The organism is Pseudooceanicola sp., assembly GCF_041987405.1.
Lineage (GTDB): Bacteria > Pseudomonadota > Alphaproteobacteria > Rhodobacterales > Rhodobacteraceae > Pseudooceanicola.
Genome location: NZ_JBHIWR010000003.1, coordinates 562,316 through 615,857 on the forward strand (window position 1 = coordinate 562,316; position 53,542 = coordinate 615,857).

Sequence of the window (53,542 nt, forward strand, 5' to 3'; positions counted from 1 at the left end):
TGCCCTTCCGCCCGCAGCGCATCGGTCAGCTCGCCCACCTTGCGGAAGGCCAGACGGTAAGGCTCCAGATCGGTGAGTTGGGAGCCAATGTGCACGTCGATGCCCACGGCCTTCAGCCCCGGCAGGCGGGCGATATGGGCATAAACCTCCTTCGCGCGGCTGATCGGGATGCCGAACTTGTTCTCGGATTTGCCGGTCGCGATCTTGGCATGGGTCTTGGCGTCGACATCGGGGTTCACTCGCACCGTCACCGGCGCCACCACGCCCATCTCGACGGCGACCCGGTTCAGCCGCTCCATCTCCGGCTCGGACTCGAGGTTGAACTGCCGGATGCCGCCCGCCAGCGCCGCCCGCATCTCCTCCTCGGTCTTGCCGACGCCGGAGAAAACGATCCGCTCGCCCGGCACACCTGCCGCAATCGCCCGCGCATATTCGCCGCCCGACACCACGTCCATGCCCGCGCCCAGATCGGCCAGCGTCCGCAGGATCGCCTGATTGGACGCCGCCTTCATCGCGTAGCAGACCATATGCGGCCCCCAGGCCAGCGCCTCGTCAAAGAGCTTGAAATGCCGGGTCAGTGTGGCGGTGGAATAAAGGTAGAAGGGCGTCCCGACCTCGGCCGCGATCTCGGCCACGGGAACGTCTTCGGCGTGAAGCGCGCCGTCGCGATACAGGAAATGGTCCATGAAACGCCTTTCAAACGGGCCTTGTTCTGAGAAAAAGATAGAGCGGCAAGCCGCAACTGACGCCGATCAGCAGGGTCGCGGGGATGGCGATGAGGGCGGAGAAGTTCCGCCTCACCCAGACCTCCGCCAGGATCCACAGGACCAGCGCCACGGCGGCAATCATCAGATCCCAGGCCAGCCCGGCCACAGCCCCGTTGGCCATCCAGGCGGCGAAGAGGCCGGTGACACCCAAGCCCGTTTCGGACATCCAGCCCAGCATCAGCATCATCGGATGCACCGTCCCCCAGACCGCCAATGCCAGATAGAGCATCCGCAGCAGGGACATCAGAAGATCACCCCGACCGCCGCGCGGCCCGAGACGGTGATGCCGCTCCGGGGTTCGGCCTCCGGCTTTTCCGGCTCGCCATCCACACCGCAGGCCCCGACCAGCGCGACGAAAAAGGCAAAGAGGATGAGGACCACTATACGCATCACCCCAACACCTCTTTCCAGCGCGCGACCTGTTCGAGGACCCGCTTGGGCGAGGTGCCGCCATAGGAAGTGCGCGACGCGACGGAGTTGTGCACGCCCAGCACGCCAAAGACCTCGTCGGTGATGTCCGCATGGACCGACTGCATGTCCGCCAGCGTCAGATCCGGCAGGTCGCAGCCCTTGCCCTCCGCCATGGCCACCAGCGCGCCGGTCACGTGATGCGCGTCGCGGAACGGCATGTTCAGCGCCCGCACCAGCCAATCCGCCAGATCCGTCGCGGTGGAGAAGCCCGAGCCCGCCGCGGCCTCCAGCGCCGCGCGGTTGGCGGTCATGTCCGTGACCATTCCGGTCATCGCCGCCAGCGCCAGCATCAGGTTGTCGGCGGCGTCAAAAACCTGTTCCTTGTCTTCCTGCATGTCCTTTGAATAGGCCAGCGGCAGCCCCTTCATGACCATGGTCAGCGCCACGTTCGCCCCGAAGATCCGCCCGATCTTGGCCCGGATCAGCTCTGCCGCATCGGGGTTCTTCTTTTGCGGCATGATGGACGACCCGGTCGAGAACCGGTCGCTGAGCGTGACAAACCGGAACTGCGCCGAGGACCAGATCACCAGCTCTTCCGCCATCCGGGAAAGGTGCATGGCGCAGATCGAGGACGCGCCGAGGAACTCCAGCGCGAAGTCACGGTCAGACACTGCGTCCAGAGAATTGGCCATCGGCCGGTCGAAGCCAAGCGCCTCCGCCGTCATCTGCCGGTCGATCGGAAAGGACGTCCCGGCCAGCGCCGCCGCGCCGAGGGGGGATTCGTTCATCCGCGCCCGCGCGTCGCGGAAGCGGCTGAGATCGCGGGAAAACATCTCCACATAGGCCATCATGTGATGGCCCCATGTCACCGGCTGCGCGGTCTGAAGGTGGGTGAAACCGGGCATGACCCAATCCGCCCCGGCCCCCGCCTGCATCAGCAGAGCCTTCATCAGGGCCTGCAACCCTTCGATGGCCGCATCCACCTGATCGCGTGTCCAGAGGCGGAAATCCGTCGCCACCTGGTCGTTCCGCGACCGCCCGGTGTGCAGCCGCCCGGCCGGTTCGCCGATCACCTCTTTCAGCCGCGCCTCGACATTCATGTGGATGTCTTCCAGCGCGGTCGAAAAGGCGAATGTGCCGCCCTTGATCTCTGACAAGATCGTGAGAAGTCCTTCCCTCATCGCCTCCGCATCGCTATCGCTGACGATGCCTGTTGCAGCCAGCATGGCGGCATGGGCGCGCGAGCCCGCGATGTCTTGTGCGGCCATGCGCTGATCGAACCCGATAGAGGCATTGATCGCCTCCATGATCGCATCGGGTCCGGCGGCAAAACGGCCACCCCACATCTGGTTCGAACTTTGATCGGTCATTGGCCACCCGCTGGAGGAATTATGAGAAACTGGCTCACCGCGCTCCTTTATACGGGGATGATCCTCACTGCAAACCTCGCCACGGCCGAAGGCATTGCCGATCTGCGCGACGGCGACATGAAGAAACTGGTCGTCCATTCCGAACCGAAGTCCTTCAGCACGGCCGAATTCGAAGGGCCGGAGGGCAAGACCAGCCTCGCCGCCTATCAGGGCAAAGTGGTTCTGGTGAACTTCTGGGCCCTCTGGTGCGCCCCCTGCCGCGAGGAAATGCCGACGCTGGAAACCCTGGCCCAGGATTATTCCGACAGGGGCCTCGCCGTCGTGACCGTTGCCACCGGTCCGAACGCCCCGCCCGCCATCGACAAGTTCTTTGAAGACATCGGCGTCAGCACCCTTCCCAAATACCGCGACCCGCGCGCCGCCCTCGGCCGTGCCGCCGGGGTGCTGGGTCTGCCGGTTTCGGTGATTCTCGACCGCGAAGGACAGGAGATCGCCCGCCTGACCGGCACCGCCGACTGGTCCAGCGACAGCGCCCGCGCCATTTTCGACGCCCTTCTCGCCTCCGGCGACAGCTGACCGCCTTATCACGATTTTAACCCGGCCCAGGCACTCTCCTCCCAACCTGGTGGAGGGCGAGATGACGGAGACGCACAGGGGCACATTCGCGGATATCATGGCGGATCACCTCGATCCGCTCAGCTACGCCGTGGCGACACGGGATCATGGGGTGATCGCCATGGTGGACGCGGCGCTGCGCCACCGCAACATCGCCCTCGCCTATCAGCCGGTAATCCCCGCCGGGGGCACGGATCGGGTCGCCTTCTACGAGGGGCTGATTCGCATCTACGACGAAACCGGCCGGATCATCCCCGCCCGGGATTTCATCCAGTCGGTCGAGGCGACGGAAATCGGCCGCCGGATCGACAGCGCCGCGCTCAACCTCGGGCTGCTGGAACTGGCCCGCCAACCCGATCTCAGGCTGGCGATCAACATGTCCGCCCGCTCCATCGGCTACCCCCACTGGATGAAGACCCTGCGCAAGGGGCTGATGCGCGATGCGACCGTCGGCGAACGGCTGATCCTCGAAATCACCGAAAGCTCCGCCATGCTGATCCCGGAACTGGTCACCGCCTTCATGGCCCAGATGCGCCGCCACGGCATCGGCTTTGCCCTGGATGATTTCGGCGCGGGCTACACCTCCTTCCGCTACCTGCGGAATTTCCTCTTCGACGTGCTCAAGATCGACGGGCAGTTCATCCATGGCGTGGCCCATGATCCGGACAATCAGGTCCTGGCCAGCTCCCTGATCGCCATCGCCCGGCAGATGGACATGCTGACCATCGCCGAACAGGTCGAAAATGGCGAGGACGCCGCCTGGCTGACAGCCGCCGGGGTCGATTGCCTGCAGGGCTACTACTACGCCGCCCCCACCATCCACCCCCCCTGGAGGGAGGAGGCCCGCGCCACCGGCACCTGAGCCTTCGGCAGGTGCGAACAACGTGCGGCAGCGCAGCATGTTGAGATATCGCCGGATTTGCGTTACGTCACCTGCATGGAGGCGTGGGGGGAGAATCTCCTGCGTCAAATCAGGTGGAGGACCACATCATGACCAATGTCGTCATCGCATCCGCAGCGCGTACGCCCGTCGGATCCTTTCTCGGCTCATTCGCAACAACCCCTGCCCATGATCTCGGCGCCGCCGTGCTGGCCGAACTGGTCAAGCGCGCGGGGATCGAGGCCGGAGAGGTCTCTGAAACCATTCTCGGTCAGGTGCTGACCGGCGGCCAGGGCCAGAACCCCGCCCGCCAGGCCCATATCAACGCGGGCCTCCCCGAAGCCTCCGCCGCCTGGGGCATCAACCAGGTCTGCGGCTCCGGCCTCCGCGCCGTCGCCCTCGCCGCCCAGCACATCCAGCTGGGTGATGCATCCATCGTCGCCGCCGGCGGGCAGGAAAGCATGTCGCTGTCGCCCCATGTCGCACACCTGCGCGCGGGCCACAAAATGGGCGACGTGAAATACATCGACAGCATGATCAAGGACGGCCTCTGGGACGCCTTCAACGGCTACCACATGGGCCAGACCGCTGAAAACGTTGCCGAAAAATGGCAGATCAGCCGCGACATGCAGGACGAATTCGCCGTCCAGTCGCAGAACAAGGCCGAGGCCGCACAGAAGGCGGGCAAGTTCGCCGATGAAATCGTCCCCTTCACCGTCAAGACCCGCAAGGGCGAAACCGTCGTCGATCAGGATGAATACATCCGCCACGGCGCGACGCTTGAGGCGATGCAGAAACTGCGCCCCGCCTTCACCAAGGACGGATCGGTCACCGCGGCCAATGCCTCCGGCATCAACGACGGCGCGGCTGGCGCCCTGCTGATGTCCGCCGAGGAGGCCGAAAAGCGCGGCATCGAACCGCTGGCCCGCATCGTTTCCTACGCCACGGCCGGTCTCGACCCGTCGATCATGGGTGTCGGCCCGATCTACGCCTCGCGCAAGGCGCTGGAAAAGGCAGGCTGGAAGCCCGAAGACCTCGACCTGGTCGAAGCCAACGAAGCCTTCGCCGCCCAGGCCTGCGCGGTGAACAAGGACATGGGCTGGGATCCGTCGATCGTGAACGTGAACGGCGGCGCCATCGCCATCGGCCACCCGATCGGGGCCTCCGGTGCCCGCGTCCTGAACACTCTGCTCTTCGAAATGAAGCGCCGCGGCGCCAAGAAGGGCCTCGCCACGCTCTGCATCGGCGGCGGCATGGGCGTCGCCATGTGTGTCGAACGCCCCTGATCGCAGCCGCGACAATCCAACACATGCCGAAAAGGGCACCCGAAAGGGTGCCCTTCTTTGCTTTACGGTGACGTATGGTAAAGCCCGGGTGCGACAAAGAATCAGGACGGAAACGCCAATTTGGTCGCGCAACAATGTTGCGCATCACCCGCTGAATGGGTAACAGCATTACTCAACGGCTATTCCAAGAGGAGATACCATGGCACGGACAGCATTGGTCACCGGAGGGTCCCGCGGCATCGGCGCGGCGATCTCCAAGGCATTGAAAGACGCAGGGTATCAGGTGGCCGCCACCTATGCCGGCAATGACGAGGCCGCGGCCAAGTTCACCGAGGAAACCGGCATCAAGACCTACAAGTGGAACGCCGCCGACTACGAGGCCTCCAAGGAAGGCATCGCCAAGGTCGAGGCAGAGGTCGGCCCGATCGACGTGATTGTCGCCAACGCGGGCATCACCCGCGACGCGCCCTTCCACAAGATGACGCCGGAGCAGTGGAAAGAGGTCGTCGACACCAACCTCACCGGTGTCTTCAACACCATCCACCCCTGCTGGCCCGGCATGCGCGAGCGCGGCTTCGGCCGGGTTGTCGTGATCTCCTCGATCAACGGACAAAAGGGCCAGTTTGGTCAGGTCAACTATGCCGCCACCAAGGCCGGCGATCTGGGCATCGTGAAAAGCCTCGCGCAGGAAGGCGCGGCCAAGGGCATCACCGCCAACGCCATCTGCCCCGGCTACATCGCCACCGACATGGTCATGGCCGTGCCGGAGAAGGTCCGCGAAGCCATCATCGGCCAGATCCCCGCAGGCCGCCTGGGCGAGCCGGAGGAAATCGCGCGCTGCGTGGTCTTCCTCGCCTCCGATGACGCGGGCTTCATCAATGGCTCGACGATCACCGCGAACGGCGGTCAGTTCTTCGTCTGATCGCGACGGTTTCAAGCGGCAGGGCGGCACCCCGCCCTGCCCTTCATCTTTCTCAAAATACTCCGGGGCAGCGACAAAGCCTGCTTTGTCGCAGGGGCAGCGCCCCCATCCCCCGCCGCCAAGTGGATTGACGCCCCTCGCGCTGCACCGCACAAGGCGTCATGTCACAACCCCGCGCCACTGCCATCGGTTTCACCGCCGTCCTGCTCTGGGCCCTGCTGGCCCTCTTCACCGTGGGCAGCGCGCCGGTGCCGCCGCTGCAGTTGAATGCGATGTGCTTTGCCCTGGGCGGGACACTTGGCCTGATCTGGGCCGTGGCGACCGGGCAATTGTCCGCCCTGCGTAAGGTGCCCCTGCCCGCCTTCGCCCTCGGGACCATCGGCCTTTTCGGCTACCACGCCCTCTACTTCGCCGCATTGCGCAACGCGCCGCCCGCCCAGGCCGGGCTGATCGCCTATCTCTGGCCCCTGCTGATCGTGCTGTTTTCCGGCCTGCTGCCGGGCGAGTCCCTGCGTCCCGGCCACCTTTTCGGCGGCCTCGCGGGATTTGCCGGGGCAGCGCTGATCATCGTCGGCGGCGGCACGGGATTTGCCCCGGAACATCTGACCGGCTACGCGCTGGCACTGGCCTGCGCGCTGACCTGGTCCGGCTATTCCGTTCTGTCACGCCGCTTCGGCACGGTGCCGACGGTGGCGGTCGCGCTGTTCTGTGTGGTCACGGCGCTCTTCTCCTCCCTCCTGCATCTGATGCTGGAGGAAACGGTCGCCCCGCAGGGCCTACTGGGATGGGCTGCGGTCCTAGGCCTGGGCCTGGGTCCCGTGGGTCTGGCCTTCTACACCTGGGACATTGGGGTCAAACGCGGAGACATACAGATGCTTGGCGTGGCCTCCTATGCCGCGCCGCTCTTCTCCACGCTCATCCTCGTCCTTGTTGGCATCGCAGAACCGACCCTCCGGCTGGCACTGGCAACAGTGCTCATTACCGGGGGCGCGGGCCTTGCCGCCCGCGCAAGCCTGCGCCGCAAGCCGACCGTTGCGGTCAGTGCATCGTCAGACGGGTGATTTCTTCCTTGAGTCGCAGTTTCTGCTTTTTCATCTGGGTGATCTCCGACTGAGAGATACCCGGCGACCGCTGTGCATGTTCCACCGCGGCCGAGAGGGATTCATGTTTCTTCTTCAGTTCCTCAAGATGCGAACTCAAGCTCATCGTGGTCTCCTCTCTGTTGGCTATGTCCAAATTGGAGCATAGTTTTACAAACCTGTCACGCTGCGAGCGCGAGAGTTTGCCGAGAAGTTCATATTACGTGAATTATCAACAAATGTTTAACGGCTGCGCATTCCTGAGAATGGCAGTCGCGTCAGGGGTATAGTCCTCCTCGTCCCGCTGATGTGCCGATCCGCTGTGCACCACCAGCCCTGGCCCCAGACGAAACGCCGCACGCCCCTCTTTCCGGCCCCGCAAGAGGAAAAGCTGCGCCTCGCGCCCGTCGCGGGGAATCAAAGGACAGAGTTGCAGCGATCCGAGTCGCGCCGAAAACGCCGTCAGCAGCTCCGGCAGACGCTCCACCCGCTGGATAAACGTCACATGCCCGCGCGGCGCACATCGTCGCGTCGCGGCATCGACCCAGGCGGCGAGCGGCGTCTCCTCGCCATGCGCGCCCTCGCGGGCGTCGTTTCCGGCCCGAACGCTCCGGTCACGGCGGAAATAGGGCGGGTTGGCAATGACATGGTCGAACCGCATCTGGCGCAGCTCCCCCGGCATATCAGCCAGATCGCCCTCGAACACCTGAAACTCCTGGGCATTCTCCTCCCCGTTGCGCCGCGCCAGATCCGCATAGAGCGCCTGACGTTCCAGCCCGACCAGCCGCAGCCCCGGCACCCGCGCGCCCAGGCACAGCGCCGCAGCGCCCGCCCCGCAGCCGAGATCCAGGACCGATTGCCCCGCCTCCGCCGCGACACTCGCCGCCAGAAAAACCGGATCGACCCCGGCCCTGTATCCGGACCGCGGTTGCCACAGCGCGACCCGCCCGCCCAGGATCCGGTCGAGGGTCAGATCCGCATCGCTCATTCTTCCACGTCGATCCCGTTGTCGCGCAGGCACCGGCGTGCGCGGTCGATGTCCGCACTGCGCACCATCAGCCGCCGGGGGAAGATCCCGATGGACCCTTCGAGAACGCTCATGTTTACGTCCATTTCAAAGCAGTCTATACCCTCGCCTCGTAGCAGCGCTTGTGCGAAGGCCATGTCGGCCATGTTGTTGGTTCTCAGGAGCTGTTCCATGCCAGGGACTTAGGGACAAATCCCCGGCATGTCGAGTATCTGGCAGAGGGTGCACGGGCTTGGACAAACCCGTCGAAAAACCGCACGAAGCGATCGCCGCCCTGCTGGCGGACGACCTCACGGCAGTGAACACGCTGATCCGGGAGCGTATGGCCTCGCGCCACGCCCCCCGCATTCCCGAGGTCACCGCCCATCTGGTCGAGGCCGGCGGCAAGCGCATCCGACCCATGCTGACCCTCGCCGCCGCGCGGCTCTGCGGCTATGACGGGCCTTGGCATGTGCATCTGGCCGCGACAGTGGAGTTCATCCATACCGCCACCCTGCTGCATGATGATGTGGTCGACGAAAGCCGCCAACGCCGTGGCCGCCCGACCGCCAACCTGCTGTGGGACAACAAGTCTTCGGTTCTTGTCGGAGATTACCTCTTTGCCCGCGCCTTCCAGTTGATGGTCGAGCCCGGCCACCTCCGGGTGCTCAACATCCTGTCGGACGCCGCCGCAACGATTGCCGAGGGCGAGGTGCTGCAACTGTCGGCCGCGCAGGATCTGAGAACGACGGAGGACACCTATCTGCAGGTCGTGCGCGGCAAGACCGCCGCGCTCTTCTCCGCCGCGACAGAGGCCGGGGCCGAAATCGCCGGGGCCACGCCGGATCAGGTGAAGGCGCTCTTCACCTATGGCGACGCGCTCGGCATCGCGTTCCAGATGGCGGATGACCTGCTGGACTGGCAGGGCGATGCGGGCCAGACCGGCAAGAACGTCGGTGACGATTTCCGCGAACGCAAGCTGACCCTGCCCATGATCCGGGCCATCGCCGCCGCCGATGACGAGGAGCGCGCCTTCTGGACCCGCACCATCGAGAAGGGCCAGCAGGACGATGCGGACCTCGCCACCGCCCGCGCCCTGCTGGACAAGCATGGCGCCCTCCGCTCCACCCGGGACACCGCGCTTGGCTGGGCCGATACGGCCAAGACGGCGCTGCAGGATCTGCCGGACCATAGCCTGACCGGGCTGCTCGCGGACCTCGCGGATTACGTGGTCGAACGGCTGCGGTGACGGCGGGGGCGGCCTCCACTCCGGGCACCGACAAATCCGCCGCGCACCCCCTTCCCCATTGACCCCGCCCTCCCCTTGCGGCAAGTCAGGGCGCGGCCTGCGAGGCCAGAGGGAAAGGGACGCCATGACACGGATCGACGCCACGTTTGAACGCCTCCGCGCCGAGGGGAAGAAAGCCTTCGTCGCCTATGTCATGGCAGGCGATCCGGACGAGGCCACCTCGATGGAGACCTTCCGCGCCCTGCCCGAGGCCGGCGTCGACATCATCGAACTGGGCGTGCCCTTCACCGATCCCATGGCCGACGGCCCGACCATCCAGCTGGCCGGCCAGCGCGCCCTGGGCGCGGGCATGACCCTGCGCAAGACGCTCGCCATGGCGACGGAGTTCCGCAAGGAAAACGACACCACGCCGATCGTGCTGATGGGCTATTACAACCCCATCTTCTCCATCGGCGTCGACACCTTCCTGACGGAGGCCAAGGCCGCCGGCATCGACGGCCTGATCGTGGTCGACCTGCCGCCCGAAGAGGATGAGGAGCTTTGCATCCCCGCGCAGAAGGCCGGTCTGAACTTCATCCGCCTCGCCACGCCGACCACCGATGACAAGCGCCTGCCCAAGGTGCTGCAGAACACCTCCGGCTTCGTCTACTACGTCTCGATCACCGGCATCACCGGCTCGGCCGAGGCGCAGGCAGGCGACGTCGGTCCGGAGGTCGCCCGGATCAAGGCGCAGACCGATCTGCCCGTGATCGTCGGCTTCGGCATCCGCACCCCCGAAACGGCACAGGCCATCGCCTCCGTCGCGGACGGCTGCGTCGTCGGGTCGGCCATCGTCGCGGAAATCGCCAAGGGTCAGAGCCCGACGCAGGTCGCCGCCTACGTCAAAACCCTGGCCGACGGGGCGCACCGGGCCTGAGCCTACCCCGGCAAATTTGACTCGAAGAGGCAATCGCTCCAAACTGCACACATTGAAAATGAGTGAATTTTGGAGTTACGACATGAGATTTTTGACTTTTGCTGCCACGGCGGCCTTGGGTTTTCTGGCCGCCAGTCAGGCTCAGGCAACGCTTGTTAGCTTGGGTGATTGTACGGGTGGCATTAGCTGCACCATCACCTCGACCCCACCCAACCCGGTGTCGCAGAATCCGAATGACCGGACTTTGCTTGCCTGGAACGAAAAGCAGAATTTCGTTCTTACCGAGCGGCTGAGGGTCGACCGAGTGTTCGACACCAATGCCAGCTTCGTCTCGAGTGCGGGCGGCGGCGACTATTTCCTCGAGGTCGGCACGATCGTGTCGTCTCATTACATCCAATGGGACAACGATGGATCAGGCAGCGACAGGATCCAGACCACGATCGGCCTCGATTCCCAGATCTTCGCCTTTATTACCGCAGACCAAAACCTGTTCGACAGCGACTATCTCGGGCTGCCCGGACTTGATTACGCGGACTTCAATTTGCGCGGTCTTGAGAACTCCGACACAACCATTTTCAACGGTTCAGATGTCGACATTGATTGGACGGCGAGTTCCCCCGGCGACTGGACCCGTCTGATCACGGCATATTCCCCGTCCGCCGAGGTGCCCGTTCCTGCCGCCCTGCCCCTCTTGCTAGGGGCTTTCGGCGCGCTTGGCGCGATGCGGCGGCGTCGCCGCACGTGACGGCCGGAACATAGTCAGTTGCAGCGCCGCCCTTGGGGCGGCGTTGTCCATTCAAGGCCCGCTCTATTGCCGCCCTGCCCCCACGTTGCTAAACCACGGCAACCATCCGAGGGGGGAGGCCCGAATGCCCGTCATCACCTGTATCGACGACCTCAAGCGTCTGCATAAGCGCCGGACGCCCAGGATGTTCTACGACTATTGCGAAAGCGGGTCCTGGACCGAACAGACCTTTCGCGAAAACACCTCGGATTTCGAGGACATCCGCCTGCGCCAGCGCGTCGCCGTCGACATGACCGGCCGCACGCTGGAAACGGAGATGATCGGCCAGAAGGTTTCCATGCCCGTCGCCTTGGCCCCGGTCGGGCTGACCGGCATGCAGTGCGCCGATGGCGAGATCAAGGCGGCCAGGGCAGCAGAGAAATTCGGCGTCCCCTTCACGCTTTCGACCATGTCCATCTGCTCGATCGAGGATGTGGCGGAACACACCAGCAAGCCCTTCTGGTTCCAGCTCTACACCATGAAGGATCAGGATTACCTCAAGCGGCTGATCCAGCGGGCCAAGGATGCAAAATGTTCGGCCCTCGTGATCACGCTGGACCTGCAGATCCTGGGCCAGCGCCACAAGGATCTGAAAAACGGGCTCTCCGCCCCGCCGAAGCTCACCCCCTCCACCATCGCGGATCTTATGACCAAGTGGAGCTGGGGTCTGGAGATGCTCCGAACCAAGCGGCGCGGTTTCGGCAATATCGTCGGACATGTGAAGGGGGTGGAGGACACCTCCCGCCTGGGGGAATGGACGGCGCAGCAGTTCGATCCCGCGCTCGACTGGAAGAAGATCGAAGAGATCAAAACACTCTGGGACGGCCCGGTGATCCTCAAGGGCATCCTCGACCCCGAGGATGCGGTCATGGCCCAAAAGGTCGGCTGCGATGCCATCGTCGTATCCAACCACGGCGGCCGTCAGCAGGATGGCGCGATCAGCTCCATCCGGGCGCTGGATCCGATCCTCCAGTCGGTTGGCGACGACGTGGAGGTCCACCTCGACAGCGGCATCCGCTCCGGCCAGGACGTGCTGAAGGCCGTCGCCATGGGCGCCAAGGGCACCTACATCGGCCGCGCCTTCGTCCACGGTCTTGGTGCCCAGGGCGAGGCCGGGGTGACAAAGGCGCTGGAGGTCATCCGCAACGAGTTGGACATCTCAATGGCTTTCACCGGCCGCCGCGACATCAAGGACGTGACCCGCGACAGTATCCTTGTGCCGGAGGGGTTTTCGGGCACCTGGGTCTGATTTGGGGCGCGGGCTCAACGCGGTGAGAGACTGAGGTCCCGGCGCAAGGCCGGGACACTGCACGACATGCCCCGGCCCCCGAGCCGGGGCCGCACCGACGGCCGTACCAGGGCAACCACCGATCACTCCCCCGTCGCCAGCGCCAGCCCGTCCACGACAGCCGTGAACGCCTCCGCCCGGCTGACCCGGGCACCCGGGCAGACCTGCCGCATGACGTCCGAGACCACGCGCATCAGGCTGGACCCGCCGACCAAGATCACGTGATCCACCCCTCCGGGCATCGTCTGGGCCAGTGCCAGCGTTTCGTATACCGCCCGGACCAGCACCTCCCGCGCCTCGCCAAGCGCGGCGTTCATCGTCCCCTCGGTCACCGGCACGGCCAGTCCCGGCTCCACCAGCCCCAGGGCGATCTCGCCGCGCGCGCCGCCATTGGCCGCGATCTTGCCCCGCTCCACCGCAAAGGCGACGTCATGGCCCAGCTCGTCACGCAGCACGCTTTGCAACCGCGCCAACCGGGGCCGGTCGACCGCATGGGCAACCAGATCATCCACCATGCGCCGCACCTCCGCCGTGTAGAGGAAGGGGATCATCGCCCAGGTCGCCAGATCGACATAGATCGCCTTGGGCACGGGCAGCCGCCCCTCGCCCAGGGTGCGGGTCAGCTCTCCGCCCAGGCCGAATTCCGGCATGACATGGCTCAGCGAAATCGCATGGTCGAAATCCGTCCCGCCCAGTCGCACCCCGTGGCTGGCGATAATCTCGATCCGGTCGCTGCGGCGGAACAAGGTGAAATCCGACGTCCCCCCGCCGATGTCGACGATCAGCCCGACCTCCCCCGCCTCACCGGTACTGGCCCGCGCCGCCGCCTCTGGTTCCGGCAGGAAATCGACCGTATCAAAGCCCGCCGCCGCGTAACAGCCCCGCAGATCCGCCTCCGCCCTTGCGTCCCGCTCTGGATCGGCGGTGTGGAAATGCACCGGACGCCCCGAGAGGGCGCGCCGGAACTGCTGCCCCGTCTGCGCCTCCGCCCGCTCGCGTAGTTTGGTCAGAAAGGCCGCGATCACCTCTGCCAGCGACCGCCGCTTGCCGCCGATCAGGCGGGCGTCGTGCATCAGCGAGGTGCCCAGAACGGATTTGAGCGACCGCATATAGCGCCCCTCCTCCCCGTCGATCAGCGCATCCGTCGCCGCCTGGCCGATCTGCATCGGCCCGCCGACGGGAAAGAAGACCGCCGTGGGCAGGGTTTCCGCCTCCGCCTCGATCGCCAGCCGCCGCACGTGGCCCGCCTCCAGCACCGCTGCCGCCGAATTCGACGTTCCGAAATCCACCGCCAGAACCGCGTCCGCCATCTCACCACTCCACACTCCGGAAAGTCCCCGCGCCTATACCAACCCCGCCCTTGCGGCAACCGCGAAACCGCCCTGTCTTCTGGTCCGAAATACCTCTGCCGGAGGCCCCGCGCCCGGCCCCCGGTCGGGCGCCACGGAAAAGTGCGACGCCGCAGGCGTCTCCGCCTGGCCGCCCAACCTGATTTTGCCCTTCCCATCCCGCCGGAATCCGTGTAAGCGCGCGGCTTCATGCGGTCATACAGCCTTGGAGGATGGCCGCCCAACTTATGGAGAATAGACTGATGGCTGGAGAAATTCCTGATCTCGTAGCCCAGGAACGTGCGGGGACGGGCAAGGGCGCCGCTCGCGCAGCGCGTCGCGCTGGCATGGTTCCGGGTATTGTTTACGGTGGCGACAACGACCCGCTGCCGATTCAGATCCCCTTCAACGAACTGCTGAAGAAGCTGAAGGCGGGCCGCTTCCTGGCGACCCTGTGGAACCTCAAGGTCGAGGGCCACGACGACGTCCGCGTGATCTGCCGCAACGTGCAGCGCGACGTGGTCAAGGACCTGCCGACCCATCTCGACCTGATGCGCCTGCGCCGGACCTCCCGCGTGAACCTGCACATCCCCGTCGAGTTCATCAACGAAGACGCGGCTCCCGGCCTCAAGCGTGGCGGCGTTCTGACCGTGGTGCGTGCCGATGTGGACCTCAACGTCCTGGCGGGCGACATCCCCGAGAAGATCACCGTCGATCTGACCGGTCTGGAAATCGGCGACACCGTCACGATCTCCATGGTCACCCTGCCCGAAGGCGCGAAGCCGGTCATCGAGCGTGACTTCGTGATCGCCAACGTTTCCGCCCCGTCCGGCCTGCGCAGCGCCGATGACGAAGCCGAAGCAGCCGAAGGCGAAGAGGCAACCGAAGAGGCCGCAGCAGAGGAATAATCCTCCTGCGTGCCGGACGACCCGATTGAACGGCCCCGCCCAGTGCGGGGCCGTTTGCTTTGGCACCCCTGCCACAACAGGCTTGCCTCGCCCCGGCGGCAATGCCACGATTTGGAAAAACCGGAGGTTCCCATGCCCGGCAAGGTCCGCGTCGTCAGTGACTATCCCGTTTCCGCAGACACTCTTTGGGCGATCACCAAGGATCTCGACGCGCTGGTCGAAATGAATTCCGGCATGGTGAAGATGGAAGGCGTACCCTCCGGCGACATGTACGCCGGTCAGCAGATCGACGCCCGGGTCTCCCTCTTCGGGTTTCTGCCGAAACAGTCCTACGGGATCACCGTTCTGGAGGTCGACAATGCCTACCGGCTGTTCCGTTCGACCGAACAGGGCAGCGGCGTCAAAAGCTGGAACCACACCGGCCGGGTGGAGGAAACGCCCGACGGCTCCCGCCTGATCGACGAGATCGAGATTGACGCAGGATGGAAGACCCCATTGGTCGTCGCCTGGGCCAATCGCCTCTACCGCGCCCGGCACAAGCCGCGGCTCAGATTGCTGGAAAAGCGCGGGTTGCTTGGGTAGAACCACACCGACCCCACGCGGCAACAACCCCGGACACGCATATGATCCTCTTCGTCGGCCTTGGTAACCCGGGCGGCAAATACGCCGCCAACCGGCACAATATCGGCTTCATGGCCCTGGACCGGATCGCCTCGGACCATGGGTTCGGGCCGTGGAAGTCCAAGTTTCAGGGCGAGATCACCGAAGGCACGCTTGGCGGCGAAAAGGTCCTTCTGCTCAAGCCGATGACCTTCATGAACCTCTCCGGCCAGTCCGTGGGCGAGGCGATGCGGTTCTACAAGCTCTCCCCCGCCGATGTGACCGTCTTTCATGACGAATTGGACCTGGCCCCCGGCAAGCTGCGCTGCAAGACCGGCGGCGGACATGCGGGCCACAACGGCCTCCGCTCCATCCATCAGCATATCGGGCCGGAGTATCACCGCATCCGCCTGGGCATCGGGCATCCGGGCCACAAGGACAGGGTCGCCCCCTATGTGCTGTCGGATTTTTTCAAGGCGGATCAGGACTGGCTCGATGACCTGCTGCGCGGGATCGGCGATGGCGCAGCGGACCTGGCCAGGGGCGACACGGGAAGGTTCGTGAACGCCGTGGCCCTGCGCACGGCCCCGCCGCGCAGCTCCGGCGGCAAGGCGAAAGCGGAAGCGCCCGACCAGAAAGCCCCCACCCAGAAGGCACCGGAGGAAGCGGAGGCGCCCGACACCCGCTCCGCCCTGCAAAAACTGGCGGACAGGTTCCGGTGACCCCCCTCGCCGGGCTCTTTTCGCAACAGGCCGACGCCTGCGCCCGCCTCGGGTCGCCGTTCATGCAACGGCTGCTGACCCTCTGCGGTCAGCGCCTCGCCCCCGGCCAACCTATTGCGGACCGCCTTCTGGACTGGCCCGGCGACGCCACGGCCCTCGGCGATGCCATCGCGCTACGCTTTGCCGGGGCGCTGCATGCGCTCGTCCTCATGGGACGGGACGAGGGGCTGCGTGCCGCCTATCCGCCGAATGAGGTCACGGATGACCAGCTCTGGTCCGCCATCGCAGAGGCGATGCAGACCCACCACGACCACATCATGCACTGGCTGGACAGCGCGCCGCAGACGAACGAGGTCCGCCGCGCCACCGCGATGATCGCCGCATCCCAATTGCTGGCCACCCGGTTCCCCGCTCTGCCCTTCCGGGTCTTCGAACTGGGCGCCTCCGCCGGGCTGAACCTCTTCTTCGACCGCTACGACCTGGCCCTGCCCGACGGTACGACGCGCGGAGCAGAGGACCCGGTGATCACCCTCAGCCCGGAGTGGACCGGTCCGCTGCCGCCCCGCGCCGATGTTCGGATCGCCGAGCGGCGCGGCGTCGACCTCAACCCGCTGCGCCCCGACGACCCGCAGGCCCGCCTCCGCCTGACCAGCTACACTTGGCCCGACCAGCCCGAACGAATGGCCCGCCTGCAGGCCGCGCTTGGCATCGCGACCCCCGTGGTCGATCAGGGCGATGCAGGCACTTGGTTGGCCGAACGCCTTGCCACACCCAGCCCGGGGCACATCACCCTGGTCTTCCACACCATCGCCTGGCAGTACTTTCCCCCCGCCACCGACGCCGCCTGCCGCGCCGCGCTGGAGGCCGCCGGGGCCCGCGCCACGCCTGATGCGCCCCTCGCCCATCTCTGGGTCGAGGCGAACCGGCCAAAGCACCCGGCCACGGTCCAACTGCACCTCTGGCCCGGCGATGGCAGCAAACAGTCGCTCGACCTGGGCGAAATGAACCCCCACGGTATCACCTTCGCCGCGTGGGAGCCGTTTGCGCTCTGAGTGGCCCTCGGCCCGCTGTCCCGCTACTCTGCCCCGGAAGGGAGACCGCCATGACCGAAAAAGACCCGGCCATCAACGTTCTGGGAACATCCTTGCAACCCTGCTCCATCGAACCGCTGACCGGGTTCTTCCGGGACGGACATTGCAACACCTGCGCCGAGGATCAGGGGTCGCACACCGTCTGCGCCGTGATGACCGCCGAATTCCTCGCCTTTTCGAAATACGTCGGCAACGACCTCTCGACCCCGATCCCGGCCTTCAACTTCCCCGGCCTGCGCCCCGGCGACCGCTGGTGCCTCTGCGCCAGCCGCTTCCTGCAGGCCCATGACGAGGGCTGCGCCCCCGCCGTCGTACTGGAGGCGACCCACCAAAGGGCGTTGGAGGTCGTGCCGATTGAGGTGCTGAGGGAGAACGAGGAAGACATCCCCTTCTGACCCGTCACGCGGGCGTGATCCTGCGCGGCCGGATTCGGTGCTACGCTTGCCCAAGAGTAAATGTGCCCAAGCGAAGGTATCCCATGCGCAAGATCATGACTGCCCCACTCATCCTGCCCTTTCTCGCCACCATGGCCTTCGCCGTGGGAAGCGACGACACGCCGCCCAAGCCGACCGAAACCTCCACCCAATGCCCGGATGGTGAGGTCTTCGACAAGGAGAAGAAGGAATGCGTGAAATCCGCGTCCCTCGATCTGAACGATGACGACCGCTACGAGGCGGTGCGCGAACTGGCCTATGCCGGACGCTCCGAGTCGGCGCTCATGGTCATCGCCTCGGCGGATGGTGCGGAGACCCCACGGTTCCTCACCTACCGTGGCTTCGCGCTGCGTCAGACCGGCGATTACGACGGTGCCATGGCGGCGTACCGCAAGGCGCTGGACATCGACCCCCACCACATCCTCGCGCGCAGCTACATGGCGCAGGGCATGTTACAGCAGGGCGACTACGCCGGGGCGCATGAACAGTTGAAGCTGATCGAGGCGCAGGGCGGCCGCGAAACCTGGGCCTATGTGGCGCTGGTACAGGCCATCCGGGGCGAACCGACGCGGTACTGATGGGCGGGGGACGTTCACCATCCCTGGGTCATTGTGAACGCAGTCATCCTCCGGCTTGACCGGAGGACCTCCCCAGACACGCTCGCGGCTGACACTAGATCCTCGGGTCAAGCCCGAGGATGACGACCGCTCAGGTCAAGCGGTACGTCAGGCCGACCGCCCCTCGGTATCACTCATGTCGAAGCCCAGGTACCGCGCCACGGTCTGCACGTCCTTGTCGCCGCGACCGCACATGTTCATCACGATGATATGGTCCTTGGGCAGCGCCGGCGCGATCTTCATCACATGGGCCAGGGCATGGCAGGGCTCCAGCGCGGGAATGATACCCTCGGTCGAACAGGACAGCTGGAAGGCCTCCAGCGCCTCCATGTCGGTGATCGAGACGTATTGCGCGCGGCCGATGTCATGCAGCCAGGAATGCTCCGGTCCGATGCCGGGGTAATCGAGGCCAGCCGAGATCGAATACCCTTCGAGGATCTGCCCCTCGTCGTCCTGCAACAGGTAGGTCCGGTTGCCATGCAGCACGCCCGGACGCCCGCCCGTCAACGAGGCGCAGTGCTCCATATCCTCATTGACACCCTTGCCGCCCGCTTCGACGCCGACGATGTTTACCGACTTGTCGTCGAGGAAGTCATAGAAGAGCCCCATGGCATTGGACCCGCCGCCGATGGCCGCGATGACTGTATCGGGCAGGCGGCCTTCGCCCTCCTGCTCGGCCAGCTGCCAGCGCACCTCGCGCCCGATGATCGACTGGAAATCACGGACCATCGCCGGATAGGGGTGCGGGCCGGCCACCGTGCCGATGCAATAGAACGTGTCGCGCACATTGGTCACCCAGTCGCGCAGCGCGTCGTTCATCGCGTCCTTCAGCGTGCCGCGACCGCTGGTCACCGGCACCACTTCGGCACCCAAAAGGCGCATCCGGAACACGTTCGGCGCCTGGCGCTGCACGTCATGCGCGCCCATGTAGATCACGCATTTCAGCCCGAACTTGGCACAGACCGTCGCCGTTGCCACGCCGTGCTGGCCCGCGCCGGTTTCCGCGATGATCCGGGTCTTGCCCATGCGCCGCGCCAGGATGATCTGGCCCAGCACGTTGTTGATCTTGTGCGCACCGGTGTGATTCAGCTCGTCCCGCTTAAAATAGATCTTGGCCCCGCCCAGATGCTCGGTCAGCCGTTCGGCGTGATAAAGCGGCGAAGGACGGCCCACGTAATGGGTCCAGAGGTAGTCCATCTCGTCCCAGAAGCTCTGGTCGGTCTTGGCGTGTTCGTATTCTTTCTCGAGATCGAGGATCAGCGGCATCAGCGTTTCCGACACGAAGCGCCCGCCGAACTGCCCGAAGCGGCCCTTGTCATCGGGGCCGTTCATGAAGGAGTTGAAAAGATCATCCATCGCCATCCCTCCCTGGGGGTTTCGTGTGTGATTAAGGGCGAAAAGCCGCGATGACCAGCCCCAACAGGGATATCTCCGCGCCCGTCCCGGCCCTGCGCCGGGACCCCCGACGTCACCGCGCACCCCACCCCGCCCCCGTTCCGCGCCGGGACCCCGGCCACACCGCGTCACCCGCGAGGTCCCGGCGCGGAGGCCGGGACGTGAGATCTGTATCCACGGCCCGTTCCCCCGACCCGCGCAACCCGGTACTGTCGCCGCATGGAATCGGCTCTCGACTGGCACAGCGCCCTCGCCCTGCTCGACTGGCAGGTGGAGCTTGGCGCGGATGAGGCGATCGGCGATGCGCCGGTCGACCGCTTTGCCGTGGCCGAAGAGGCGCCGAAAAAGCCCAAGGACAACGTGCCGGACCAGCCCGTCCAGCGGCAGGAGGTCGACGCCATCGACATCGCCCGCCAGGCCGCGACCGGCGCTGACAGTCTGGAGACCCTGCGCGAGGCCATGGCGGCCTTCGAGCACTGCGCCCTCAAACGCGGGGCGAAATCGCTGGTCTTTGCCGATGGCAACCCCGCCGCCCGGGTCCTGATCCTGGGCGAGGCGCCGGGCCGGGACGAGGACCGGGAGGGCCGCCCCTTTGTCGGCCGCGCCGGTCAGCTGCTGGACCGCATGCTCGCCGCCATCGACCTGGACCGGACCGCCGAGACGCCCGAAAGCGCCGTCTACATCACCAACGTCCTGCCCTGGCGCCCGCCCCAGAACCGCGACCCCGAGGCGGAGGAGATCGCGATGATGCTGCCCTTCGTACAGAAACATATCGAACTGGTGAACCCCGAGGTCATCATCCTGATGGGCAATATTGCCTGCCGGGCGGGTCTGGGAAAACAGGGCATCCTGCGCCTGCGCGGCAAATGGGCGGAGGCCTTCGGCCGCCCCGCCCTGCCGATGACCCACCCCGCCTATCTGCTGCGCCAACCCCATGCCAAGCGCGAAGCCTGGGCCGATCTGCTGTCGCTGAAAGCGCGTCTGGGATGATCCGCGCCCTCGCCATCCTGCTGCTGGCCAGCCCTGCCGCCGCCTTCGACATCGACTATGCGCAGGTCATGGCCGAGAACCCCGACGCCATCACGCAGACCGGAGAGAGCACCCGACGCGCCGATCTGCCCGGCGATGTCCATGTGATCGAGACGACGCTGTCCGACGGAACGACAAGCTATTTCGGCTATGACGACAGCCCCGCCGGGGCGGCGGGCTGCACGTTCGGCATCCTCGTCGATCTCACCGTCGCCACCCTGGCCTGCCCGGATATGCTGGAGGCGGCAGCGCGCGACGCCCTCGCCGACAACCTCGACGCCTCCGCCCGGTTCGTCGCCGCCAACACCGTGCCGCCGGTCCCGCCCGAAGGCATCGACGCCCGCCTTGAGGCGCATATCGAGGCCCGCGCTGACGCGCTGCGCCAGACCGGGCTGGTCTGCACACCGCAGGAGGATCCGCAGCTGACGGCGATCGTCCGCGCCGCCACCAACCCCGCCTTCCGCCAGATGCTGGACCGGTTGCACGCCGTGCCGCGCCTGCCCGTCGCCAGCCCCTGTCTTTGACGGGTGACGCGATGATTGATCCGCTGATCCTGCTTGCCTTCCTGCCCGCCAGCCTCGCGCTGAACATCACGCCGGGGGCGGATATGATGTTCTGTTTTGCCCAGGGGCTGCGCCGGCGGCCGCGGGCCGCCTGGGCCGCGTCGGCCGGGGTTGCGGCGGGCGGGCTGACCCATGCGTTGATCGCCGGGCTGGGCCTTGCGGCGCTGATCGCCGCCCATCCCGGCATTCTCACGGCGATCCGCTGGTTCGGTGTCGGCTATCTGCTCTGGCTCGCGGTGAAATCCCTGCGCGCGACTCGCCCGGACATCCCCGACACCGCCCCCGCCCATGCCTTTCGCGAAGGGCTGCTGGTCAACCTGACCAACCCCAAGGTGATCCTCTTCGTCCTGGCCTTCGTGCCGCAGTTCGTCGATCCTACCCGCCCGCTGCTGCCGCAGTTCCTGATCTTCGGCGCCGCGCTTGGCCTGGGTGGGTTCGTCATCAACGGCACGGTCGGACACCTTGCGGGCGGGGCAGGTCGTCACATGGCGGCCTCCGTGCGCTTTTCCCGCTGGCTGGGCCGGATCAGCGCCGGTATCTTCGGGCTGCTGGCACTGCGCCTCGCCCTTTTGGAGGTCAAATGACCAAGGAATTCATCCCGATCAGGATCGCGGTCCTGACCGTATCCGACACCCGCAGCCTGGCCGAGGACCGCTCCGGCGACACGCTGGTCGCGCGGATCGAGGGGGCGGGCCACAGCGTCGCCGCCCGCGCCATCACCACCGACGACCGCGACAGGATCAGCGCGCAGCTGCGCGACTGGATCGCCGATCCCGCCATCGACGCCATCATTTCCACCGGCGGCACCGGGCTGACCGGCCGCGACGTGACGGTGGAGGCGCATCGCGACGTCTACGAAAAGGAAATCGACGCCTTCGGCACCGTCTTCACCATCGTCTCGATGAAGAAGATCGGCACCTCCGCCGTGCAATCCCGCGCCACGGCCGGGGTCGCGGGCGGCACCTACCTCTTTGCCCTGCCCGGCAGCACCGGGGCCTGCAAGGATGCCTGGGACGAAATCCTGGTTCATCAGTTCGACTACCGCCACGCGCCCTGCAATTTTGTCGAGATCATGCCAAGGCTGGACGAACACCTGCGCCGCAAATGACGGCCGTCCGCCGCAAACGCCCATATTTTTTCGACGGACTTCCCCCGCTTCGACGTAGAAGAGGGGTAACGCCCTCGTGCCTTGGCACGGGCCCTGCATTGTATAGGGTGATCCCGCCCTCAAACGGATGACCAAAATGCGGTTTCTGCGACACAGCCTGACCGGACTTTTTCTGCTGGCCATCACGCTTGGCCTGTTCGTCTATGCCGCGACGATGGTGCGGGATGCGGTCGAGGCGCGGCTGTCGGATGAACCCTTTGCCCCGCCTGCGCGCGAGCGTGTCTATACCGTCAATGTCGTGACGGCGACGCCCGAAACGATCAGCCCGATCCTGACCGCCTTTGGCGAGATCCGCAGCCGCCGCACCCTGCAGATCCGCGCCTCCGCCGCAGGGCAGGTCATTGAAATCGCCGATTATTTCGAAGAAGGGGCCGAAGTTCAGGCCGGCACGATCCTGGCCCGTATCGACCCGACCAATGCCCGGTTCGCCCTCGACCGGGCCATCAACAACCTGCGCGATGCCGAAGCCGCCGCCGAAGATGCCGTCCGCGCCGTGACCCTGGCCCGCGACACGCTCACCGCCTCCGAGGAACAGGCCGCCCTGCAGCAGAAGGCCTATGACCGCCAGCTCGATCTGCGCGGACGGGGTGTCGGCAGCGTCTCTGCCGTCGAGGCGGCGGAGCTGTCGGCCGCCGGTGCCCGCCAATCCGTGATCTCCGCCCGCAATGCCCTGGCCCAGGCCGAAAGCCGCGTTGCCACCACTGCGAACGAAGTAAACCGCGCCCGCATCGCCCGGGACGAGGCGCAGCGCGACCTCGACAACACCACGATCCGAGCCGAATTCGACGGCACCCTCTCCGATGTTGCGGCAGTCGAAGGCGGGCTGGTCACCGCCAATGAACAGCTGGCGCAGCTGATCGACGCCAACGCGCTGGAGGTCGCCTTCCGCGTTTCCACCGCGCAATATGGCCGCCTGCTGAACGACGAGGGGCGGCTCCTCAAGGCGCCGGTGACCGTCTCGCTCGATGTGCAGGGGATCGCCCTGACGGCGGATGGCACGATCACCCGCGACAGCGCCGCCGTGGGCGAGGGGCAGACCGGACGGCTGATCTTTGCCCGGCTGGAGGGCGCGCGGGGCCTCAAGCCCGGCGATTTCGTCACCGTCTCGATCACCGAACCGCCCCTGCCCCGTGTCGTCCGCCTGCCCGCCACCGCGCTGGATGCGGAAAACACAGTGCTGGCCATCACCGACGAAGAGCGGCTGGAGACGATCGACGTGCGGCTGATGCGGCGTCAGGGCGACGAGGTTCTGGTGCGCGGCCCCGATCTGGCGGGCCGTGAAATCGTCGCGCAACGCTCCCCCCTCCTCGGCGCGGGGATCAAGGTCAATCCGCTGCGCCCCAACCCCGCAGCCCAGGCCGAAGCCACCCAGCCCGATCTCGTCGAACTGACACCCGAACGGCGCGAAAAGCTCAAGGCTTTCATCAGCGCTAGTCAGCGCCTGCCCTCGGATGTGAAGACCCGCATCCTCGCGCAGCTTGACGCCGACCGCGTCCCCGCCTCCATGGTGGAGCGGATCGAAGCGCGGATCGGGGGCTGACCGATGCGCGGTCTTCCCCGATCCGGCGGCGGGCTCCTGTCCTACTTCACCCGCCACCGCACGGCGGCCAACCTGCTGCTGATCGTGTTGCTGACCCTGGGTGTCGCGGCCATCCCCAACATGCGGGCACAGTTCTTCCCCGACACGGTCGTCGACAGCATGAGCGTTTCGGTCGCCTGGGACGGCGCGGGGGCCGAAGACATCGACGCCGCCATCGTCCAGATCATGGAACCGGCCCTGCTGGCCGTCGAAGGTGTCGAAAGCTCCTCCAGCACCTCGCGCGAGGGGCGCGCCTCCATCTCGCTGGAGTTCGAACCGGATTGGGACATGTCGCGGGCAGCCGACGACGTCCAGACCGCCGTCGACGCCATCACCAACCTGCCCGAGGAGGCCGAGGACCCGACGATCCGCCGTGGCGGCTGGCGCGACCGGGTGACCGATGTGGTCATCACCGGCCCCGTCGACACGACACAACTGGGCCGCTTCGCCGATGAGTTCACCACCCGCCTCTTTGCCGAGGGGGTGACCCGCGCCACCATCCGGGGCGTCGCTGCCCCCGGCATCATGATCGAGGTGCCCACGGTCAGCCTGATCCGCTTTGACCTGACCATGGCCGAGATCGCCGCCGCCATCGCCGGTGAGGTCGACGCGGACCCCGCAGGCAGTGTCACCGGCGCGAATGCCCGGGTCCGGACCGGCGTCGAAAAACGCTCCGCCGATGAAATCGCGGGGATTGTCCTGCGCTCGGAACGCGACGGCACCTCACTCACCATCGGGGATGTCGCCACGGTGCGGCTGGAAGGATCGGACAGGACCGAAGCCTATTTCGTCGGACCCAACCCCGCTGTCACCCTCCGCGTCGACCGCTCCGACAAGGGCGACGCGATCAAGATCCAGGACCAGGTGGCTAAGGTCGCCGCCGCGATGGAACCGACCCTGCCCGAGGGCTCCTCCATCGACCTGATCCGCACCCGAGCCGAAGCGATCACCGACCGGCTGGATATCCTGCTGGACAACGGGCTGATGGGGCTGGGTCTCGTTCTGATCCTGCTGTTCCTCTTCCTCAACGCGCGCACCGCGCTTTGGGTGGCGGCGGGGATCCCCGTGTCGATGCTGACCGCCATCGCGCTGATGTACTTCTTTGGCCTGACGCTCAACATGGTCTCGCTCTTTGCGCTGATCATCACCACCGGGATCGTGGTGGATGACGCCATCGTGGTCGGGGAACATGCCGATGCCCGCGCCCGTGGTCGCGGCGAAAGCCCTGTCGTCGCCGCCGAAAATGCCGCGCGCCGCATGGCGCTGCCGGTCTTTTCCGCGACATTGACCACCGTCATCGCCTTCTTCGGCCTGACCGCGATCGGCGGTCGGTTCGGCGACATGATCGCCGATATCCCCTTCACGGTGATCGTGGTGCTGCTGGCCTCGCTGGTGGAATGCTTCCTGATCCTGCCGCATCACATGGCCCACGCCCTGGCCCATACCGGCGAAAACCACTGGTACGACTGGCCTTCCCGGACCTTCAACCGGGGGTTTGACTGGGCCCGGGACACCCTGTTCCGCCCCTTCATTGCAGCGGTGATCCACGCCCGCTACCCGGTGCTGGCCCTGATCGTCGTGGCCCTGGCCTGGCAGGCCGGGCTGCTGATCCGCGGCGATGTCCCCTGGCGCTTCTTCAATTCGCCCGAGCAGCCTTCGATCTCGGGCAACTACATGATGGCCGAGGGTGCGGATCGCGATGACACCCTGGCCCAGATGCGCCTGTTGCAACAGACAGTCGAGGAGGTCGCAGCGAACTACGAAGCCGAACACGGCCGCAATCCCGTCAGCTATGCCATCGGCCAAATCGGCGGCGGGTCGGGGCGCGGCCTTTCCGGCGCAGACACCAAGGAGGCGGACCTGCTCGGCGGCATCTCGATCGAGCTGATCGACCCCGACGACCGCCCCTATTCCAGTTTCCAGTTCCTCTCCGACCTGCAGGACCGCGTCGCCCGCCACCCGCTGCTGGAGGAGCTCAGCTTCCGCGGCTGGCGTCACGGGCCCGGCGGGGATGCGCTGGACGTGCAGCTTTACGGCGCAACCTCCGAAGGCCTGAAGGAGGCGAGCGAGGCGCTGAAACAGGCGCTGCTGCCCTATCCGGAGGTCTCGGCGGTCGAGGACAACCTGGCCTATGACAAGGAAGAGCTGATCCTGGAACTGACCCCGCAGGGGCAGGCGCTTGGCTTCACCATCGACGATCTGGGCCGCGTGCTGCGCAACCGCCTGAACGGGATCGAGGCCGCGACCTTCCCCGTCGGCCCGCGCAGCGCCACGGTGCGGGTGGAACTGCCCCCGGGCGAGCTGACCGCGGATTTCCTTGACCGCACCCAGATGCGCGCGCCCTCCGGCATCTATGTCCCCCTGGCCGATATCGTGCAGGTCGACCGGCGCACCGGTTTTTCCACCATCCGGCGCGAGAACGGGCTGCGGCTGATCTCCGTCAACGGCGACATCTCCGAAGACGATCCCGCCCGCGCGGCAGAGATCGAGCGGATCCTGCAGGACGAGATCCTGCCCCAGATCGCGAGCGTGCATCAGGTGGAATGGCGGCTTTCGGGTCTCAGCGAACAGGAGAACCGCTTTCTCACCGATGCGCGCAACGGGCTGATCCTGGTCCTGCTCGGCATCTTTCTGGTTCTCGCCTGGGTCTTTTCCAGCTGGACCAAACCCTTCGTCGTCATGGCGATCATCCCATTCGGACTGGTCGGGACAGTCTACGGGCATCACCTCTGGGATGTGCCGCTGTCGATGTTCACGGTGGTCGGCCTGCTTGGCATGACCGGGATCATCATCAACGATTCCATCGTCCTCGTGACAACCATCGACGAACACGCGCAGGAGCGAGGGCTGATCCCCTCGATCATCGACGGCACGGCCGAGAGGTTGCGACCGGTGATGCTGACCACATTGACCACGGTGCTGGGCCTTGCCCCGCTGCTTTACGAACAATCCAGCCAGGCGCAGTTCCTGCGGCCGACGGTGATCACGCTGGTCTATGGTCTGGCCTTCGGGATGGTGCTGGTGCTGATGCTGGTGCCGGCACTGCTGGCCATCGGCAACGATATCTCCCGCCAGATAAGCGCCGCGCGCCGCGCCCTGCGCAGCCGCCGCGCCACCGGGCTGCGCGCGGTGTCGACCCTGACCGCGCTGGCCTTGCTGGGTTGGCTTGGCGTGACTCTCGGGGTGGCCGCCCTCACGGGGGCACTGGCCGCGCCGTTGGCGCAGGCCTTGCCAATGCTGGCCGGGCTGGACCCGATGCTGGCCGCGCTGATTGCCTTTCTGGGCGGTACGGCGGCGACGATCCTTGTGGTCTATGTGATCTCGGCGCTCGGCTACGCCCTGCGCCGACCGCGCCGGGCTTGACACCGCGCCCCGGCCCCCGCGCCGGGGCCGCCTGAACGACGAGGTGCCCTTTACGGGACGAGGTCCCGGCACAGGGCCGGGACGTGTTTCAAGGAATGGTCAGCGGCCGGTGCAGCCCTGGATATCCACAGCCTTGCCGCCCCCCAGAACGGTGATCCGCACGCCGGAGCGGTCGAACATCATCGCCCCGCCCCGCATCGACATCATCTCCGCCTCGGCGATCAGACGGTTGCCGACCCGCTGCGTCCGCGCCTCGGACACCCAGATCGCGGGATCGGAGGTTTCCAGAACGACGACTTCCTTCCCGCCGACAGCAGGCATCTCGATCTCCGCCCGGACCTTGGTGCGTTTGCCCGCCGGTGTGACATCGCAGGTCACCCGACCGACCCCGGCATCCCTTTCGGAGAAAGGCCGCTCCGCCAGCGCGGCGGCAATCGCGGCGACGGGGCGCCGCCCCTCGGGCAGGGCGACCGTGTTGAGATCGACACTCAGTGGCACGCAGATGTCCGAGCAGATGCCGATCTGCAGTTCGCCGTCCAGCGCCACCGCACCATCCGCCCGGGGGTGGACATGCAGCGGCAGCACGACCGTATCGCTGTACCCGATCGACCGCATCCCGTTCTGATAGAAAACCTCCGGCCGGGGCCAGATCACATCGACCGAGGCGACATTGTCGGACCCGCCCCAGGAAAAGATCGGCGGCACCCCGGCATCGCCCGGCGCGCGCCAATAGGTCTTCCACCCCTCGGCCAGCCGCAGTTCCAGCGCCGCCACATGCGACCCGTCCGCCTGTTGCCAGCCCGGCAGCAACCGGACGGAGACATTGTCGGCATAGGGGTTGGCCGCCAGCGGTGTCGCGGCGGCCAGGGTGGACAGCAGGGCAAGAATGCGGATCATCATGGAGATATCACATGCCGCAGGCGCTGCCCCTGTCCAACTCACATTGCCGCGAATGTCGAATCTGTGACCAACCGTTGAAACCCGGTAACATACGCCTCAAGTTAAAGGCGACCCTTCCTCCTATCGGCGGACCCCCGATTTGCACGACGCAACCAACCTGACCGGAAAAACCCTGATCGCCATGCCGGACATGGGCGACACGCGCTTTGACCGAAGCGTGATCCTCCTTTGCGCCCACTCTTACGAGGGCGCCATGGGGCTGATCATCAATGTCCCGTCGGAGGGGATCACCCTGGCCCATCTGGCCGAACAGCTGGATATCGAGGCCGACGCGGGGTTCCAGAACCGCCCGGTCCACACCGGTGGCCCGGTGGAACAGGAACGCGGCTTTGTCCTGCACACCGCGGACTACACCAGCGCGATCTCCACCCTGACCGTCAATCAGGACATCTCCATGACCGGCACGCTGGACGTGATCGAAGACCTGGTCGAAGGCACCGGTCCCGATGTGGCGATGATCTGCCTGGGCTATTGTGGCTGGGGTCCGGGGCAGCTGGAAAGCGAATTGGCGCAGAACGCCTGGCTGGTCGGGGATGCCTCCCTGCCGCTGATCTTTGCCACGCCGGACGCGCGGAAATGGGAAGCGGCCCTGGCGAACGAGAATATATCCGCCCTCACCCTGTCCAGTACCGCAGGCCGCGCCTGACGGGCCTTACGCCCCGCGCGGCGCTGCCGCCCGGCGCAGCCGGTCATTGATCGCCGCGCCCAGCCCATGGTCCGGCACCGGCGCGACCGCGATCCGCTCCGCCCCCATCTCGTCCAGATCGTGGAACCGGCGGAACAGGTTCGCCGCCGCCTCCACCAGATCGCCACGCACTGACAGGTTCAGATCGCAGGGCATCGGGCCGAAGCCCAACACCGTCTCACCCGGTTCCGGGTCCGTGACATTGAGCCTGACCCGCCCGCGCGGCGCGTAATGCGATACCATCTGGCCCGGGGCGGATATCGCCGCGCCCTCATCGCGCCGCGCCGGGGCGTGGCCCAGGATGCGGCCGATCGCCTCCGCCGTCACGCCGCCTTCGCGTAAGATCACCGGGGTTTCGCCCTGGAACCCCAGGATCGTGCTTTCGACCCCGACGGAACAGTCGCCCCCGTTTAGCACCGCGTCGATCCGCCCCCCAAGACCGGCCATCACATGCGCCGCCGCCGTCGGGCTGATCCGGCCCGAAGGGTTGGCCGAAGGGGCCGCGACCCCGCCACCAAAGGCCCGCAACAGCGCCCGCGCGACCGGATGCGCCGGGATACGTACCGCCAGGGAATCCAACCCCGCCGTCACCAGCGGAGAGACAGGAGCCCCCTCGCGCAACGGCAGGACAAGGGTCAGCGGCCCGGGCCAGAAGGCCCGCATCAGCGGCAGGGCGGCAGGCGGCACATGCACCAGCCGATCCACCTGCGCGGCCTCGGCCACATGCACGATGAGCGGGTTGAATTCCGGACGATCCTTGGCCGCATAAATCCCGGCCACAGCTGCATCGTTCGACGCATCCCCGGCCAGCCCGTAGACTGTTTCCGTCGGCATCGCGACCAGCCCGCCCCTCTTCAGTATGGCAGCGGCCCGGGCGATCCCGGCGTCGGTATTTGGCAAAAGCTCTGTCATGCTGGCCCAGCTCGTGACGCCGCGTTCGGGGTTGCCGCCGGTCGGGCTGCGTCTAGCCTTCCCGGCTAAACAGGTGCATAGAGAACGCCGGACCGCTTGCCAAGCGTGCCGCCGTCAGAGGAGGAGGACCCAATGCCCTATCGTTCCCCCGTGGCCGAGTACAAGTTCGTGCTGGATCATATCGTCGGCTTTTCCGCCGTCGCCGAGACAGAGACCTTTGCCGAAGCGACCCCCGACACGGTCGAGGCCATCCTGACCGAGGTCGGCAAACTGGCGGACGAGGTTCTGGCCCCGCTGAACCGCAACGGTGACCTCTACCCCGCCAAACTGGAGAACGGGGTCGTCCGCACCTCCAAGGGCTTTGCCGAGGGCTACGCCGCGATCAAGGACGGCGGCTGGCTCGGCCTGTCCGCCCCGGTGGAGTACGGCGGGATGGGCCTGCCGCAGTCGCTCACTTGTGCTGTCAACGACCTCTTTTCAGGGTCCTGCATGTCGCTTGGCCTGAACCCCCTGCTGACCCAGGGCCAGATCGAGGCGCTGGACCACCACGCGCCCGACTGGATGAAGGAGCTCTACCTGTCCAAGATGATCTCGGGCGAGTGGACCGGCACCATGAACCTGACCGAACCGCAGGCCGGTTCGGACGTTGGCGCCCTGACCACAAAGGCGGTGCCGAACGGCGACGGCACCTATGCGATTTCCGGGCAGAAGATCTACATTTCCTGGGGCGATCACGACTTTGGCGGCAACGTCTGCCACGCCGTTCTGGCCCGTCTGCCCGACGCCGCTCCCGGCACCAAGGGCATCAGCCTTTTCATGGTGCCCAAGTTCATCCCGAACGAGGACGGCTCGCTCGGCGATCCCAATAGCCTCCGCGTCGTGTCGCTGGAGCACAAGATGGGCATCCACGGCTCGCCAACCTGCGTGATGGAATATGCGGGCGCCACCGGCTGGCTGATCGGCGAGGAGCACAAGGGCATGGCCGCGATGTTCACCATGATGAACAGCGCCCGCCTGGCCGTCGGGATGCAGGGCATCGGCATCGCCGAGGCGGCGCTGCAACATGCGCAGACCTACGCGCTGGAGCGGAAGCAGGGCAAGACGCCGCTGCAGGGACAGGACGACGGCACCGGCGCGATTGTCGACTTTGCCGATGTCCGCCGTATGCTGGCCACGATGAAGGCCGATACCTTCGCCGCCCGCGCCATCGCCCTCGCCTGCGGCGTGGCCCTCGACATGGCCACGGCCACCGGGGACAAGGCCTGGCACGCCCGCGCCGCCTTCCTCACCCCGATCGCCAAGACCTTCGGCACGGAAACCGGCATCACTGTGTCCGAACTGGGCGTGCAGGTGCACGGCGGCATGGGGTTCATCGAGGAAACCGGCGCCGCGCAGTATTCGCGCGACGTCCGGGTGACCGCGATTTACGAGGGGACCAACGGCATCCAGGCGATGGATATGGTGGCCCGCAAGATGATGGACGGCGGCGAGACGGCCACCGCCCTGATCGACGAGATCGAGAGCACCGCGGAAACCGCCCGCGCCACCCTGCCCGACATGGGTGCGGCGGTCTGGGATGCGGCCGAAACCCTGCGCGAGGCCACCGAATGGATGGCGGGCCAGGGTGACCTGAACGACCGTTTTGCCGGCGCCGTGCCCTATCTGATGGGCTTTGCCCGGGTGCTGGGCGCGCATTACCACCTGAAGGCCGCCATGGCCGAGGGCGGGGATGGCCCGCGCACCCGACTGGCAAGGTTCTACATCTCGCGCCTTCTGCCGGAACATGCAGGCCACCTCGCCCATGCCACCTGTGGCGCCGCCGACCTATACGCCTTCACGACAGAGGAGCTGACAGCTTGAAGTCCGACCACGCCGCACTCGCCTTTCCCTGGCCTGACGTCCCCGAAGCGGGCGAGGCCGTAGAAATCGCGGAGGGCGTGCTGTGGATGGCGCTGCCGCTGGAATCCCCGCTGAAGTGGATCAACGTTGTCGCCCTGGACGAGGGCGACAGCTGGACCTTGGTGGACACCGGGGCATATTCGAAAAAGACCGTTGGTTACTGGGAGCAGAACCTCGCAGGCCCGCTGAAGGGCAAGCCGGTCAGCCGCATCATCTCCACCCACCACCACCCCGACCACGTCGGCATGGTCGGCTGGTTCATGCAGAAGCACGGCGCCGAACACTGGGCCTCCCGCACCACCTATCTGCTGACCCGGATGCTGGTGATGGATATAGAGGAACGCCCGACCGAGGCCTCGATCCGCTATTGGCATCGCGCCGGGATGCCCCCTGCCCGGATCGAACAGAAGAAGAAGGAACGCCCCTTCAACTTCGCCGACATCTGCCATGACGTGCCCACGGGCCATATCCGCATCCAGCAGGGCGACGTGATCCGCGCGGGCGGACGCGACTGGGACATCCACATGGGCAACGGCCATGCGCCGGAGCATGTGACCATGTGGTCGCGCGACGACAACCTCGTCATCGCCGGCGACCAGGTGCTGCCGACGATCAGCCCGAACGTCGGCGTCCAGCCCGCCGAACCGGAGGCCGACCCTCTGGCCGAGTGGCTGGAGGCTTGCGAACGGCTCGCCCCCCTCGCCCGCGAGGATCACGTGGTGATCGGCGGTCACAAACTGCCCTTCACCGGTCTGCCGCGCCGCATGAACGACCTGATCGAAAACCACCATTCCTGCCTCGACCGCCTGCTGAAGCACATCGAGGAGCCGAAGGTCGCGGTCGAATGTTTCTCCCCCCTCTTCAAGCGCGAGATCGTGGACGCGATCTACAACCTTGCCATGGTCGAGGCCTATGCCCACCTCCAGCACCTGCACAAGATCGGGAAGGCCTCCCGCACCCTGCGCGAGGACGGGGCCTATCTCTGGAAGGCGATCTGATGGATGACAGCATTTCAACCAGCGCCGAAGCCGCCGAGGACGACGTCCTGCCCCGCCGCCATGAGGCGCTGCGCGAGGGCGGCGACACCCTGCCCGATCATGTCACGCAGAAGCCGACCAAGGCCAAGAGCCCGGCCGAATGGGCCTACGAACGCCTGATCCTCTACATCCAGTCCTTCGAAGAGGGGCTCAACGCGGATCAGGAGGTCGCCATGGGGTTCGTCGGGGGCGAGACCGGCGTGCTCCGGATCGAGGGGATGGGCTTTTTCGACCCGGATATCCTGACCTTCTACGGCACCGATGCCCAAGGCGTGAAAACCCAGCTCGTGCAGCATGTCTCGCAGCTGTCCGTCTCGCTTCGCGCGATGCCGAAGATGCCGGAACGCCCCGCACCGAACCGGATCGGGTTCCGTTTGCGACGCGATCTGGAAAAGTCGACCAAGACCCAGCCCGAGGCGTGACAGCCTCGGCTGAATCGGCTAACCAGCAACCGAACGATTTCAGAAGGACGACCGACATGGCCGAACACAAGCACGGCGAAATGGACATCACGGTTCAGGAAAAGACCTTTGAAGGCTTCATTAAGGTGTCTTCCTGGGTTGCCGGCCTCTCAATCCTGCTCCTGATCTTCATGGCGCTCGTCAACGGTTAACCATTGTTGGGCGACAGCCGCCCGGACAACAGTCGCCTGGACAGGAGACGACGATGAAACGCCTGTTTCTTGCCTTGGCTGCGGTTGCGATAGTCGCTGGCTGCGCCCCCCGGAACCCGGATTTTCAGCCGCCCGCCGAACTGGCGCAGGTCTCCTATCGCAACGCCGGGCCGACCTCTCTGACACTCTACACGGTGATCAACCGGCGCTCCGGCGCAGGGGCCCATACCGCGCTTGAGGTCAACGCCTCGGAAACCGTCCTCTTCGACCCGGCCGGCAGCTTCAAGGCCGAAGGCGTTCCGCGCTCCGGTGATGTGCTCTATGGGTTCTCGCCTGCCGTGGAAAAGGCCTACTCCAGCTCCCACGCGCGGTCGACCTTCTATGTCCGCAAGGTCAATATCCCCGTCACGCCCGAGGTTGCGGCGATGGCCCTGCAGAAGGTCAAGGCCAACGGCCCCGTCGCTGCGGCCCATTGTGCTCAAAGCACCTCAGCCATCCTGCAAACCCTTCCCGGGTTTCAGCATGTCCAGCGGACCTTCTATCCCAAGCAGTTGGAAGCGCAGGTGGTTTCCCTGCCCGGGGCCACTTCCGATTCCATCGTCGAAGAAGACTGACCGGCCGCATCGCCCTCAGCCGATGATCCAGAGCAGTGCGTAGAGGGTCGTGAACCCACCCACGATGGCCGCGAAGACGCGCCCCGTGGCCAGCCCGACGACCAGCGCCACGATCGCGGCGCCCATGCGGGCCGGATCGGCCTCGCCCCCCGTTGCGGCGGGCCAGACGACCAGCGGGGCCACCAGCGCCGGTAGAACCGCGACGGCCGTATAGCGCAGATGCCGCAGCACCCATTCCGGCAGAGCCCGGTCACCGATCCATCCCAGAAAGATGAAGCGCAGGCCAAAGCTGCCCAGCCCAAGCGCGAAGATCACGATCCAGAGGTCCAGCCGGTCGATCATTGAACCGCCTCCTTGCTGTGCCGGGTCATCACCAGCTCCGCCTGCGCCCCGACGACCATCCCGACAACCGCCGCAACCATCAGCCCGAGGTTCAGCGGAAGCCCCGCCAGCAGCAGCGAGGCGACAATGGCCGCAAGCGCCGCCGCAAGATGCGGCAGCGACCGCAGCATCGGCGCGATCATGGCGATGAAGGTGATCGGCATGGCGAAATCCAGAGCATACTCCGGCGGGATCGCATTGCCGATCAGCGCCCCGACCAAGGTCAGCACATACCACATCGGACAGATCGGCGTGACGGTCCCGAAGAAATAGGCCACCTTCTGAGCAAGGCTCCATTCTCTGCGTTTCTCGAAGGCCGAGATCGACAGCGCGTAGCTCTGGTCCACCAGGAAATAGGCGATGAAGGCCCGTTTCCAAAGCGGTGCCGCCCCCAGATGCGGGGTCAGCGAGGCCGAATACATCGCCATGCGTAGGTTCACCGCCAGGGCCGACAACACGACGATGACCGTGGGCGTGTCGTTCTGCAGCAGATGCACCGCCGTGAACTGCGCGGCCCCTGCGATCACCACGACGGAAAAGCTCAGCGCCTCGAAGACGTTCAGCCCTGCTTCGGTCGCCACGACGCCGAAGAGCAGCGAAAAGGGCATCATGACCAGCAGAAACGGCAGACCATCGCGGAAACCCTGCCAATAGGCGGCTTGTGGAGTGGAGGACATCTGGCAAAGCTCGTAATAAGACAGGACCCATGCTCTAGGACGCCTGCAATGCCGATGCAATCTCACCCCGGGAACAAACCCGTCCTTGCCCTGTGCGCGCCTGCGCGCCGCCCGGACAGTCCTGCATGACCCCGCCCCCCGTGGTCATTCTGGCCGGTGGCGCATCGCGTCGCATGGGCGGCATGGACAAGGGTCTGATGTTGCTCGCCAATCGCCCCCTGTTGGCCCATGTCATCGACCGTATCGCGCCGCAGACGACGGCGCTCGCGCTCAACACCAACGGCCCGGCGGGGGACTATGTGCGATTTGGCCTGCCCATCCTGCCTGATGCGTTGCCCGACCGCCCCGGCCCGCTGGCCGGTGTGCTGACGGCGATTGACTGGGCCTTGGGTCAGGGTGCCGAATGCGTGGTCACCGTGCCCGCCGACACGCCGTTCCTGCCGGGTGATCTGCTGCCCCGCCTGATGCTGGCCGCAGAAACCGCCACGGGCGCGCCGGTTCTGGCGCAGAGCGCAGGGAGGCTGCACCCGGTCGTCGGCCTCTGGCCCGTGGCCTGGCGTGACACGCTGGCCGAGGCGCTGCAGGCAGGCACCCGGCGGATGATGGAATTTGCTGAAAGCGCGGGGGCCACCGCTGTGGCCTTCCCCGCGACCGATCCCGACCCCTTCTTCAACGTCAACACGCCAGAAGACCTGGCCCGGGCAGAGGGCGCCTTGCAGAAGAAGTGAGATTGGCGTGCAAGGCCGTCAGGCAAAGACCCCGGCCACACGCCCGAGCAGCATGAAGGCCCGCGCCGTGCGCGTTTCGGCCAGCGAAGAGATCTCCTGATCCGTCGCGGAGGGTTCGAAATCCTGCAACATCGCATCGAACCGGCGCAGGAAGTGATGCGCCGCGTCGCGAAAGATCGGATCCTGCCGCATCCGCCCCGCCGTCAGCGCCAGCGAGGACCGGTCGCGAATACCGCCAAGCCCGGCCACGACCCGCCCGCGCTCACCCTGCGCGAACCGCCGCCACAGTTCGGGCCGCGCCATGTCGGGGCGCAGGTCGTCCATATAGATGCCATCCTGGCTCAGCAGCGTCAGAACATCCTGCGCCGCCTGCACGAGGTTGGCCGTCACCCTGTCTCGCAAGGCGGTGCGCAGGGCGGCAAAGCCATCCTCATCCTCGGCCGTTTCGGGGAAGTTCAGCGCCCGGATCAGCGTGCTGTTCGGCAGCTTCACCTGCTCCGCATCCGCCGCCACGTCCAGGGGCAGCGGCGCCTGATCCTCCTGCGGCACCGGCGCAGGTTCGGGCGTTTCCCGTTTGGGCGCCTCGCTGCTGCGGGTGGAGTGGAAGGTGGCGAGGGCCGTTTCCGTCTTGCGCTGCGCGGCGGCGATTTCATCCAGCTTGCGCGAGATCGAATCCTCCCCCGCCTCGTCGGTCGGCGGGCGCATGCCGGACATGTAGCTGTCGCGGATCGCCTCCACCGCCGCCTGCAGGCGCTGGCTGTCTTCGCGCACCGCGCGGCTGGACCGGGCCACGGCGACGACAACCCAGATCATCGCAACAGGCAGGATGATGGCGAGCACCAGCATGACGGCGGTCAGCCATTCCAGTGTCCCGGCCTCACCCGCCCCAAGGACAAGGAAAAACACCCCGGCCCCCAGCAACCACAGCACGGACACAAGACCGGCAATCACCTCGACCGAGGTGATGCGGGCACCGCCAACGCGGCCATAGACCCCGATCGGAGTCGGGCTTGTATCGGATTTGTCGTTCATCACCGGTCCTGATGCGATGCCTGGCGCGGAAGACCCGCCCTGTTACCCACCATACTCGATCTTGAGGATTTCATAGGACCGTTCTCCGCCAGGGGTCCGAACCTCGACGGAGTCGCCTTCATCCTTGCCGATCAGCGCCCGCGCGATCGGCGATTTGATGTTGAGCAGACCCTTTTCGATATTGGCCTCGTATTCGCCAACGATCTGCCAGACCTTTTCCTCGTCCGTATCCTCGTCGACGACCGTGACCTTCGCGCCGAACTTCACATTGCCGGACAGCGTCGACGGGTCGATCACATCGGAAAGAGAGATCACACCCTCAAGCTCCTTGATCCGACCTTCGATAAAGGACTGCTTTTCGCGCGCCGAATGATATTCGGCATTCTCCGACAGGTCTCCCAGCTCTCGCGCCTCCGCGATGGCCTGGATGATCGCCGGACGCTCCACGGACTTGAGGTGCTTCAGCTCGGCCTCAAGCGCCCGGTGACCGGTGCGCGTCATAGGGATCTTTTCCATAGGCTCCTCCACGGCAATGACGAAGGGGCCTCTGGTAAAGGCCCCTTCGTGGTCGTTCACATCTGGATACCTCACCCAATCGGGCGAGCAATTGCAAGCGAAATGGCGTCACGTCTGATGCGAGGCGACCTCCCATTCGATCCCGTCGTGATCGTCGAAATAGAACCGGCGGCCGGGCGCATAGTCATATTGCGTGCCAGGCGTGAACCCCGCCTTGCGCACCCGGGCCTCAACCGCGTCGATGTCTTCATCGGTGAAGACGGCAAGGTGGTTCAGCATGCCAGCCGTGCGATAGCTATCTTCGCTTGTTGGCGTCGTTTCGCCTGGGGAAAAGAGCGCGACGTAGCCCTCGGACGTTCCCACATGGACGGATCGACCGGTCTGCATCGCAGGTCCGGACCAGCGAACGGTCCAGCCAAAAACCTCACCAAGCCAGGCGGCGGTCGCATCGGGGTCAGACACCGTGACATTCGCGTGTTCCAATCTGATCATGATCTATCTCCTTTGGTTGACGCGATTGTTGTAATTCCTCAAGTTAGCTTGAAGTCAACGGGAATGATTCCATGAAATCCAGAGGCTTGCCGATCAGCCACCTTGCCAGCCGCACCGGATTGGCCCCCTCGGCCATCCGCTATTACGAGGACCAGGGCCTGGTCGCGCCGGGTCGCGGCCCCGGCGGGCAGCGCCAGTTCGAAAAAGCGGATATCCGGCGGCTCAGCTTCATCATGATCGCCCAGCAACTCGGCTTCTCGATTTCGGAGATTCGCGCGCAGCTCTCCACCCTGCCGCAGGGGCGTACGCCGACGGCGGCCGACTGGCGCAAACTTTCGGCAACCTACCGCGCCGATCTGGACCGGCGCATCGCCACCTTGGAGAAGCTGCGCGACGATCTGGACGGGTGCATCGGCTGCGGTTGCCTGTCGCTGGATCGCTGCCGTCTTTACAATCCCGATGACCGCGCGGCGAGACATGGGGCCGGACCGCGCTATCTCATGGGGGACAGCCCCGATGCGGACGAAAATCCCTGAGATCCGTTCAAAGAAGGGTGTTTTGACGCGTTGTCGCGATTGACCCGCTGCACCGCCGCACGATAACTACTGCGAAACTTTATTTCGCAAACGGCCCGCCTAGGGAGAGGAAAGATCATGACCGAAGTGCAGCGTGAGGCGATGGAATATGATGTGGTCATCGTTGGCGCAGGCCCTGCCGGCCTGTCGGCGGCGATCCGGCTGAAACAGCTCGACAGCGAGATCAACGTTGTCGTGCTGGAGAAGGGCTCCGAGGTCGGGGCGCATATCCTCTCTGGTGCCGTGCTGGATCCCTGCGGCCTGGACGCGCTGATCCCCGATTGGAAGGAAAAGGGCGCGCCGCTGAACGTGCCGGTCAAGGATGACAACTTCTACATGCTGGGCGAGGCAGGCAAGCTGCGTGTGCCGAACTTCCCCATGCCGCCGCTGATGAACAACCACGGCAACTACATCGTCTCCATGGGCAATGTCTGCCGCTGGATGGCCGAACAGGCCGAGGAACTGGGCGTCGAGATCTTCCCCGGCATGGCCTGTTCTGAACTGGTCTATGGCGACAATGGCGACATCAAGGGCGTCGTGGCCGGCGAATTTGGTCTCAATCCCGATGGCACCCCCGGACCGGGTTACGAACCCGGGATGGAGCTGCACGGCAAATATGTCTTCCTCTCCGAAGGTGTTCGCGGGTCCCTCTCCAAACAGGTGATCGAGAAATACGGCCTGTCCGACGGCAAGGAGCCGCAGAAATTCGGCCTCGGCATGAAGGAAATCTGGGAGATCGACCCGGCCAAGCACCGCGAGGGCAGCGTCACCCACACCATGGGCTGGCCTCTTGGCAACAATGCAGGCGGCGGGTCCTTCATCTACCATTTCGAAAACAACCAGGTTCTGATCGGTTTCGTGGTTCACCTGAACTACAAGAACCCGCACCTCTTCCCCTACATGGAGTTCCAGCGCTTCAAGCATCATCCGATGGTCGCGGAGCTGCTGGAAGGCGGCAAGCGCGTCGCCTATGGCGCGCGGGCGATCACGGAAGGCGGCTATCAGTCCATGCCGCAGATGGTGGCCCCCGGGGTCGCACTGCTGGGCTGTTCCGTCGGCATGGTCAACGTCCCGCGGATCAAGGGCAACCACAACGCCATGCTGTCCGGCAAGGCGGCAGCCGAAGCGGCCCACAGAGCCATCCAGGCAGGGCGCTCGGGCGATGAACTGCACGATTACGAGGAAGAGGTTCGCACCGGCGCGATCGGCAAGGACCTCAAGAAGGTGCGCAACGTCAAGCCGCTGTGGTCCAAATACGGCCTGCTGCCCTCGCTCGCGGTCGGTGGCTTCGACATGTGGACCAACACCTTCGGCTTCTCGCTGCTCGGCACGATGAAACACGGCAAGACTGACGCGGCCGCCACCGAACCCGCCGCGGCGCACAAGCCGATCGACTACCCCAAGCCCGACGGCAAGCTGTCCTTCGACCGTCTGACCAACGTCAGCTTCTCGATGACCAACCACGAAGAGAGCCAGCCCGCGCACCTGAAGCTCAAGGATCCGAATATCCCGGTCCTCGACAACCTGCCGAAATACGCGGGCCCCTCGGCACGCTATTGCCCGGCGGGCGTTTACGAGTTCGTCACGGAAGAGGGCAAGGACACCAAGTTCGTCATCAACTTCCAGAACTGCGTCCACTGCAAGACCTGCGATATCAAGGACCCGCCGCAGAACATCAACTGGACCACGCCGCAGGGCGGTGACGGGCCGAATTATCCCAACATGTAGGCGATATTCGCCGACACCTGTTCCGCTCAGGTCACAATTTCAGGAATGCGGAGGGGCGACGGCTCCTCCGCATTGCGTTTCCCTGTCGCATTCCCGTAATCTTGGCGCACCCTGAACAGGCGAGGGACGCAATGACGACGGTACATTTTTGGCGCGCCATCGCGGCGGCAACGATTCTTGCAACTGCGGCTGGCCCGGCGCTTTCCGGCAATTCCGGCGACTACCTGGCAGCCCGCCAGGCGCAACTGTCCAGCGATTATGATGCCGCCGTCTACTATTACGTGCGCGCCCTGGGCGATGACCCCCGCAATCCGCAACTGCTGGAAGGTGCAGCCCTGTCGCAACTGTTGGCCGGTGATCTGCCCCGCGCCGTCACGATTTCCGAACGGATGGAGGAGCAGGCGCTTCGCAGCCAGGTGTCCCAGGCGATTCTCGCCGCCGACGCCTTCCTGAAGGGCGAGTTTCAAACCGTCCTCGACCGTGTCGAGGACGACCGCGGTGTCGGCCCCCTGGTCGATGGTCTGATGGCCGCCTGGGCGCAACTGGGCGCAGGCGACATGACCAAAGCGCTCAGCGCCTTCGACGCGGTGGCCGAGACCAAGGGCCTGCGGGGCTTCGCGCTCTATCATAAGGCTCTGGCGCTGGCGATGGTCGGCGATTTCGAGGCTTCCGAGGCGATCTATTCCACCCCCGGCGACCCGCTGCAGATGACCCGCCGCGGCGCCATGGCCCGGATCGAGGTGCTCAGCCAGCTCGACCGTGGCGGGGATGCGCTGCAGTTGCTGGACCGGCTCTTCGGCAATGACCTGGACCCCGGGCTGGCGAAGATGCGCGCGGCACTTGAGGCTGGCGAGACATTGCCCTTCAGCCATGTCACCAAGGTGAGCGATGGCGTGGCGGAGATCTTCTTCTCCGTCGCCGCCGCCCTGCGGGGCGAGGCGACCGACGACTACACCCTGATCTATTCCCGAATCGCCGAAGCGCTGCGCGGGGACCATGTCGACGCGATCCTGCTGTCGGCGGAACTGCTGGAAAACCTGGGTCAGCCGGATCTGGCCACCGCCGCCTACCGGCGCGTGCCGCAGGGCAGCCCCGCCTTCCACGTCGCCGAACTGGGCCGCGCTGACGCGCTGCGCAGATCCGGACGCCAGGACGCGGCGCTGGAGGTTCTGGACAGCCTTGCCCAGGCCTACAACAGCCTGCCGGTAGTCCACACGACACGCGGCGATCTGCTGCGCGGGATGAGCCGCTATATGGACGCCATCAAGGCCTATGACACCGCCCTGTCGCTCTACGACCAGGAGGACCCCAGCCAGTGGTTCGTCCTCTACGTCCGCGGCATCAGCCACGAACGTCTGGGACATTGGCCCGAAGCGGAGGCCGATTTCCGGGCCGCGCTGGAACTGAACCCGGGCCATCCGCGGGTCCTCAATTACCTCGGCTACTCCATGGTCGAGAAGCGGCAGAACCTCGACGAGGCGCTCGGCATGATCGAACAGGCCGTCGCGGCCCGGCCTGACAGCGGCTACATCCTCGACAGTCTGGGCTGGGCGCTCTATCGCCTCGGCCGCTACGAAGAGGCCGTCAGCCATATGGAACGCGCCGCCGAACTGATGCCGGTCGACCCTGTCGTCACGGACCACCTGGGCGATGTCTACTGGGCCGTCGGCCGCGTGCTGGAGGCAAAGTTCCAGTGGCACCGCGCCCTCTCCTTCGACCCGGAAGAAGAAGAGGCGACGCGCATCCGCCGCAAGCTGAAGGTCGGGCTGGATGCGGTCCTGGCCGAGGAAGGCTCCGAACCGCTGAAAGTGGCGCAGGACGGGTCGAGCGGCGGCTGAACCATGCAGACCCCGGGCGCCGAGCGGGACTTTGCGCCGGCCAAGATCAACCTCACCCTGCATGTCACGGGACAGCGGCCTGATGGCTATCATCTGCTCGACAGTCTCGTGGTCTTTGCCGATATCGGCGACCACCTGACCGTCACGCCCGCCACGGAAACCAGCCTGACGATCACCGGTCCCAGGGCACGGGGCATCCCCGACGGCCCTGAGAACCTCGTCTGCCGCGCGGCGGAGGCCTTTGGCCAGCCCGCGCAAATCACGCTGGAGAAACACCTGCCCGCAATGGCCGGGATCGGCGGCGGCTCCTCCGATGCGGCGGCGACGTTGCGGGCCCTGTCCCGTGCCACGTCTCGCCCCATCCCACCGGGCGCCCTGTCTCTCGGCGCCGATGTTCCCGTCTGCGTCACCGCCACGGCCGCGCGGATGCAGGGCATCGGCGAGGTGGTCACCCCGGTGCCCAAACTGCCAGAGCTCCACGGCGTGCTGGTGAACCCCGGCGTGGATGTCCCGACGCCGCGTGTCTTCGCCCGGCTTGGCAACCGGACCAATCCCCCGATGCCGCAGGAGCTGCCGTCGTGGGCCTCCACCGCCGATCTGATCGACTGGCTGCACACGACGCGCAACGACCTCGAAGCCCCGGCACAGGCGCTGGCCCCGGAAATCGCAGAAACGTTGAACGTCCTGCGCGATGACCCGGCCTGTCCCCTGGCCCGCATGTCCGGATCGGGGGCCACCTGCCTTGCCCTGACCGACACACGCAAAGCGGCCGAGGATATGGCCACCCGCCTGGCCCGCCCGCAATGGTGGGTTCAGCCGGTCTCACTGACCTGACCGGTCGCCGCGGCGACGAACTCCGCGATCAGCCCGGCGTCCTTGACCCCCGGCGCGCTTTCCACGCCTGACGACACATCCACCTGCCGCGCCCCGGTCAGCCGGACGGCCTCCGCGACGTTCTGCGGCGTCAGACCACCCGCCAGCATCCAGGGCCGGGTCCAGTACTTCCGCCCCGCCAATAGCCGCCAGTCAAAGCTCAGCCCGTTCCCGCCCGGCAGCTCCGCGCCCTTGGGCGGCTTTGCGTCGATCAGCAATTGGTCCGCCACCTGCGAATAGACGTCAATCGCGCTCAGATCTTCGGGCCCTGCAACACCGATGGCCTTCATCACCGGCAGGCCCGTCCGCGCGCGGACCTCGCTGACCCGTTCCGGGCTTTCGGTGCCGTGCAGTTGCAACATGTCCAGCGGCACTGCCCCCGTCACCGCATCCAGCAAGGCATCATCTGCATCGACCAGCAGGGCGACCTTGGCCAGGCCAATCGGCGCATCGACAGCCAGTGCTCGGGCCTCTTCGACCGTCACGCAGCGCGGGGATTTGGGAAAGAAGACGAAGCCGCAGTAGACCGCCCCGGAGCGGGCCGCCGCCGCCACCTCCTCCGGACGGCGCAGGCCGCAGATTTTCACACGAATATCCATGAGACGCTGTTAAGCGCTCCGGCCGGGTCAGTCCAGCAGCGCCAGAACCTCGTCCTTGCCCTGATGCTTTTCGCCCTTGAGCTTCCTGACCTCGCGCTCCAGCTTGCCGACTTCCTTGGATTTTCGGCTGACCTCGGCCCGATGCTTGTGCTCGCGCAGCCATTCCCAGATGAAGCCGATCAGGACCCCGACGACGACACCGCCGAATATCACGAGGAACAGCGGCAACTCGATGGAGGGATTCAACCCGGCGATCCGCGCCAACCCCTCGGGCAGGAGTTTCAGCGACACCAGACCGCGATTGGCCAGCGCAACAGCTATCAGCGCCACGCCGATGACAGCGAGGATAAGGTAGCGAATGTATCTCATGGTTAAGCCTGTCCGTTCAGCCTATCGCGCAGCAGCTTGCCGGTCTTGAAGAAAGGCACATGCTTTTCCTCGACCTCGACCGCTTCGCCGGTGCGCGGGTTCCGTCCCGTTCTCGCATCCCGCTGCTTGACCGAAAAGGCCCCAAATCCGCGCAGCTCCACCCGGTCGCCCCGGGCCATCGCCTCGATGATCTCCTCGAAGATCACATTCACGATTTTCTCTACATCCCTCTGATAGAGATGCGGATTTTCATCGGCAATCTTCTGGATGAGTTCGGAACGGATCATCGGCAGTACTCCCCAAGGTCACATAGCTTCGCTTTCTGACACCTCACGACTATAGGAGGTTTCGTGACGTCCCGAAACAGAATCGGCCCGCCGATCAGGGAGAATTTTCATGCAAAATCGGGGTTTTGCGGCCGGAATTGGCTGAATTCCCCCTTGCCAGGCACTTCCCGGCCAAGGAATCGCAAATCGCTGCGGCGCGGCAATTTCATCTGATTCGCAACATGTTAGCCGTGAAACTGCAGCCGGTTAAACGAAAAGGCCCCGGGTGATCCCGGGGCCATTCCAAATCACTTTTGCGTCGATTACTGGTCGTCGGACTTGAGAGCCGCGCCCAGGATATCGCCGAGCGATGCGCCGGAATCAGAGGAACCGTACTGTTCCACGGCTTCCTTCTCTTCCGCGATTTCGCGCGCCTTGATCGACAGGCCCAGACGACGGGTCTTGCTGTCGACATTGGTGACGCGGACATCGACGTGGTCGCCGACCGAGAAACGCTCGGGGCGCTGTTCGGAGCGGTCACGGCTGAGGTCGGAGCGGCGGATGAAGGACTTCATGCCTTCGTATTCCACTTCGATCCCGCCATCTTCGATCGCCGTCACGGTCACGGTGATGACCGAGCCGCGCTTCACGCCGCCAACGGCATCCGCAAACTTGTCGCCGCCAACATTCTTGATGGAGAGCGAGATGCGCTCCTTCTCGATGTCGACTTCGGAGACGACGGCCTGAACCATGTCGCCCTTGCGGTAGTTCTGGATGGCGTCTTCGCCACGCTCGTCCCAGCTGAGGTCGGAGAGGTGAACCATGCCGTCGATGTCGCCGTCGAGGCCGACGAACAGACCGAATTCGGTGATGTTCTTAACCTCGCCTTCGACAACAGTGCCTTCCGGATGGGTTTCCGCAAAGACTTCCCACGGGTTGCGCATCGTCTGCTTGAGGCCCAGGGACACGCGGCGCTTGGCACCGTCGATTTCCAGAACCATGACTTCGACTTCCTGGGAGGTCGAGACGATCTTGCCGGGGTGCACGTTCTTCTTGGTCCAGGACATCTCGGAGACGTGGACCAGACCTTCGACACCGGGCTCCAGCTCAACAAATGCGCCGTAGTCGGTGATGTTGGTCACGCGGCCCTGGTGGACCGAAGACAGCGGGTACTTGGCCGCAACCAGATCCCACGGGTCTTCCTGCAGCTGCTTCATGCCGAGGCTGATGCGGTGCGTGTCCTTGTTGATCTTGATGACCTGAACCTTGACCGTCTCGCCGATCGACAGGATCTCGGACGGGTGGTTCACACGGCGCCATGCCATGTCGGTCACGTGCAGCAGGCCGTCAACGCCGCCGAGGTCGACGAATGCGCCGTACTCGGTGATGTTCTTGACCACGCCGTCGACCGTCTGACCCTCTTCGAGGTTCGAGATAACCTCGGCACGCTGTTCGGCACGGCTCTCTTCGAGGATCGCACGGCGGGAGACAACGATGTTGCCCCGGCGACGGTCCATCTTGAGGATCTGGAACGGCTGCTTGAGACCCATGAGCGGGCCTGCGTCACGCACGGGGCGGACGTCAACCTGCGAACCGGGCAGGAAGGCCACGGCGCCGCCGAGATCGACGGTGAAGCCGCCTTTGACACGACCGAAGATCGCACCTTCGACGCGGGCGTCGTCGGCATAGGCTTTTTCCAGGCGGTCCCAGGCTTCTTCGCGGCGGGCCATCTCGCGCGAGATGACGGCTTCGCCACGGGCGTTTTCGGCCGCGCGCAGGTAAACTTCGACCTCGTCACCGACAGAGATCTCGGGCGCTTCACCGGGGTTTGCGAATTCTTTCAGATCAACGCGGCCTTCCATCTTGTAGCCGACGTCGATGATGGCTTGTCCCGCTTCAACCGCGATGACCTTGCCTTTGACAACCGATCCCTCTTCGGGCGTGTCCATTTCGAAGCTTTCATTAAGGAGGGCTTCGAATTCCTCCATGGATGCGTTCTGAGCCATGTGGCTTTGATTTCCTTTTCAAGGTTTATGCTGGCCGAGCGGTTGTCTCCGCCGGTCTTGGGTTGGTCATTTGAGCCGCCGCAATGAAGAAAGGGCCGGTAGTTCCGACCCTGCTCGATCTCTTCATCGCGGCTTTGCGCCTTGTCGACGGGGCGTCAGATACCCCCGTAACGGCAACAATTCAAGCCCCAAAGCCTCCGCGCACGCATTCCCGCCGCTCTGGTCACAGATGCGGAAAAGGATTAATCCGGCAGTGACCACGCAAAAAGCGGACACCCATGCACTCCCAAGCGACCCTCAACCGCCTGCAACTTCTGTCGAACCGCGCCGAAGAAGAGCAGAACAAGGGGAATTTCAGCATCGCGCGGCGCTTCGCCAACGAGATGTTCAGCATCGACCCGAATAACGTGGCCGCATACCTCAATTACGTGAACGCGGGGCGGATGTCTGCCGACGATCCGATCACTCAGCGCCTCCTTGCCATTGGCAGCGGAGAGGCCCTCGCCCAGCCCGCGCGCGCAATGGTTCTGTTCCTTCAGGGCAAGACGCTGGACGACATTGGCGACTACGACAACGCGTTCAGGAAATTCATCGAGGCCAACAGGGTCTTTGGCGCCACTGCAGATCTGAAGTCGTGGAAGAAGCGGGTCCTTGCAATCACCCGCAAGCCACCTGCACGCCGCACGCCCCTGCCCGCGATCCCGCCCCGAATGGTGTTCGTGCTGGGGATGCCCCGTTCCGGCACCAGTCTGACCGCCCAGATGCTGAGCGCGCATTCGCAGATTGAAAGCGTCGGAGAACAGACCGGTCTGAACCTTTCGGTCAATGCACCCCGTGGCATCCCGAACCCCGACACCGTACGCGCCTTCGCCAAAGCCGATCTGGACGCGATGCGGCAGAACTATCTGAAAAGTCTGCCCCCGGACAATCTGGCGGCGGGGAAAGCGGGCAAGATCCTCATCGACAAGATGCCCGGCAATTACTGGTCCGCTTTTGCCATCCCGATCCTCTTTCCCGATGCGCTGATCATTCACACCGAACGGGACCGGCTTGCGACCTGCTGGAGCTGTTTCCGCAACCAGTTCGCCCGCGGGCATGACTATGCCTACAACTTTGACAACATCCTCGCGCAATACGCGCTCAAGACCCGGATGTGCGAGACATGGAAGACCTACACCGCGCCGGGTCAGTGGATCGATCTTCAATTCGAAAGTTTCGTGCAGGACCCCAAGGCTTTCCTCCAACCGGTTCTCACGCGGCTTGGCCTGGACTGGGAAGACGCCTGTCTGTCGCCCGCCTCGGCCGCGACCAGTTTCAACACCCTGTCACGGTGGCAGATCCGGCAGGACGTCAGCCCCGAGATCGCGGATGCATGGCGCGTCTACGAACCGATGATTCGGCGTCAGTGGAAGGTCTGATAGCACCTTGCTCCCAGACAGCGGGCGGGCCGGGCCCAAAGATTAGTCGCGGTAGTTCTCGTGATCCTTGGGAAGGGCGTAGTCTTCGGCCGGGATCAGGCAGTCCATGCCGAAATCATATTGCCGCCACTCGCTTTCCGGGACGGACCGGCGGGTCGTCTCGGCCTCGCGCTTGGGGGTGGAAAATGATGCGTGATCAGAAACATAGGACATGTCAAAGCACTCCTTGAACGAATGATTTTCAATAAATCAACGTCCCCAGAGTACACCAGAACCGCCCTATCTCTCAGTATGGAATACCGGACAGACCGTTTCGGAATCGGAATTAACCAGATGGGCAGAACTGTGGCGGCCCGTCACGGCAGGGACTGACGCCCCGCCGTGACGCCCTGAAATCAGCGCTTGGGCTCGGGCGTCTTGCGCAGGATCAGGCAGTCGGACGCGAAGTCGAGTTGCCGCCAGTCGATGTCGGCGGGCACTGGTTGCGGGGCGGGCAGAGGCTCCGCCTTGGGGTCGGGGGTCGTGTGGATCGTCATGATATCACCTGTATGATCGGGTTTCCGGGTTGCTCATGTTTCCTCCCAACTGCTCAGCCCCTCATGGCCGACGGATGTCCCTCCGCTCGGTCCACTCAGATGGATAGTTTCTTGAAAACGCGCTCCGGAATGAGGCGGATGATTCCCATCACCAACCGCCATATGGCGCGCACATAGATCACGTCCCGACGCTTCTCAACGGCTTTCAGCACCGCCTGGGCAACTTCCTCCGGCGCGGCGGTCAACTTTTCGGGAAGGTCGAGATGCTCGGTCATTTTCGTCGCCACGAAACCCGGTTTCACCGTCACCACATGGACGCCCCGGCCCGCCAACCTGTTGCGCAGGCCAGACAGGAAAGCGGTGAAGCCAGCCTTGGCCGAGCCGTAGATATAGTTGGTCGCCCGCCCCCGGTCTCCGGCGACGGAGGAGATGCCGACGATCACCCCCGATCCCCGCGCCTCCATCGCATTGGCATAGGCCCCCAGCACCAGTGCAGGCCCCTCGAAATTGCTGCGCATCACGCGGGCGGCGGCCTCCACGTTCCGCTCATCCGCCGTTTGATCGCCCAGCAGACCAACCGCTGAGATCACCACATCCGGCACCTCGGCCCCATCAACAAAGGCCGCAAGCCCCGTATCATCCAGCACGTCGAACTCCCGCAGGGACACCGTGCCGCCATGGCGCAATTCCAGATCGCGGGCCGCATTCTGCAAGGTCTCGACCTGCCGCGCGGCGAGGGTCACCTGGTCGCCTTCCGCCGCAAACACATGTGCGCAGGCCATGGCGATGTCCGATCGCGCGCCCAGAATCGTGACCGCCCTCATATCCCCAACCTTTCCGATTGTGCGGAGGCGAAAACCTCTGCCAGCCCCCCCGCCTGCCGCGCCTCGCGAAACGCCGTCCATCGCGGGTCCGCCCGGTGCAGCACCTCGCCCGACACACGGGCATCCTTGGCCAGATAGTACCGCCCCCCATGGGCCAGCGTGATCCGGTCCAGCCGATCAAGCAGGGCCAGCGCCGCCTCGCTCACCGGGAAATCCAGCGCCAGAGTGTAGCCTTCCATCGGGAAAGACTGCCGCCCCTCCTCCGGACCGAGACGTTTGAGAACCGCCAGAAAAGACCCCTGCCCGGCGTCGGAAATCGCGCCCAGCAACTCCGCCAGCCCGTCGCGCGAGGCCGCCAGCGGCAGCGCGACCTGATACTGCGCAAACCCGCGCCGTCCATAGATTCGGTTCCAGTCCAGCACCGCATCCAGCGGGTAGAAATACCTGTCCCAATCCACCAGCGACTGGCCCGCCTTGCGTGCAGTCAGCGCGTGATAGACCGAGTTGAATGCCCGGATCGTATAGCGGTTCAGCGCAAAGCCCGGCGCGTCCAGCGGCACCCGCTTGCGCCGCCGCAGGGGCACGTCATATGGCGCGGCCCGGCGGTCCGGCGGCAGATCTGCCACCTCCGCATGATCGCCCAGCATGACCAGCGACCGCCCGAGTGACGCCCCACGCCCCAAGCAATCGAACCAGGCGACTGCATACTGCGTCTCCGCCGCCTCGAACACCTCCATGGCGGCGTCCAGATCGGGGGCGACATGCGTCTCCTGCCGGATCCAGCCGGACGGCACCCGCATCATCCGGACCGCACAGCGCAGGATCACACCGGTCAGCCCCATGCCGCCGATCGTCATGGAAAAGAGATCAGCGTTGTCCTGTGGCGAGGCCCGGCGCACCGTCCCGTCCGGCCCCATGACCTCCACCCACGCGACATAGCGCCCGAAGGACCCGTCGCGCCGGTGGTTCTTGCCATGCACATCGGCCGCGATCATGCCGCCAAGGGTCACGAACTTGGTCCCCGGCGTCACCGGCGGAAACCAGCCGCGTGGCAGCAGGGCGCGGATCACATCGCCCAGCAACACCCCGGCCTCGGCGGTCAGAACGCCCGTCTCCGCATCGAAATCGAGGAAATGGGAGAACCCCCGCATATCCACTGTGCCCCGGGGCTGCGCCGCGCTGTCGCCATAGCTGCGCCCGTTGCCGCGCGCGATAACCGGACTGTCGCCCAGCACCGCCTGCAGCGCCGCCTCGTCCCTTGGGCGCGTGACCTCAGCCGTCACCCGGGGAAACCGGCCCCAGCCAGACACATCCCGTTTCACGCCGCCACCCCGCTGACAAAGACGAAGCGCCGGTCCAACCGGTATTTCACCACATAGCCGATGGAGAGACCCAGAACCGCCCCCGCCTCCCGCGCCGCATCGGTCTGCCAGATCGCCCAGGCCGCGCTTTCCGTGCCCCAGAAGATCGCCGTCGTCGCCACCCCCATGAGGGTATAGAGCGAGAACCGCCGCCCATGGGCCGCCAGCCCCGCTGCCCGGTCCTCAAAAATCCAGATCTTGTCCAGCAGGTATTTCACCACCAGCCCCGCCGCCGTCCCCGCGATCAAGGCTGCCAGAAGGCCATGCGACAGCGCAAGAACGCCGCGCTGCACCGCCAGGTTCACCAGGACCGCCACCAGCGCGAAACCGGCGTACCGCAGAACCAGCGTGGGGAGTGTCATAGCTGGCTGCCCGCAAAGACGATGGCACAGACCGCCGCAAAGGCCCCCAGGCTCACCCTGTCCTTGGCGGCAAAGACCACCGGGTCGTCATGCATCTCGCCGCGATGCGCCAGCATCACCACGCGGCTGATCCAGAACAGCAGCACAACACAGATGCCAAACAGCACCTGCGGCATGGAATAGAGCGCCGTCACCGCGGGCGAATTGACATAAAGCGCCATCACCAGGACAGAGACATAGCCAGACCCGACCGCCATCATCGCCACCAGCGGCAGGTCATCCGCCCGGTAGCCCCGCCGCGTGTTCAATTCGCGCCCCGCCTTGACCGCGTCGACCAGCTCTGCCTGTCGTTTCACCGCCGCCAGCGAGAAGAAGAAGAAGATGGCGAAGGCCATCAGCCAGACCGAAATCGGGATCGACGTCGCCGCCGCCCCCGCCACGATCCGCAGGGTATAAAGCGCGGCCAGCGTGCAGATATCCACCACCGGCAGGCGCTTGAGCCAGAGCGAATAGGCGGTCGTCGTGGCGTAATAAACGCCGAGAACCGCCAGAAACATCGGCCCCAGCACCAGCCCGAAGACCAGCCCCGCCAGCAACAGCGAGGGCGCCAGCCATAGCCCGTGCCTCAGCGGCAGCCGACCGGAGGCGAAGGGACGGTTGCGTTTGCGCGGATGCGCCCGGTCAGACGGCAGATCCAGCAGATCGTTCAGCACATAGACGCTCGACGCGACAAGGCCAAAGGTGATGAAGGCCAGCACCGCCTGCGCCAGCGAAACAGCGTCCAGCTGATGCGCCGCAAGAAGCGGCAGAAAGACCAGCAGGTTCTTCAGCCATTGATGCGGCCGCATCGTCTGCATCAGCGCCCGGGGGAAGTTCATCGGCGCCTTGTCGAGATGCGTGACCTTGGCCATCGCGGTGATCTTGGCCCGCGCCGCATCGCTGAGGCCCACGGTCGTCGCCGTCGCCGAAGTCGCCCAGACCGGGCGATCCGTGACCGCGCCGCCGATATAGCTGTAGCCACCCTCACCGAAGCGGTTGACCAGAAAGGCCGCCTTGGTCGCGGCGCGCAGGTTGCGGGTTCCGTCGGATCCATGCACCTCGTCGAACAGATCCAGGTGGGCCGCGATCTCTTCGGCTACGGCCTGATCGGCGGAGGTCACCAGCGCCGTGCGCCCCCCGGCGGATCTCCACGCCCGCAAACGCGCAACGATATCAGGCCGATAGGGCAGATGCGCCGGATCGACCGGCCCGCGTTCTGCCAGCGCCCGCTTCAGCGCCGCCCGCCCCTGCAGCAGCGCGCGAAACGCCACCCAGGGCGCCGTCCAGCCCGCCGCGACCGAGGCCCAGAAGGTTTCATCCAGCATTTCCGTGCGGATCAGCACCCCGTCCAGATCGCAGACAAGCACCGGCCGTGCCTCGCCCGTGGTGTCGAGAAATTGCGCCTTTGAATATGCCTGCGTCATGGCTTGCGCCTTGTCCTGCCCGTGCTTGTGCCCGGCTCTTCAGGCCAGTGTCACATGCAACCATGGCAGGATAATGGACAAACCCTGACCCAACAATGATGTGGAAAATTGTCTGTAAGAACGTGCCCTTCAGGCGACAGGCTTCAGCCCTGTCCGGGCCGTGACCATTGCAATCGCTGTCGCCACGACCGCGTCGATATCCATCTCGGAGGTATCCAGCACCTCAGCATCCTCCGCCGGTTTCAGCGGCGCTGTAGCCCGCGCACTGTCGCGCGCATCGCGTTCCCGAAGATCAGCCAGCACCGTGTCAAAGGTCACGTCATGCCCGCCTTCTTTCAACTCGACAAACCGCCGTTCCGCCCGGACCTCGTCGCTGGCGGTGACGAAAAACTTCATCTCCGCCTCGGGGCAGATCACCGTGCCGATGTCGCGCCCGTCCAGTACCGCGCCGCCTTGCCGCCGGGCAAAAGCGCGCTGGAAATCCACCAGCGCCGCGCGGACCTCCGGGATCGCCGCCACCACGCTGGCCGCCCGCGCCACATCCGGCGTGCGCAGATCGTCCGCCTCCAGATCCGCGGCGGTCAGGGTCTGCGCGGCTTCCAGCGCGCCGGTGCCGTCCAGCGTCCGCCGCCCGGTCGCACGATAGATCAAACCGGTGTCGAGATGCGCAAGGTCGAACGCCCGGGCCAGTTCCCGCGACAAGGTTCCCTTTCCGGCCGCCGCCGGGCCGTCGATGGCAATGGTCAGTCTCATCCGATCCTCACGCGCTGTGGACGCCCTTGATGCCACCGCTGCGCGTCATTTTCCAGCCTTCCGAGCGCCGGTCTTTCTGACGCCCTTGCGCGGGGCCTTCCGCGTCGGCCTGGCGCGCCAAGCCTGCACCCCGATCCAGATCATCACCACGAAACAGATCGTGGCCAGAAGCGATTTCACGATCGTCAGGGTGCTGGCCAGAACCACCTGTTCCGGCTGCACGGGTTCGGTCAGCAGCGTCGCGACCAACGCGTTTTCCGAATAATCCGCCACCGCCCCGGTGACGGCCAAGACGCTCATCACCAGCCCGGCCACCGAGCCCAGGAAGCGTCGGAACCCGACCACGAACATCGCCGCCAGGACCAGGGGAAAGACCAGATCCAGCTGATGCTGAAGGCCCAGGTAAGTCGCCAGCCCCTCTTCGCTGATCGCGTCGAGATAGCGGTTCACATCCTCGGTGGAATAGCCAAAAGGCCTGAAATCAAAGGGTTTCAACCCGCCCGCCTCGCGCAGGAGGACAGGCACGGTCAGCACCATCATGGCCAGGTACAGCCCCCCGACCACGACCACCAAGGCCCAGAATACCAGCATTTCGCCCTCCCCCACCGGACCGCGGGGGTCTAGCCCGCGTTGGTCCGCAGAATGCGCGCGCCGA

General features: G+C 65.4%; 62 protein-coding genes (2 of these 62 cut by a window edge). 33 read left to right on the top strand and 29 right to left on the bottom strand.

Annotated elements, in window-relative coordinates:
- The 4 genes in view from lysA to argH are tightly spaced (at most 10 nt apart) and all read right to left on the bottom strand, a layout consistent with a single transcriptional unit that may run on beyond the window.
- Window positions 1-686, bottom strand: partial view of a diaminopimelate decarboxylase gene (gene lysA / locus ACFC2Y_RS10725; RefSeq protein WP_375174493.1) — the 5' portion only. It extends 580 nt beyond the left edge of the window; the window shows 686 of its 1,266 coding nt (coding positions 1-686); the start codon lies at window positions 684-686; the stop codon falls past the left edge of the window.
- 10 nt (window positions 687-696) lie between these two features.
- Window positions 697-1,011: a DUF2834 domain-containing protein gene (locus ACFC2Y_RS10730; RefSeq protein ID WP_375174492.1), complete on the bottom strand. Its 315-nt coding sequence runs from the start codon at window positions 1,009-1,011 to the stop codon at window positions 697-699.
- On the bottom strand, window positions 1,011-1,157 hold the full coding sequence (locus ACFC2Y_RS10735; RefSeq protein WP_375174491.1) for a hypothetical protein: 147 nt from the start codon (window positions 1,155-1,157) through the stop codon (window positions 1,011-1,013). The genes ACFC2Y_RS10730 and ACFC2Y_RS10735 overlap by 1 nt, the downstream gene beginning before the upstream one ends.
- The gene (argH, locus tag ACFC2Y_RS10740; protein WP_375174490.1) at window positions 1,157-2,548 is read right to left on the bottom strand and encodes an argininosuccinate lyase; all 1,392 of its coding nucleotides are present in this window, start codon (window positions 2,546-2,548) and stop codon (window positions 1,157-1,159) included. The genes ACFC2Y_RS10735 and argH overlap by 1 nt, the downstream gene beginning before the upstream one ends.
- A 21-nt stretch (window positions 2,549-2,569) precedes the next feature.
- Here argH and ACFC2Y_RS10745 point away from each other — a divergent pair, with 21 nt between their 5' ends.
- From ACFC2Y_RS10745 to ACFC2Y_RS10765, 5 genes are all read left to right on the top strand, one after another.
- The gene (locus ACFC2Y_RS10745; protein ID WP_375174489.1) at window positions 2,570-3,124 is read left to right on the top strand and encodes a TlpA disulfide reductase family protein; all 555 of its coding nucleotides are present in this window, start codon (window positions 2,570-2,572) and stop codon (window positions 3,122-3,124) included.
- A 61-nt stretch (window positions 3,125-3,185) separates the two neighbouring features.
- Window positions 3,186-4,025, top strand: a complete 840-nt coding sequence (locus tag ACFC2Y_RS10750) for an EAL domain-containing protein (protein WP_375174488.1) — start codon at window positions 3,186-3,188, stop codon at window positions 4,023-4,025.
- 128 nt (window positions 4,026-4,153) lie between these two features.
- Window positions 4,154-5,329, top strand: a complete 1,176-nt coding sequence (locus tag ACFC2Y_RS10755; RefSeq protein ID WP_375174487.1) for an acetyl-CoA C-acetyltransferase — start codon at window positions 4,154-4,156, stop codon at window positions 5,327-5,329.
- A gap of 199 nt (window positions 5,330-5,528) precedes the next feature.
- A complete protein-coding gene (gene phbB, locus ACFC2Y_RS10760) occupies window positions 5,529-6,251 on the top strand; it encodes an acetoacetyl-CoA reductase (RefSeq protein ID WP_375174486.1) in 723 nt (240 codons plus the stop codon).
- A 161-nt stretch (window positions 6,252-6,412) separates the two neighbouring features.
- The gene (locus tag ACFC2Y_RS10765) at window positions 6,413-7,312 is read left to right on the top strand and encodes a DMT family transporter (RefSeq protein WP_375174485.1); all 900 of its coding nucleotides are present in this window, start codon (window positions 6,413-6,415) and stop codon (window positions 7,310-7,312) included.
- Here the strand turns inward: ACFC2Y_RS10765 and ACFC2Y_RS10770 are convergent.
- From ACFC2Y_RS10770 to ACFC2Y_RS10780, 3 genes are all read right to left on the bottom strand, one after another.
- A complete protein-coding gene (locus tag ACFC2Y_RS10770) occupies window positions 7,290-7,457 on the bottom strand; it encodes a YdcH family protein (RefSeq protein WP_375174484.1) in 168 nt (55 codons plus the stop codon). The genes ACFC2Y_RS10765 and ACFC2Y_RS10770 overlap by 23 nt on opposite strands.
- Before the next feature lie 105 nt (window positions 7,458-7,562).
- Entirely contained in the window at window positions 7,563-8,318 is a 756-nt protein-coding gene (locus ACFC2Y_RS10775; RefSeq protein ID WP_375174483.1) for a tRNA1(Val) (adenine(37)-N6)-methyltransferase, read from the bottom strand.
- Window positions 8,315-8,530 carry a DUF2007 domain-containing protein gene (locus ACFC2Y_RS10780; protein ID WP_375174482.1) on the bottom strand — a complete coding sequence of 72 codons (216 nt, stop codon included), beginning with the start codon at window positions 8,528-8,530 and terminating at the stop codon, window positions 8,315-8,317. The genes ACFC2Y_RS10775 and ACFC2Y_RS10780 overlap by 4 nt, the downstream gene beginning before the upstream one ends.
- Before the next feature lie 59 nt (window positions 8,531-8,589).
- Between ACFC2Y_RS10780 and ACFC2Y_RS10785 the strand changes: the two genes are divergently transcribed.
- The 4 genes from ACFC2Y_RS10785 (at window position 8,590) to ACFC2Y_RS10800 (ending at window position 12,534) form a co-directional block, all read left to right on the top strand.
- The gene (locus ACFC2Y_RS10785) at window positions 8,590-9,585 is read left to right on the top strand and encodes a polyprenyl synthetase family protein (RefSeq protein WP_375174481.1); all 996 of its coding nucleotides are present in this window, start codon (window positions 8,590-8,592) and stop codon (window positions 9,583-9,585) included.
- A gap of 124 nt (window positions 9,586-9,709) precedes the next feature.
- A complete protein-coding gene (gene trpA, locus ACFC2Y_RS10790) occupies window positions 9,710-10,501 on the top strand; it encodes a tryptophan synthase subunit alpha (protein WP_375174480.1) in 792 nt (263 codons plus the stop codon).
- An 82-nt stretch (window positions 10,502-10,583) separates the two neighbouring features.
- Complete coding sequence (locus tag ACFC2Y_RS10795) at window positions 10,584-11,246, top strand: VPLPA-CTERM sorting domain-containing protein (protein ID WP_375186437.1); 663 nt, start codon at window positions 10,584-10,586, stop codon at window positions 11,244-11,246.
- 124 nt (window positions 11,247-11,370) lie between these two features.
- Window positions 11,371-12,534 (top strand): L-lactate dehydrogenase, encoded by a 1,164-nt coding sequence (locus tag ACFC2Y_RS10800; RefSeq protein WP_375174478.1) that lies wholly within the window; start codon window positions 11,371-11,373, stop codon window positions 12,532-12,534.
- Window positions 12,535-12,656: 122 nt separating this feature from the next.
- Here ACFC2Y_RS10800 and ACFC2Y_RS10805 read toward each other — a convergent pair whose 3' ends face one another.
- Complete coding sequence (locus tag ACFC2Y_RS10805; protein ID WP_375174477.1) at window positions 12,657-13,883, bottom strand: Hsp70 family protein; 1,227 nt, start codon at window positions 13,881-13,883, stop codon at window positions 12,657-12,659.
- Between the two features lie 281 nt (window positions 13,884-14,164).
- On the opposite strand from ACFC2Y_RS10805, the gene ACFC2Y_RS10810 reads away from it, so the two are divergent.
- The 6 genes from ACFC2Y_RS10810 to ACFC2Y_RS10835 all read left to right on the top strand — a co-directional run bounded on the left by ACFC2Y_RS10810 (window position 14,165) and on the right by ACFC2Y_RS10835 (window position 18,234).
- Entirely contained in the window at window positions 14,165-14,809 is a 645-nt protein-coding gene (locus ACFC2Y_RS10810; protein WP_375174476.1) for a 50S ribosomal protein L25/general stress protein Ctc, read from the top strand.
- Window positions 14,810-14,941: 132 nt separating this feature from the next.
- On the top strand, window positions 14,942-15,391 hold the full coding sequence (locus ACFC2Y_RS10815; RefSeq protein WP_375174475.1) for an SRPBCC family protein: 450 nt from the start codon (window positions 14,942-14,944) through the stop codon (window positions 15,389-15,391).
- Between the two features lie 41 nt (window positions 15,392-15,432).
- A complete protein-coding gene (gene pth, locus ACFC2Y_RS10820; protein WP_375174474.1) occupies window positions 15,433-16,131 on the top strand; it encodes an aminoacyl-tRNA hydrolase in 699 nt (232 codons plus the stop codon).
- Complete coding sequence (locus ACFC2Y_RS10825; protein ID WP_375174473.1) at window positions 16,128-17,183, top strand: DUF2332 domain-containing protein; 1,056 nt, start codon at window positions 16,128-16,130, stop codon at window positions 17,181-17,183. Before pth ends, ACFC2Y_RS10825 begins: the two co-directional genes overlap by 4 nt.
- 50 nt (window positions 17,184-17,233) lie before the next feature.
- Window positions 17,234-17,617 carry a DUF2237 family protein gene (locus ACFC2Y_RS10830; protein ID WP_375174472.1) on the top strand — a complete coding sequence of 128 codons (384 nt, stop codon included), beginning with the start codon at window positions 17,234-17,236 and terminating at the stop codon, window positions 17,615-17,617.
- Between the two features lie 95 nt (window positions 17,618-17,712).
- The gene (locus ACFC2Y_RS10835; protein ID WP_375174471.1) at window positions 17,713-18,234 is read left to right on the top strand and encodes a tetratricopeptide repeat protein; all 522 of its coding nucleotides are present in this window, start codon (window positions 17,713-17,715) and stop codon (window positions 18,232-18,234) included.
- A gap of 147 nt (window positions 18,235-18,381) precedes the next feature.
- Here ACFC2Y_RS10835 and trpB read toward each other — a convergent pair whose 3' ends face one another.
- Window positions 18,382-19,629 (bottom strand): tryptophan synthase subunit beta, encoded by a 1,248-nt coding sequence (gene trpB, locus ACFC2Y_RS10840; RefSeq protein WP_375174470.1) that lies wholly within the window; start codon window positions 19,627-19,629, stop codon window positions 18,382-18,384.
- Between the two features lie 258 nt (window positions 19,630-19,887).
- On the opposite strand from trpB, the gene ACFC2Y_RS10845 reads away from it, so the two are divergent.
- From ACFC2Y_RS10845 to ACFC2Y_RS10870, 6 genes are all read left to right on the top strand, one after another.
- Window positions 19,888-20,658: a uracil-DNA glycosylase family protein gene (locus ACFC2Y_RS10845; protein WP_375174469.1), complete on the top strand. Its 771-nt coding sequence runs from the start codon at window positions 19,888-19,890 to the stop codon at window positions 20,656-20,658.
- A complete protein-coding gene (locus ACFC2Y_RS10850) occupies window positions 20,655-21,221 on the top strand; it encodes a hypothetical protein (RefSeq protein WP_375174468.1) in 567 nt (188 codons plus the stop codon). The genes ACFC2Y_RS10845 and ACFC2Y_RS10850 overlap by 4 nt, the downstream gene beginning before the upstream one ends.
- Before the next feature lie 11 nt (window positions 21,222-21,232).
- Window positions 21,233-21,844: a LysE family translocator gene (locus ACFC2Y_RS10855; RefSeq protein WP_375174467.1), complete on the top strand. Its 612-nt coding sequence runs from the start codon at window positions 21,233-21,235 to the stop codon at window positions 21,842-21,844.
- Window positions 21,841-22,368: a molybdenum cofactor biosynthesis protein B gene (gene moaB / locus ACFC2Y_RS10860; RefSeq protein WP_375174466.1), complete on the top strand. Its 528-nt coding sequence runs from the start codon at window positions 21,841-21,843 to the stop codon at window positions 22,366-22,368. The genes ACFC2Y_RS10855 and moaB overlap by 4 nt, the downstream gene beginning before the upstream one ends.
- Window positions 22,369-22,504: 136 nt before the next feature.
- Entirely contained in the window at window positions 22,505-23,968 is a 1,464-nt protein-coding gene (locus ACFC2Y_RS10865; RefSeq protein ID WP_375174465.1) for an efflux RND transporter periplasmic adaptor subunit, read from the top strand.
- A 3-nt stretch (window positions 23,969-23,971) separates the two neighbouring features.
- The gene (locus tag ACFC2Y_RS10870) at window positions 23,972-27,370 is read left to right on the top strand and encodes an efflux RND transporter permease subunit (RefSeq protein WP_375174464.1); all 3,399 of its coding nucleotides are present in this window, start codon (window positions 23,972-23,974) and stop codon (window positions 27,368-27,370) included.
- 99 nt (window positions 27,371-27,469) lie between these two features.
- On the opposite strand, the gene ACFC2Y_RS10875 is transcribed toward ACFC2Y_RS10870, so the two are convergent.
- Complete coding sequence (locus ACFC2Y_RS10875) at window positions 27,470-28,270, bottom strand: protein-disulfide reductase DsbD domain-containing protein (RefSeq protein WP_375174463.1); 801 nt, start codon at window positions 28,268-28,270, stop codon at window positions 27,470-27,472.
- Between the two features lie 139 nt (window positions 28,271-28,409).
- Between ACFC2Y_RS10875 and ACFC2Y_RS10880 the strand changes: the two genes are divergently transcribed.
- Window positions 28,410-28,976 (top strand): YqgE/AlgH family protein, encoded by a 567-nt coding sequence (locus ACFC2Y_RS10880; protein ID WP_375174462.1) that lies wholly within the window; start codon window positions 28,410-28,412, stop codon window positions 28,974-28,976.
- 6 nt (window positions 28,977-28,982) lie between these two features.
- On the opposite strand, the gene ACFC2Y_RS10885 is transcribed toward ACFC2Y_RS10880, so the two are convergent.
- Window positions 28,983-29,927, bottom strand: coding sequence for an L-threonylcarbamoyladenylate synthase (locus ACFC2Y_RS10885; protein WP_375174461.1), 945 nt, complete (start codon window positions 29,925-29,927; stop codon window positions 28,983-28,985).
- A 132-nt stretch (window positions 29,928-30,059) separates the two neighbouring features.
- On the opposite strand from ACFC2Y_RS10885, the gene ACFC2Y_RS10890 reads away from it, so the two are divergent.
- The 5 genes from ACFC2Y_RS10890 to ACFC2Y_RS10910 are packed head-to-tail and all read left to right on the top strand — an operon-like array spanning window position 30,060 to window position 34,090.
- Window positions 30,060-31,787 (top strand): acyl-CoA dehydrogenase, encoded by a 1,728-nt coding sequence (locus tag ACFC2Y_RS10890; protein WP_375174460.1) that lies wholly within the window; start codon window positions 30,060-30,062, stop codon window positions 31,785-31,787.
- Window positions 31,784-32,824: an MBL fold metallo-hydrolase gene (locus ACFC2Y_RS10895; RefSeq protein WP_375174459.1), complete on the top strand. Its 1,041-nt coding sequence runs from the start codon at window positions 31,784-31,786 to the stop codon at window positions 32,822-32,824. Before ACFC2Y_RS10890 ends, ACFC2Y_RS10895 begins: the two co-directional genes overlap by 4 nt.
- Window positions 32,824-33,285 (top strand): hypothetical protein, encoded by a 462-nt coding sequence (locus ACFC2Y_RS10900; protein WP_375174458.1) that lies wholly within the window; start codon window positions 32,824-32,826, stop codon window positions 33,283-33,285. Before ACFC2Y_RS10895 ends, ACFC2Y_RS10900 begins: the two co-directional genes overlap by 1 nt.
- A gap of 56 nt (window positions 33,286-33,341) precedes the next feature.
- On the top strand, window positions 33,342-33,476 hold the full coding sequence (locus ACFC2Y_RS10905; protein ID WP_375174457.1) for an aa3-type cytochrome c oxidase subunit IV: 135 nt from the start codon (window positions 33,342-33,344) through the stop codon (window positions 33,474-33,476).
- A gap of 53 nt (window positions 33,477-33,529) precedes the next feature.
- Entirely contained in the window at window positions 33,530-34,090 is a 561-nt protein-coding gene (locus ACFC2Y_RS10910; RefSeq protein WP_375174456.1) for a hypothetical protein, read from the top strand.
- Between the two features lie 15 nt (window positions 34,091-34,105).
- Here ACFC2Y_RS10910 and ACFC2Y_RS10915 read toward each other — a convergent pair whose 3' ends face one another.
- Window positions 34,106-34,432: an AzlD domain-containing protein gene (locus ACFC2Y_RS10915; protein WP_375174455.1), complete on the bottom strand. Its 327-nt coding sequence runs from the start codon at window positions 34,430-34,432 to the stop codon at window positions 34,106-34,108.
- Complete coding sequence (locus tag ACFC2Y_RS10920; RefSeq protein ID WP_375174454.1) at window positions 34,429-35,148, bottom strand: AzlC family ABC transporter permease; 720 nt, start codon at window positions 35,146-35,148, stop codon at window positions 34,429-34,431. Before ACFC2Y_RS10920 ends, ACFC2Y_RS10915 begins: the two co-directional genes overlap by 4 nt.
- Window positions 35,149-35,273: 125 nt before the next feature.
- Here ACFC2Y_RS10920 and mobA point away from each other — a divergent pair, with 125 nt between their 5' ends.
- On the top strand, window positions 35,274-35,876 hold the full coding sequence (gene mobA / locus ACFC2Y_RS10925) for a molybdenum cofactor guanylyltransferase MobA (RefSeq protein WP_375174453.1): 603 nt from the start codon (window positions 35,274-35,276) through the stop codon (window positions 35,874-35,876).
- A gap of 18 nt (window positions 35,877-35,894) precedes the next feature.
- Here mobA and ACFC2Y_RS10930 read toward each other — a convergent pair whose 3' ends face one another.
- The 3 genes from ACFC2Y_RS10930 to ACFC2Y_RS10940 all read right to left on the bottom strand — a co-directional run bounded on the left by ACFC2Y_RS10930 (window position 35,895) and on the right by ACFC2Y_RS10940 (window position 37,916).
- Window positions 35,895-36,908, bottom strand: coding sequence for a hypothetical protein (locus ACFC2Y_RS10930; protein WP_375174452.1), 1,014 nt, complete (start codon window positions 36,906-36,908; stop codon window positions 35,895-35,897).
- 42 nt (window positions 36,909-36,950) lie between these two features.
- Window positions 36,951-37,424 (bottom strand): transcription elongation factor GreA, encoded by a 474-nt coding sequence (greA, locus tag ACFC2Y_RS10935; RefSeq protein ID WP_375174451.1) that lies wholly within the window; start codon window positions 37,422-37,424, stop codon window positions 36,951-36,953.
- Between the two features lie 108 nt (window positions 37,425-37,532).
- Window positions 37,533-37,916: a VOC family protein gene (locus tag ACFC2Y_RS10940; RefSeq protein WP_375174450.1), complete on the bottom strand. Its 384-nt coding sequence runs from the start codon at window positions 37,914-37,916 to the stop codon at window positions 37,533-37,535.
- A 71-nt stretch (window positions 37,917-37,987) separates the two neighbouring features.
- Here ACFC2Y_RS10940 and soxR point away from each other — a divergent pair, with 71 nt between their 5' ends.
- The 4 genes from soxR (at window position 37,988) to ACFC2Y_RS10960 (ending at window position 42,891) form a co-directional block, all read left to right on the top strand.
- Window positions 37,988-38,452 (top strand): redox-sensitive transcriptional activator SoxR, encoded by a 465-nt coding sequence (gene soxR / locus ACFC2Y_RS10945; RefSeq protein ID WP_375174449.1) that lies wholly within the window; start codon window positions 37,988-37,990, stop codon window positions 38,450-38,452.
- Between the two features lie 117 nt (window positions 38,453-38,569).
- Window positions 38,570-40,219, top strand: a complete 1,650-nt coding sequence (locus ACFC2Y_RS10950; RefSeq protein ID WP_375174448.1) for a 4Fe-4S dicluster domain-containing protein — start codon at window positions 38,570-38,572, stop codon at window positions 40,217-40,219.
- A gap of 131 nt (window positions 40,220-40,350) precedes the next feature.
- On the top strand, window positions 40,351-42,057 hold the full coding sequence (locus ACFC2Y_RS10955) for a tetratricopeptide repeat protein (protein WP_375174447.1): 1,707 nt from the start codon (window positions 40,351-40,353) through the stop codon (window positions 42,055-42,057).
- A gap of 3 nt (window positions 42,058-42,060) precedes the next feature.
- Window positions 42,061-42,891, top strand: coding sequence for a 4-(cytidine 5'-diphospho)-2-C-methyl-D-erythritol kinase (locus tag ACFC2Y_RS10960; protein ID WP_375174446.1), 831 nt, complete (start codon window positions 42,061-42,063; stop codon window positions 42,889-42,891).
- Here ACFC2Y_RS10960 and ACFC2Y_RS10965 read toward each other — a convergent pair.
- The 4 genes from ACFC2Y_RS10965 to rpsA all read right to left on the bottom strand — a co-directional run bounded on the left by ACFC2Y_RS10965 (window position 42,870) and on the right by rpsA (window position 46,170).
- A complete protein-coding gene (locus tag ACFC2Y_RS10965) occupies window positions 42,870-43,529 on the bottom strand; it encodes a phosphoribosylanthranilate isomerase (protein ID WP_375174445.1) in 660 nt (219 codons plus the stop codon). The two genes, ACFC2Y_RS10960 and ACFC2Y_RS10965, sit on opposite strands and share 22 nt — an antisense overlap.
- 27 nt (window positions 43,530-43,556) lie before the next feature.
- Complete coding sequence (locus ACFC2Y_RS10970; protein WP_375174444.1) at window positions 43,557-43,898, bottom strand: lipopolysaccharide assembly protein LapA domain-containing protein; 342 nt, start codon at window positions 43,896-43,898, stop codon at window positions 43,557-43,559.
- Between the two features lie 2 nt (window positions 43,899-43,900).
- The gene (ihfB, locus tag ACFC2Y_RS10975; RefSeq protein WP_375174443.1) at window positions 43,901-44,185 is read right to left on the bottom strand and encodes an integration host factor subunit beta; all 285 of its coding nucleotides are present in this window, start codon (window positions 44,183-44,185) and stop codon (window positions 43,901-43,903) included.
- Between the two features lie 302 nt (window positions 44,186-44,487).
- Window positions 44,488-46,170 (bottom strand): 30S ribosomal protein S1, encoded by a 1,683-nt coding sequence (gene rpsA, locus ACFC2Y_RS10980; protein ID WP_375174442.1) that lies wholly within the window; start codon window positions 46,168-46,170, stop codon window positions 44,488-44,490.
- Window positions 46,171-46,448: 278 nt separating this feature from the next.
- Between rpsA and ACFC2Y_RS10985 the strand changes: the two genes are divergently transcribed.
- Complete coding sequence (locus ACFC2Y_RS10985; RefSeq protein WP_375174441.1) at window positions 46,449-47,588, top strand: sulfotransferase; 1,140 nt, start codon at window positions 46,449-46,451, stop codon at window positions 47,586-47,588.
- Between the two features lie 42 nt (window positions 47,589-47,630).
- Here ACFC2Y_RS10985 and ACFC2Y_RS10990 read toward each other — a convergent pair whose 3' ends face one another.
- The 9 genes from ACFC2Y_RS10990 to aroA form a co-directional block, all read right to left on the bottom strand.
- Window positions 47,631-47,801 carry a hypothetical protein gene (locus ACFC2Y_RS10990; RefSeq protein WP_375174440.1) on the bottom strand — a complete coding sequence of 57 codons (171 nt, stop codon included), beginning with the start codon at window positions 47,799-47,801 and terminating at the stop codon, window positions 47,631-47,633.
- Window positions 47,802-47,983: 182 nt separating this feature from the next.
- Entirely contained in the window at window positions 47,984-48,124 is a 141-nt protein-coding gene (locus ACFC2Y_RS10995; protein WP_375174439.1) for a hypothetical protein, read from the bottom strand.
- 95 nt (window positions 48,125-48,219) lie between these two features.
- Window positions 48,220-48,948 (bottom strand): SDR family oxidoreductase, encoded by a 729-nt coding sequence (locus ACFC2Y_RS11000; protein WP_375174438.1) that lies wholly within the window; start codon window positions 48,946-48,948, stop codon window positions 48,220-48,222.
- Window positions 48,945-50,270, bottom strand: a complete 1,326-nt coding sequence (locus ACFC2Y_RS11005; protein ID WP_375174437.1) for an FAD-dependent oxidoreductase — start codon at window positions 50,268-50,270, stop codon at window positions 48,945-48,947. The genes ACFC2Y_RS11000 and ACFC2Y_RS11005 overlap by 4 nt, the downstream gene beginning before the upstream one ends.
- The gene (locus ACFC2Y_RS11010; protein WP_375174436.1) at window positions 50,267-50,671 is read right to left on the bottom strand and encodes a GtrA family protein; all 405 of its coding nucleotides are present in this window, start codon (window positions 50,669-50,671) and stop codon (window positions 50,267-50,269) included. The genes ACFC2Y_RS11005 and ACFC2Y_RS11010 overlap by 4 nt, the downstream gene beginning before the upstream one ends.
- Window positions 50,668-52,134, bottom strand: a complete 1,467-nt coding sequence (locus tag ACFC2Y_RS11015) for a UbiA family prenyltransferase (RefSeq protein WP_375174435.1) — start codon at window positions 52,132-52,134, stop codon at window positions 50,668-50,670. Before ACFC2Y_RS11015 ends, ACFC2Y_RS11010 begins: the two co-directional genes overlap by 4 nt.
- A gap of 129 nt (window positions 52,135-52,263) precedes the next feature.
- Window positions 52,264-52,887 carry a (d)CMP kinase gene (locus tag ACFC2Y_RS11020; protein WP_375174434.1) on the bottom strand — a complete coding sequence of 208 codons (624 nt, stop codon included), beginning with the start codon at window positions 52,885-52,887 and terminating at the stop codon, window positions 52,264-52,266.
- A gap of 45 nt (window positions 52,888-52,932) precedes the next feature.
- On the bottom strand, window positions 52,933-53,478 hold the full coding sequence (locus ACFC2Y_RS11025; protein ID WP_375174433.1) for a hypothetical protein: 546 nt from the start codon (window positions 53,476-53,478) through the stop codon (window positions 52,933-52,935).
- A 29-nt stretch (window positions 53,479-53,507) separates the two neighbouring features.
- A protein-coding gene (gene aroA, locus ACFC2Y_RS11030) for a 3-phosphoshikimate 1-carboxyvinyltransferase (protein WP_375174432.1) crosses the window boundary here: on the bottom strand, window positions 53,508-53,542 show its final stretch. It continues 1,321 nt past the right edge of the window; 35 of the gene's 1,356 nt are visible here — the last part of the coding sequence; its start codon lies off the right edge, out of view; its stop codon occupies window positions 53,508-53,510.

Excerpts from the sequence above, each read along its gene's own strand:
- greA (WP_375174451.1), bottom strand. The coding sequence starts at position 37,424 with ATGGAAAAGATCCCTATGACGCGCACCGGTCACCGGGCGCTTGAGGCC.
- ACFC2Y_RS10870 (WP_375174464.1), top strand. The coding sequence starts at position 23,972 with ATGCGCGGTCTTCCCCGATCCGGCGGCGGGCTCCTGTCCTACTTCACC.
- ACFC2Y_RS11015 (WP_375174435.1), bottom strand. The coding sequence starts at position 52,134 with ATGACGCAGGCATATTCAAAGGCGCAATTTCTCGACACCACGGGCGAG.
- ACFC2Y_RS10970 (WP_375174444.1), bottom strand. The coding sequence starts at position 43,898 with ATGAGATACATTCGCTACCTTATCCTCGCTGTCATCGGCGTGGCGCTG.
- ACFC2Y_RS10845 (WP_375174469.1), top strand. The coding sequence starts at position 19,888 with ATGGAATCGGCTCTCGACTGGCACAGCGCCCTCGCCCTGCTCGACTGG.
- ACFC2Y_RS10990 (WP_375174440.1), bottom strand. The coding sequence starts at position 47,801 with ATGTCCTATGTTTCTGATCACGCATCATTTTCCACCCCCAAGCGCGAG.
- ACFC2Y_RS10735 (WP_375174491.1), bottom strand. The coding sequence starts at position 1,157 with ATGCGTATAGTGGTCCTCATCCTCTTTGCCTTTTTCGTCGCGCTGGTC.
- ACFC2Y_RS10750 (WP_375174488.1), top strand. The coding sequence starts at position 3,186 with ATGACGGAGACGCACAGGGGCACATTCGCGGATATCATGGCGGATCAC.
- argH (WP_375174490.1), bottom strand. The coding sequence starts at position 2,548 with ATGACCGATCAAAGTTCGAACCAGATGTGGGGTGGCCGTTTTGCCGCC.
- ACFC2Y_RS10815 (WP_375174475.1), top strand. The coding sequence starts at position 14,942 with ATGCCCGGCAAGGTCCGCGTCGTCAGTGACTATCCCGTTTCCGCAGAC.
- ACFC2Y_RS10920 (WP_375174454.1), bottom strand. The coding sequence starts at position 35,148 with ATGTCCTCCACTCCACAAGCCGCCTATTGGCAGGGTTTCCGCGATGGT.
- ACFC2Y_RS10795 (WP_375186437.1), top strand. The coding sequence starts at position 10,584 with ATGAGATTTTTGACTTTTGCTGCCACGGCGGCCTTGGGTTTTCTGGCC.
- ACFC2Y_RS10730 (WP_375174492.1), bottom strand. The coding sequence starts at position 1,011 with ATGTCCCTGCTGCGGATGCTCTATCTGGCATTGGCGGTCTGGGGGACG.
- ACFC2Y_RS10965 (WP_375174445.1), bottom strand. The coding sequence starts at position 43,529 with ATGGATATTCGTGTGAAAATCTGCGGCCTGCGCCGTCCGGAGGAGGTG.
- ACFC2Y_RS10865 (WP_375174465.1), top strand. The coding sequence starts at position 22,505 with ATGCGGTTTCTGCGACACAGCCTGACCGGACTTTTTCTGCTGGCCATC.
- ACFC2Y_RS10775 (WP_375174483.1), bottom strand. The coding sequence starts at position 8,318 with ATGAGCGATGCGGATCTGACCCTCGACCGGATCCTGGGCGGGCGGGTC.
- ACFC2Y_RS10930 (WP_375174452.1), bottom strand. The coding sequence starts at position 36,908 with ATGAACGACAAATCCGATACAAGCCCGACTCCGATCGGGGTCTATGGC.
- ACFC2Y_RS10810 (WP_375174476.1), top strand. The coding sequence starts at position 14,165 with ATGGCTGGAGAAATTCCTGATCTCGTAGCCCAGGAACGTGCGGGGACG.
- moaB (WP_375174466.1), top strand. The coding sequence starts at position 21,841 with ATGACCAAGGAATTCATCCCGATCAGGATCGCGGTCCTGACCGTATCC.
- phbB (WP_375174486.1), top strand. The coding sequence starts at position 5,529 with ATGGCACGGACAGCATTGGTCACCGGAGGGTCCCGCGGCATCGGCGCG.
- ACFC2Y_RS11010 (WP_375174436.1), bottom strand. The coding sequence starts at position 50,671 with ATGACACTCCCCACGCTGGTTCTGCGGTACGCCGGTTTCGCGCTGGTG.
- ACFC2Y_RS10885 (WP_375174461.1), bottom strand. The coding sequence starts at position 29,927 with ATGACAGAGCTTTTGCCAAATACCGACGCCGGGATCGCCCGGGCCGCT.
- ACFC2Y_RS10905 (WP_375174457.1), top strand. The coding sequence starts at position 33,342 with ATGGCCGAACACAAGCACGGCGAAATGGACATCACGGTTCAGGAAAAG.
- ihfB (WP_375174443.1), bottom strand. The coding sequence starts at position 44,185 with ATGATCCGTTCCGAACTCATCCAGAAGATTGCCGATGAAAATCCGCAT.
- ACFC2Y_RS10985 (WP_375174441.1), top strand. The coding sequence starts at position 46,449 with ATGCACTCCCAAGCGACCCTCAACCGCCTGCAACTTCTGTCGAACCGC.
- ACFC2Y_RS10745 (WP_375174489.1), top strand. The coding sequence starts at position 2,570 with ATGAGAAACTGGCTCACCGCGCTCCTTTATACGGGGATGATCCTCACT.
- ACFC2Y_RS10875 (WP_375174463.1), bottom strand. The coding sequence starts at position 28,270 with ATGATGATCCGCATTCTTGCCCTGCTGTCCACCCTGGCCGCCGCGACA.
- ACFC2Y_RS10805 (WP_375174477.1), bottom strand. The coding sequence starts at position 13,883 with ATGGCGGACGCGGTTCTGGCGGTGGATTTCGGAACGTCGAATTCGGCG.
- trpA (WP_375174480.1), top strand. The coding sequence starts at position 9,710 with ATGACACGGATCGACGCCACGTTTGAACGCCTCCGCGCCGAGGGGAAG.
- ACFC2Y_RS11020 (WP_375174434.1), bottom strand. The coding sequence starts at position 52,887 with ATGAGACTGACCATTGCCATCGACGGCCCGGCGGCGGCCGGAAAGGGA.
- ACFC2Y_RS10755 (WP_375174487.1), top strand. The coding sequence starts at position 4,154 with ATGACCAATGTCGTCATCGCATCCGCAGCGCGTACGCCCGTCGGATCC.
- ACFC2Y_RS10995 (WP_375174439.1), bottom strand. The coding sequence starts at position 48,124 with ATGACGATCCACACGACCCCCGACCCCAAGGCGGAGCCTCTGCCCGCC.
- ACFC2Y_RS11025 (WP_375174433.1), bottom strand. The coding sequence starts at position 53,478 with ATGCTGGTATTCTGGGCCTTGGTGGTCGTGGTCGGGGGGCTGTACCTG.
- ACFC2Y_RS10890 (WP_375174460.1), top strand. The coding sequence starts at position 30,060 with ATGCCCTATCGTTCCCCCGTGGCCGAGTACAAGTTCGTGCTGGATCAT.
- mobA (WP_375174453.1), top strand. The coding sequence starts at position 35,274 with ATGACCCCGCCCCCCGTGGTCATTCTGGCCGGTGGCGCATCGCGTCGC.
- pth (WP_375174474.1), top strand. The coding sequence starts at position 15,433 with ATGATCCTCTTCGTCGGCCTTGGTAACCCGGGCGGCAAATACGCCGCC.
- ACFC2Y_RS10960 (WP_375174446.1), top strand. The coding sequence starts at position 42,061 with ATGCAGACCCCGGGCGCCGAGCGGGACTTTGCGCCGGCCAAGATCAAC.
- ACFC2Y_RS10955 (WP_375174447.1), top strand. The coding sequence starts at position 40,351 with ATGACGACGGTACATTTTTGGCGCGCCATCGCGGCGGCAACGATTCTT.
- trpB (WP_375174470.1), bottom strand. The coding sequence starts at position 19,629 with ATGGATGATCTTTTCAACTCCTTCATGAACGGCCCCGATGACAAGGGC.
- ACFC2Y_RS10780 (WP_375174482.1), bottom strand. The coding sequence starts at position 8,530 with ATGGAACAGCTCCTGAGAACCAACAACATGGCCGACATGGCCTTCGCA.
- ACFC2Y_RS10830 (WP_375174472.1), top strand. The coding sequence starts at position 17,234 with ATGACCGAAAAAGACCCGGCCATCAACGTTCTGGGAACATCCTTGCAA.
- ACFC2Y_RS10770 (WP_375174484.1), bottom strand. The coding sequence starts at position 7,457 with ATGAGCTTGAGTTCGCATCTTGAGGAACTGAAGAAGAAACATGAATCC.
- rpsA (WP_375174442.1), bottom strand. The coding sequence starts at position 46,170 with ATGGCTCAGAACGCATCCATGGAGGAATTCGAAGCCCTCCTTAATGAA.
- ACFC2Y_RS10835 (WP_375174471.1), top strand. The coding sequence starts at position 17,713 with ATGACTGCCCCACTCATCCTGCCCTTTCTCGCCACCATGGCCTTCGCC.
- ACFC2Y_RS10900 (WP_375174458.1), top strand. The coding sequence starts at position 32,824 with ATGGATGACAGCATTTCAACCAGCGCCGAAGCCGCCGAGGACGACGTC.
- ACFC2Y_RS10915 (WP_375174455.1), bottom strand. The coding sequence starts at position 34,432 with ATGATCGACCGGCTGGACCTCTGGATCGTGATCTTCGCGCTTGGGCTG.
- ACFC2Y_RS10765 (WP_375174485.1), top strand. The coding sequence starts at position 6,413 with ATGTCACAACCCCGCGCCACTGCCATCGGTTTCACCGCCGTCCTGCTC.
- ACFC2Y_RS10800 (WP_375174478.1), top strand. The coding sequence starts at position 11,371 with ATGCCCGTCATCACCTGTATCGACGACCTCAAGCGTCTGCATAAGCGC.
- ACFC2Y_RS10855 (WP_375174467.1), top strand. The coding sequence starts at position 21,233 with ATGATTGATCCGCTGATCCTGCTTGCCTTCCTGCCCGCCAGCCTCGCG.
- ACFC2Y_RS10910 (WP_375174456.1), top strand. The coding sequence starts at position 33,530 with ATGAAACGCCTGTTTCTTGCCTTGGCTGCGGTTGCGATAGTCGCTGGC.
- soxR (WP_375174449.1), top strand. The coding sequence starts at position 37,988 with ATGAAATCCAGAGGCTTGCCGATCAGCCACCTTGCCAGCCGCACCGGA.
- ACFC2Y_RS11000 (WP_375174438.1), bottom strand. The coding sequence starts at position 48,948 with ATGAGGGCGGTCACGATTCTGGGCGCGCGATCGGACATCGCCATGGCC.
- ACFC2Y_RS10950 (WP_375174448.1), top strand. The coding sequence starts at position 38,570 with ATGACCGAAGTGCAGCGTGAGGCGATGGAATATGATGTGGTCATCGTT.
- ACFC2Y_RS10850 (WP_375174468.1), top strand. The coding sequence starts at position 20,655 with ATGATCCGCGCCCTCGCCATCCTGCTGCTGGCCAGCCCTGCCGCCGCC.
- ACFC2Y_RS10940 (WP_375174450.1), bottom strand. The coding sequence starts at position 37,916 with ATGATCAGATTGGAACACGCGAATGTCACGGTGTCTGACCCCGATGCG.